The 52620-nt window shown below is 69.9% G+C and carries 55 protein-coding genes, 2 tRNA genes and 1 pseudogene (1 of these 58 cut by a window edge); 30 read left to right on the forward strand and 28 right to left on the reverse strand.

Annotated elements, in window-relative coordinates; translation table 11 throughout:
- A protein-coding gene (locus ACIBG7_RS30220; protein WP_357919442.1) for a sulfotransferase crosses the window boundary here: on the reverse strand, positions 1 to 819 show its 5' portion. The gene continues 36 nt to the left of window position 1, outside the view; only the first 819 of its 855 coding nucleotides appear in the window; its start codon is at positions 817 to 819; the stop codon falls past the left edge of the window.
- A 175-nt stretch (positions 820 to 994) separates the two neighbouring features.
- On the opposite strand from ACIBG7_RS30220, the gene ACIBG7_RS30225 reads away from it, so the two are divergent.
- Genes ACIBG7_RS30225 through ACIBG7_RS30235 form a run of 3 tightly spaced genes read left to right on the forward strand, consistent with a single transcriptional unit; the run spans position 995 to position 3669 of the window.
- On the forward strand, positions 995 to 2053 hold the full coding sequence (locus ACIBG7_RS30225; protein ID WP_397338415.1) for a type III polyketide synthase: 1059 nt from the start codon (positions 995 to 997) through the stop codon (positions 2051 to 2053).
- Positions 2047 to 2553: an isoprenylcysteine carboxyl methyltransferase family protein gene (locus ACIBG7_RS30230; protein ID WP_357919447.1), complete on the forward strand. Its 507-nt coding sequence runs from the start codon at positions 2047 to 2049 to the stop codon at positions 2551 to 2553. The genes ACIBG7_RS30225 and ACIBG7_RS30230 overlap by 7 nt, the downstream gene beginning before the upstream one ends.
- A gap of 57 nt (positions 2554 to 2610) precedes the next feature.
- Complete coding sequence (locus ACIBG7_RS30235) at positions 2611 to 3669, forward strand: hypothetical protein (protein ID WP_397338416.1); 1059 nt, start codon at positions 2611 to 2613, stop codon at positions 3667 to 3669.
- 153 nt (positions 3670 to 3822) lie between these two features.
- On the opposite strand, the gene ACIBG7_RS30240 is transcribed toward ACIBG7_RS30235, so the two are convergent.
- The 6 genes from ACIBG7_RS30240 to ACIBG7_RS30265 all read right to left on the reverse strand — a co-directional run bounded on the left by ACIBG7_RS30240 (position 3823) and on the right by ACIBG7_RS30265 (position 9030).
- On the reverse strand, positions 3823 to 4497 hold the full coding sequence (locus ACIBG7_RS30240; protein ID WP_397338417.1) for a YqjF family protein: 675 nt from the start codon (positions 4495 to 4497) through the stop codon (positions 3823 to 3825).
- 80 nt (positions 4498 to 4577) lie between these two features.
- Positions 4578 to 5051 carry a hypothetical protein gene (locus ACIBG7_RS30245; protein ID WP_397338418.1) on the reverse strand — a complete coding sequence of 158 codons (474 nt, stop codon included), beginning with the start codon at positions 5049 to 5051 and terminating at the stop codon, positions 4578 to 4580.
- A 236-nt stretch (positions 5052 to 5287) separates the two neighbouring features.
- Entirely contained in the window at positions 5288 to 6415 is a 1128-nt protein-coding gene (locus tag ACIBG7_RS30250; protein ID WP_397338419.1) for an LLM class flavin-dependent oxidoreductase, read from the reverse strand.
- An 85-nt stretch (positions 6416 to 6500) separates the two neighbouring features.
- Complete coding sequence (locus tag ACIBG7_RS30255; protein WP_397338421.1) at positions 6501 to 7529, reverse strand: alpha/beta fold hydrolase; 1029 nt, start codon at positions 7527 to 7529, stop codon at positions 6501 to 6503.
- Positions 7530 to 7568: 39 nt separating this feature from the next.
- Positions 7569 to 7997: a hypothetical protein gene (locus ACIBG7_RS30260; RefSeq protein WP_357919463.1), complete on the reverse strand. Its 429-nt coding sequence runs from the start codon at positions 7995 to 7997 to the stop codon at positions 7569 to 7571.
- 28 nt (positions 7998 to 8025) lie between these two features.
- Positions 8026 to 9030 (reverse strand): HNH endonuclease, encoded by a 1005-nt coding sequence (locus ACIBG7_RS30265; RefSeq protein ID WP_397338422.1) that lies wholly within the window; start codon positions 9028 to 9030, stop codon positions 8026 to 8028.
- Between the two features lie 129 nt (positions 9031 to 9159).
- Here ACIBG7_RS30265 and ACIBG7_RS30270 point away from each other — a divergent pair, with 129 nt between their 5' ends.
- Entirely contained in the window at positions 9160 to 9459 is a 300-nt protein-coding gene (locus ACIBG7_RS30270) for a hypothetical protein (protein ID WP_397338423.1), read from the forward strand.
- A 27-nt stretch (positions 9460 to 9486) separates the two neighbouring features.
- Here the strand turns inward: ACIBG7_RS30270 and ACIBG7_RS30275 are convergent, their stop codons facing one another.
- A complete protein-coding gene (locus ACIBG7_RS30275; protein WP_397338424.1) occupies positions 9487 to 9948 on the reverse strand; it encodes a GNAT family N-acetyltransferase in 462 nt (153 codons plus the stop codon).
- 246 nt (positions 9949 to 10194) lie between these two features.
- Between ACIBG7_RS30275 and ACIBG7_RS30280 the strand changes: the two genes are divergently transcribed.
- Complete coding sequence (locus tag ACIBG7_RS30280; RefSeq protein ID WP_397338425.1) at positions 10195 to 10569, forward strand: PH domain-containing protein; 375 nt, start codon at positions 10195 to 10197, stop codon at positions 10567 to 10569.
- Between the two features lie 53 nt (positions 10570 to 10622).
- Positions 10623 to 11087, forward strand: coding sequence for a lamin tail domain-containing protein (locus ACIBG7_RS30285; protein ID WP_397338426.1), 465 nt, complete (start codon positions 10623 to 10625; stop codon positions 11085 to 11087).
- A 5-nt stretch (positions 11088 to 11092) separates the two neighbouring features.
- Here ACIBG7_RS30285 and ACIBG7_RS30290 read toward each other — a convergent pair whose 3' ends face one another.
- Entirely contained in the window at positions 11093 to 11455 is a 363-nt protein-coding gene (locus ACIBG7_RS30290) for a MerR family transcriptional regulator (protein ID WP_397338427.1), read from the reverse strand.
- Positions 11456 to 11537: 82 nt separating this feature from the next.
- Between ACIBG7_RS30290 and ACIBG7_RS30295 the strand changes: the two genes are divergently transcribed.
- Entirely contained in the window at positions 11538 to 12203 is a 666-nt protein-coding gene (locus ACIBG7_RS30295) for an SDR family NAD(P)-dependent oxidoreductase (RefSeq protein WP_397338428.1), read from the forward strand.
- A gap of 8 nt (positions 12204 to 12211) precedes the next feature.
- Here the strand turns inward: ACIBG7_RS30295 and ACIBG7_RS30300 are convergent, their stop codons facing one another.
- Together ACIBG7_RS30300 and ACIBG7_RS30305 are read right to left on the reverse strand one after the other, a co-directional pair.
- Positions 12212 to 13192, reverse strand: coding sequence for a hypothetical protein (locus ACIBG7_RS30300; protein WP_397338429.1), 981 nt, complete (start codon positions 13190 to 13192; stop codon positions 12212 to 12214).
- 130 nt (positions 13193 to 13322) lie between these two features.
- Positions 13323 to 13395 (reverse strand) — tRNA-Met (locus ACIBG7_RS30305).
- 126 nt (positions 13396 to 13521) lie between these two features.
- Between ACIBG7_RS30305 and ACIBG7_RS30310 the strand changes: the two genes are divergently transcribed.
- Complete coding sequence (locus ACIBG7_RS30310) at positions 13522 to 14148, forward strand: hypothetical protein (protein ID WP_397338431.1); 627 nt, start codon at positions 13522 to 13524, stop codon at positions 14146 to 14148.
- A 262-nt stretch (positions 14149 to 14410) separates the two neighbouring features.
- On the opposite strand, the gene ACIBG7_RS30315 is transcribed toward ACIBG7_RS30310, so the two are convergent.
- Positions 14411 to 14668, reverse strand: a complete 258-nt coding sequence (locus ACIBG7_RS30315; RefSeq protein ID WP_397338592.1) for a GNAT family N-acetyltransferase — start codon at positions 14666 to 14668, stop codon at positions 14411 to 14413.
- Positions 14669 to 14820: 152 nt separating this feature from the next.
- Here ACIBG7_RS30315 and ACIBG7_RS30320 point away from each other — a divergent pair.
- Positions 14821 to 15102 (forward strand): annotated as a pseudogene (locus ACIBG7_RS30320) (tyrosine-type recombinase/integrase); the annotation flags it as partial.
- A gap of 30 nt (positions 15103 to 15132) precedes the next feature.
- On the opposite strand, the gene ACIBG7_RS30325 reads toward ACIBG7_RS30320, so the two are convergent.
- The 3 genes from ACIBG7_RS30325 to ACIBG7_RS30335 all read right to left on the reverse strand — a co-directional run bounded on the left by ACIBG7_RS30325 (position 15133) and on the right by ACIBG7_RS30335 (position 18408).
- Positions 15133 to 16932, reverse strand: coding sequence for a WD40 repeat domain-containing protein (locus ACIBG7_RS30325; protein WP_397338432.1), 1800 nt, complete (start codon positions 16930 to 16932; stop codon positions 15133 to 15135).
- Positions 16933 to 17397: 465 nt separating this feature from the next.
- Positions 17398 to 17471, reverse strand: a tRNA-Pro gene (locus tag ACIBG7_RS30330).
- 61 nt (positions 17472 to 17532) lie between these two features.
- Complete coding sequence (locus tag ACIBG7_RS30335; RefSeq protein WP_357920377.1) at positions 17533 to 18408, reverse strand: metallophosphoesterase; 876 nt, start codon at positions 18406 to 18408, stop codon at positions 17533 to 17535.
- A 59-nt stretch (positions 18409 to 18467) separates the two neighbouring features.
- On the opposite strand from ACIBG7_RS30335, the gene ACIBG7_RS30340 reads away from it, so the two are divergent.
- Positions 18468 to 18923, forward strand: a complete 456-nt coding sequence (locus ACIBG7_RS30340) for a GatB/YqeY domain-containing protein (protein WP_357919490.1) — start codon at positions 18468 to 18470, stop codon at positions 18921 to 18923.
- 232 nt (positions 18924 to 19155) lie between these two features.
- On the opposite strand, the gene ACIBG7_RS30345 is transcribed toward ACIBG7_RS30340, so the two are convergent.
- Positions 19156 to 21429, reverse strand: a complete 2274-nt coding sequence (locus tag ACIBG7_RS30345) for a transglycosylase domain-containing protein (RefSeq protein ID WP_357919493.1) — start codon at positions 21427 to 21429, stop codon at positions 19156 to 19158.
- Positions 21430 to 21671: 242 nt separating this feature from the next.
- On the opposite strand from ACIBG7_RS30345, the gene ACIBG7_RS30350 reads away from it, so the two are divergent.
- Positions 21672 to 21968 carry a WhiB family transcriptional regulator gene (locus tag ACIBG7_RS30350; protein WP_181610211.1) on the forward strand — a complete coding sequence of 99 codons (297 nt, stop codon included), beginning with the start codon at positions 21672 to 21674 and terminating at the stop codon, positions 21966 to 21968.
- Between the two features lie 75 nt (positions 21969 to 22043).
- Here ACIBG7_RS30350 and ACIBG7_RS30355 read toward each other — a convergent pair whose 3' ends face one another.
- Both ACIBG7_RS30355 and ACIBG7_RS30360 read right to left on the reverse strand, forming a co-directional pair.
- Complete coding sequence (locus ACIBG7_RS30355; RefSeq protein ID WP_397338433.1) at positions 22044 to 23183, reverse strand: ArsA family ATPase; 1140 nt, start codon at positions 23181 to 23183, stop codon at positions 22044 to 22046.
- Positions 23184 to 23208: 25 nt separating this feature from the next.
- Complete coding sequence (locus tag ACIBG7_RS30360) at positions 23209 to 24210, reverse strand: ArsA-related P-loop ATPase (protein ID WP_357919499.1); 1002 nt, start codon at positions 24208 to 24210, stop codon at positions 23209 to 23211.
- A 77-nt stretch (positions 24211 to 24287) separates the two neighbouring features.
- On the opposite strand from ACIBG7_RS30360, the gene ACIBG7_RS30365 reads away from it, so the two are divergent.
- Both ACIBG7_RS30365 and ACIBG7_RS30370 read left to right on the forward strand, forming a co-directional pair.
- Entirely contained in the window at positions 24288 to 24443 is a 156-nt protein-coding gene (locus ACIBG7_RS30365; protein ID WP_357919502.1) for a hypothetical protein, read from the forward strand.
- Complete coding sequence (locus tag ACIBG7_RS30370; protein ID WP_397338434.1) at positions 24440 to 24901, forward strand: RidA family protein; 462 nt, start codon at positions 24440 to 24442, stop codon at positions 24899 to 24901. Before ACIBG7_RS30365 ends, ACIBG7_RS30370 begins: the two co-directional genes overlap by 4 nt.
- Here ACIBG7_RS30370 and ACIBG7_RS30375 read toward each other — a convergent pair.
- Positions 24882 to 26555 carry a hypothetical protein gene (locus ACIBG7_RS30375; RefSeq protein ID WP_397338435.1) on the reverse strand — a complete coding sequence of 558 codons (1674 nt, stop codon included), beginning with the start codon at positions 26553 to 26555 and terminating at the stop codon, positions 24882 to 24884. The genes ACIBG7_RS30370 and ACIBG7_RS30375 overlap by 20 nt on opposite strands.
- Positions 26556 to 26623: 68 nt before the next feature.
- Between ACIBG7_RS30375 and ACIBG7_RS30380 the strand changes: the two genes are divergently transcribed.
- Positions 26624 to 27424 (forward strand): NUDIX hydrolase, encoded by an 801-nt coding sequence (locus ACIBG7_RS30380; protein ID WP_397338436.1) that lies wholly within the window; start codon positions 26624 to 26626, stop codon positions 27422 to 27424.
- On the forward strand, positions 27421 to 28212 hold the full coding sequence (locus ACIBG7_RS30385) for an MBL fold metallo-hydrolase (protein ID WP_397338437.1): 792 nt from the start codon (positions 27421 to 27423) through the stop codon (positions 28210 to 28212). The genes ACIBG7_RS30380 and ACIBG7_RS30385 overlap by 4 nt, the downstream gene beginning before the upstream one ends.
- Here the strand turns inward: ACIBG7_RS30385 and ACIBG7_RS30390 are convergent.
- The gene (locus ACIBG7_RS30390; protein ID WP_357919516.1) at positions 28194 to 28874 is read right to left on the reverse strand and encodes a Crp/Fnr family transcriptional regulator; all 681 of its coding nucleotides are present in this window, start codon (positions 28872 to 28874) and stop codon (positions 28194 to 28196) included. The genes ACIBG7_RS30385 and ACIBG7_RS30390 overlap by 19 nt on opposite strands.
- Before the next feature lie 44 nt (positions 28875 to 28918).
- Here ACIBG7_RS30390 and ACIBG7_RS30395 point away from each other — a divergent pair, with 44 nt between their 5' ends.
- Genes ACIBG7_RS30395 through ACIBG7_RS30405 form a run of 3 tightly spaced genes read left to right on the forward strand, consistent with a single transcriptional unit; the run spans position 28919 to position 31675 of the window.
- Positions 28919 to 30238, forward strand: coding sequence for an RNA-guided endonuclease InsQ/TnpB family protein (locus ACIBG7_RS30395; RefSeq protein WP_397338438.1), 1320 nt, complete (start codon positions 28919 to 28921; stop codon positions 30236 to 30238).
- A gap of 52 nt (positions 30239 to 30290) precedes the next feature.
- Entirely contained in the window at positions 30291 to 31007 is a 717-nt protein-coding gene (gene nth, locus ACIBG7_RS30400; protein ID WP_397338439.1) for an endonuclease III, read from the forward strand.
- Positions 31008 to 31039: 32 nt separating this feature from the next.
- Entirely contained in the window at positions 31040 to 31675 is a 636-nt protein-coding gene (locus tag ACIBG7_RS30405) for a CoA pyrophosphatase (RefSeq protein WP_357919521.1), read from the forward strand.
- Here the strand turns inward: ACIBG7_RS30405 and ACIBG7_RS30410 are convergent.
- Entirely contained in the window at positions 31637 to 31849 is a 213-nt protein-coding gene (locus ACIBG7_RS30410) for a hypothetical protein (protein WP_397338440.1), read from the reverse strand. The two genes, ACIBG7_RS30405 and ACIBG7_RS30410, sit on opposite strands and share 39 nt — an antisense overlap.
- A gap of 81 nt (positions 31850 to 31930) precedes the next feature.
- Between ACIBG7_RS30410 and ACIBG7_RS30415 the strand changes: the two genes are divergently transcribed.
- The gene (locus ACIBG7_RS30415; protein WP_357919527.1) at positions 31931 to 33124 is read left to right on the forward strand and encodes a MarP family serine protease; all 1194 of its coding nucleotides are present in this window, start codon (positions 31931 to 31933) and stop codon (positions 33122 to 33124) included.
- Positions 33125 to 33131: 7 nt separating this feature from the next.
- Here ACIBG7_RS30415 and ACIBG7_RS30420 read toward each other — a convergent pair whose 3' ends face one another.
- From ACIBG7_RS30420 to acs, 5 genes are all read right to left on the reverse strand, one after another.
- Complete coding sequence (locus tag ACIBG7_RS30420; RefSeq protein ID WP_357919530.1) at positions 33132 to 33578, reverse strand: DUF309 domain-containing protein; 447 nt, start codon at positions 33576 to 33578, stop codon at positions 33132 to 33134.
- Complete coding sequence (locus tag ACIBG7_RS30425) at positions 33575 to 34489, reverse strand: alpha/beta hydrolase (protein ID WP_357919533.1); 915 nt, start codon at positions 34487 to 34489, stop codon at positions 33575 to 33577. The genes ACIBG7_RS30420 and ACIBG7_RS30425 overlap by 4 nt, the downstream gene beginning before the upstream one ends.
- Positions 34476 to 34892: a phage holin family protein gene (locus tag ACIBG7_RS30430; RefSeq protein WP_357919536.1), complete on the reverse strand. Its 417-nt coding sequence runs from the start codon at positions 34890 to 34892 to the stop codon at positions 34476 to 34478. The genes ACIBG7_RS30425 and ACIBG7_RS30430 overlap by 14 nt, the downstream gene beginning before the upstream one ends.
- An 8-nt stretch (positions 34893 to 34900) precedes the next feature.
- Positions 34901 to 36070 (reverse strand): Na+/H+ antiporter NhaA, encoded by a 1170-nt coding sequence (nhaA, locus tag ACIBG7_RS30435; protein WP_397338441.1) that lies wholly within the window; start codon positions 36068 to 36070, stop codon positions 34901 to 34903.
- Between the two features lie 128 nt (positions 36071 to 36198).
- Positions 36199 to 38169, reverse strand: a complete 1971-nt coding sequence (gene acs / locus ACIBG7_RS30440) for an acetate--CoA ligase (RefSeq protein WP_357919541.1) — start codon at positions 38167 to 38169, stop codon at positions 36199 to 36201.
- Between the two features lie 475 nt (positions 38170 to 38644).
- On the opposite strand from acs, the gene ACIBG7_RS30445 reads away from it, so the two are divergent.
- The 5 genes from ACIBG7_RS30445 (at position 38645) to ACIBG7_RS30465 (ending at position 45356) form a co-directional block, all read left to right on the forward strand.
- A complete protein-coding gene (locus ACIBG7_RS30445) occupies positions 38645 to 39379 on the forward strand; it encodes an oxidoreductase (protein WP_397338442.1) in 735 nt (244 codons plus the stop codon).
- 1925 nt (positions 39380 to 41304) lie between these two features.
- Positions 41305 to 42342 carry a septum site-determining protein Ssd gene (gene ssd / locus ACIBG7_RS30450; RefSeq protein WP_397338443.1) on the forward strand — a complete coding sequence of 346 codons (1038 nt, stop codon included), beginning with the start codon at positions 41305 to 41307 and terminating at the stop codon, positions 42340 to 42342.
- Positions 42339 to 43541: a TadA family conjugal transfer-associated ATPase gene (locus tag ACIBG7_RS30455; RefSeq protein WP_357919550.1), complete on the forward strand. Its 1203-nt coding sequence runs from the start codon at positions 42339 to 42341 to the stop codon at positions 43539 to 43541. Before ssd ends, ACIBG7_RS30455 begins: the two co-directional genes overlap by 4 nt.
- Positions 43542 to 43588: 47 nt before the next feature.
- Complete coding sequence (locus ACIBG7_RS30460; protein ID WP_397338444.1) at positions 43589 to 44299, forward strand: type II secretion system F family protein; 711 nt, start codon at positions 43589 to 43591, stop codon at positions 44297 to 44299.
- Positions 44300 to 44846: 547 nt separating this feature from the next.
- Entirely contained in the window at positions 44847 to 45356 is a 510-nt protein-coding gene (locus ACIBG7_RS30465; protein WP_397338445.1) for a type II secretion system F family protein, read from the forward strand.
- Here ACIBG7_RS30465 and ACIBG7_RS30470 read toward each other — a convergent pair.
- Positions 45353 to 45769 (reverse strand): VOC family protein, encoded by a 417-nt coding sequence (locus ACIBG7_RS30470; protein ID WP_357919559.1) that lies wholly within the window; start codon positions 45767 to 45769, stop codon positions 45353 to 45355. The two genes, ACIBG7_RS30465 and ACIBG7_RS30470, sit on opposite strands and share 4 nt — an antisense overlap.
- 72 nt (positions 45770 to 45841) lie before the next feature.
- Between ACIBG7_RS30470 and ACIBG7_RS30475 the strand changes: the two genes are divergently transcribed.
- The 4 genes from ACIBG7_RS30475 to ACIBG7_RS30490 all read left to right on the forward strand — a co-directional run bounded on the left by ACIBG7_RS30475 (position 45842) and on the right by ACIBG7_RS30490 (position 48323).
- Positions 45842 to 46432 carry a TetR/AcrR family transcriptional regulator gene (locus ACIBG7_RS30475; RefSeq protein WP_397338447.1) on the forward strand — a complete coding sequence of 197 codons (591 nt, stop codon included), beginning with the start codon at positions 45842 to 45844 and terminating at the stop codon, positions 46430 to 46432.
- A 468-nt stretch (positions 46433 to 46900) separates the two neighbouring features.
- Complete coding sequence (locus tag ACIBG7_RS30480; RefSeq protein WP_397338448.1) at positions 46901 to 47188, forward strand: DUF4244 domain-containing protein; 288 nt, start codon at positions 46901 to 46903, stop codon at positions 47186 to 47188.
- A gap of 302 nt (positions 47189 to 47490) precedes the next feature.
- A complete protein-coding gene (locus tag ACIBG7_RS30485) occupies positions 47491 to 47811 on the forward strand; it encodes a TadE family type IV pilus minor pilin (protein WP_397338449.1) in 321 nt (106 codons plus the stop codon).
- Between the two features lie 11 nt (positions 47812 to 47822).
- Entirely contained in the window at positions 47823 to 48323 is a 501-nt protein-coding gene (locus ACIBG7_RS30490; RefSeq protein WP_397338450.1) for an Rv3654c family TadE-like protein, read from the forward strand.
- Positions 48324 to 48529: 206 nt separating this feature from the next.
- On the opposite strand, the gene ACIBG7_RS30495 is transcribed toward ACIBG7_RS30490, so the two are convergent.
- Entirely contained in the window at positions 48530 to 51466 is a 2937-nt protein-coding gene (locus tag ACIBG7_RS30495; protein ID WP_397338451.1) for a DEAD/DEAH box helicase, read from the reverse strand.
- 140 nt (positions 51467 to 51606) lie between these two features.
- Between ACIBG7_RS30495 and ACIBG7_RS30500 the strand changes: the two genes are divergently transcribed.
- Positions 51607 to 51957 carry an STAS domain-containing protein gene (locus ACIBG7_RS30500; RefSeq protein ID WP_181610166.1) on the forward strand — a complete coding sequence of 117 codons (351 nt, stop codon included), beginning with the start codon at positions 51607 to 51609 and terminating at the stop codon, positions 51955 to 51957.
- Positions 51958 to 51959: 2 nt separating this feature from the next.
- Positions 51960 to 52391 (forward strand): ATP-binding protein, encoded by a 432-nt coding sequence (locus ACIBG7_RS30505; protein WP_357919577.1) that lies wholly within the window; start codon positions 51960 to 51962, stop codon positions 52389 to 52391.
- Positions 52392 to 52620: the final 229 nt, after the last annotated feature.

Below are 52620 nucleotides of genomic sequence, written 5' to 3' on the forward strand. Positions count from 1 at the left end.
GAGCGGCTCAGGGACCTCGGCCGGGTCCGGCAGGTCGCGGCCCGGCTGCACCCGGCCCGAGCGGATCTTGTCCTTCCAGTCGCCCAGGCCCTTGGTGATCACGGCTTGCTCGCCGTACTCCAGCATCTGGGGTTCGAAGGCCAGACCGAGGTGGTCGCAGATGACGCGGAGCTGGGCTTCCGGGTCGGCGACGAGATCCTCGTAGCGGATCGTGGGGCCGGTCAGCGCCTTGCGGGCGCGCTCGACGGCCTTCATGTACCGCAGCGCGTCGGTGACCGCCTCCTCGGGGCTGCGCCGGTCGGGGCTGGCCTCCTGCCAGGAGGCGGCGATCGAGGCCGGATGGCGGATCAGGAAGACGAAGCGGGCGTCCGGCCAGCAGGTGGCCAGCCGCTCGAAGGCGAAGGCGTTGGCCGGGGTCTTGTCCACGATGTACTGCTTGCCGCTGCGGAGCAGTTCGCGGTGCAGGACCCGGTCCCAGAGCAGGTGTTCCAAGTCGGCGCGGTTGTGGCCGAGTTCGCGCATCGCGCGTTCGCTCAGCGAGGTGCCGAAGCCGACGGTCAGCCGGCGGACGTGCAGTTCGTGGGGGGCGTGAAGCTGCGAATGGGCGTTGAGCATCGCGCGCAGCAACGTCGAGCCAGACCGGACCGGACAGAGCAGGAAGATCGGCGCGTCGAGCAGGCGGTCGGTCTTGGGATCGGCCGGGCGGCGGTACTCGGCCTCCGGGGGCGCCTGCTGCGACTCCTCCGTATTTCCTACTCGATTTACGTGAAATCCGGTATATCTGGCAAGCGCCTTATTGAGCTTTCGCTGCCAATTCATGCCGAGGCACGGTACCCGTTCTTCCTGGTAGTTCCCTGGGAGCTATACCGATACTGTGCACTGACGGGAGAATTCCTGGGAGTTCTCTGGGAGTTTTCCGGAATTAAGCGCAGTTATAGGGGCCGATGCACCCGTTGTGACGTTAGTGCTACTCGCGGGGTGGCAGAAGACAGGTATGCGTATCGCCGCCGTGGACACGGTCGTTCCCGATCACCGCTACTCCCAGGCCGAGCTGACCGAGGCGTTCGCCCGGCTGAGCTCGGCCGACCACGGGCTGTTGCGGCGCTTCCACGAGGCCACCCAGATCACCGGGCGCTCCCTGGCGCTGCCGCTGGAGGACTACGAACGGCTCGACGGCTTCACCGCGGCCAACGACCAGTACGTCACCCACGCCCTCGACCTGGCCGAACGGGCGGTCAAGGAGGCGCTGGCCCGCAGCGGGACCGCCCCCGAGCAGATCGACCACCTGGTGTGGTGCTCCTCGACCGGCGTGGCCACCCCGTCCCTGGACGCCCGGCTCGCCCAGCGGGTCGGGCTGCGGCCGGACGTCAAGCGGGTCCCGGTCTTCGGGCTCGGCTGCGCGGGCGGGGCGGCCGGCCTCGCCCGGATGAACGACCTGCTGCTCGGCCATCCGCTGCAGGCCGGGCTGGTCGTCTGCGTCGAGCTGTGCTCGCTGACCGTGCAGCGGGAAGACACCTCCGTGGCCAACCTGGTGGCCAGCGGGCTGTTCGGCGACGGAGCCGGCGCGGTGGTCGCCTGGGGCGACGAACGCTCACCCACCACACCCGACCAGGCCGTGGGCCCGTCGGTGATCGCGACCCGCAGCCGGCTCTACCCGGACACCGAGCGGATCATGGGCTGGGAGGTCGGCGAACACGGCTTCCGCATCGTCCTGGCGGCCGACCTGGTCGAGCTCGTCGAAGCCGAACTCGCCGGCGACGTCACCGGCTTCCTGGCCGACCACGGCCTGTCCCCGGCCGAGGTCACCTCCTGGGTCTGCCATCCCGGCGGCCCCAAGGTCATCGAGGCCATCGATCAGGTCCTGTCCCTGCGGCCGGGCGCGCTCGACCTCACCTGGCACTCGCTGCAGGCCATCGGCAACCTGTCCTCGGTGTCGGTGCTCAACGTTTTGCAGGAGACCATCGCCCGCCGGCCCGGCGAACCGGGCGAGCACGGCCTGCTCATGGCCCTCGGCCCCGGCTTCTCCGCCGAGCTGGTGCTGCTGCGGTGGTGAGCTACCTGGTGCTGATCGGGCTGGTCGGCGTCGAACGGCTGGCCGAGCTGGTCGTCGCCCGGCGCAACCTCGCCTGGGCCCGTGCGCGGGGCGGCATCGAGTACGGCCGCTCCCACTATCCCGGGATCGTCCTGGCGCACGTCGCGCTGCTGGTCGGCGCGCCCCTGGAGGTCTGGCTGCTGGACCGGCCGTTCCTGCCGTGGCTCGGCTGGCCGATGCTCGCCCTCGTCGTCCTGGCGCAGGCCCTGCGCTGGTGGTGCATCACCACCCTCGGGCACCGGTGGAACACCCGCGTGATCATCGTGCCCGGGCTGCCGCTCGTCTCGGCCGGGCCCTACCGGCTGCTGCGTCACCCCAACTACGTCGCCGTCGTCGTGGAGGGGCTGGCGTTGCCGCTCGTCCACACCGCCTGGCTCACCGCGCTGCTCTTCACGCTCGCCAACGCGGCGCTGCTGGCCGTACGCATCCGGGTGGAGAACCAGGCCCTCTCGACCGCCTAGCCGAATCTGTCGGCCGGCTCCGGCATACTGATCGCCCCCGGATCAGAGAGCCTCCCGATGCCCCACCTCCTGCGGCACCTCGACGACCTGCTCGACATCGAGTACGGCAAGCTGGGCCTGCTGGGCGCCGCCCTCGACCCCTGGCGTTGCCCGAGCGGCTACCACTACGAGGCGCCCGTCCGCCTCGAAGCCTGGGACGCCGACCCGGGCCCGCCCACCTCCTGGCTCCCGGCCCGGCAGGGCACCTTCGTGGCCGACACCGGCGTCATCCAGCCCGCCTCCACGCTGGAGAGCCCGGGCCGGCCCTTCCTGATCGGGCCGCCGCTGTTCGAGTACGGCTTCGCCGCCTACTACCGGCCGGTTCCCGACGACGAGGCCGAGAGCTGGCTGCTGCGCTTCTGGCCGATCCGCGACGTCTTCGACCCGGCCGTGCACGCGCGTCCGCTCCCGTACTTCTACCGTGGCGTCCACGGCCAGAGCGTCGACCTCTCCGAGGCCGACCTCGCCCCGCGCCCCTCGGGCGTCGCGCCTCCGGTCCCGGTCTCCGTGGCCGCCGACTGGGTCACCTCCCGCGACACCCCCGGCGGCCGTCCCCGCCTGAGACCCGGCGCCCTGCTGCCGGAAGCGGTCTACGACCTGTCCCCGGCCGCCCGCGAGGACTGGCTGCGCCGCGAGGCCGACGCCGACCGTATCGCCATGGCCCTCTGCCGGCCCGGCGACCACGTCTACACCGTCGCGGCCGACACCCACTCCCTGCCTCCCGGGGTGGCGCGCCGGCTGTGGCGCTGGGAGACCGACTACCTCGACGGGGCGCCCCCGCCGGCCGTCGACCCCACCTTCACCGCCGGCCGGCAGGTTCACGTCACCGACCCCTTCACCCGGCGGATCCTCGTCTCCGCCGTCGTCACCGTCCTGCGCACCGACCCCGACCGTGCCCGCTACGACGGCGCCTTCTACCTCGTCCGTGACGCCGAACCCCACGAGGCCGCCCGGGTCCTGTGCGCCGAGGCCTACTGGGCCGAGGACCCCGCCCACCGCGCCGCCCTGAACGCCCTGGCCCGCGACAAGATCGCCCAAGCCTGGGCCGCGCGGGAGGTGAGTGGCGGCGGGTCATGAACTACGCGTTGGCTCGTGTGGATCTCGCGGCTCCCCACGCTGAGACGGCTCCCCGCCTTGAGCCGGTTCCCGCCCTGAGACGGCTCCCCGCCTTGAGCCGGCTCCCCGCCTTGAGCCGGCTCCCCGCCTTGAGCCGGGCGCCCGCTGGCGGCGCTAGGCCGCCCGCCGGATCGGCCGCCACATGCCCACCCGGACCGCCACCCCCGGCGAGAAGTGCACCACCGGAGGATCGTCGGACAGCCCCTCCGCCAGATCCTGCCGCAGGCTGACCACCCTCGCCTGGTGCAGCGGCCACGGCCGATGCTCCACGTCGGCGCACGCCAGCACCCCGGCCACCTCGGTGTACAGCCGATACCGCTCGGTCAGGAAGGTAGCCAGCGCGTCCTTGTCCCCCAGAGCCGACCCGATCTCCACGTCCGCGTCGCACCTGGCCCCCGGCCGCCCCGGCCACCGGCGCAGCGACCGGTAACTCATCCGGTCCCCGTCCAGCCGAGCCGACATCTCCGCCCACCGATACGGCAACCAATACCCCGCCCGCCCCCCGAGCACGGCCGACAACATCCCCGCCTCCAGCGACAGGAACCACACCCCCCGCCGCCCCTGCGCATCCCGCACATAGGTCCGTACGTTCGTCTCCGGGAACCGCGCCAGCCCCGGCCGGATCGTCGTCACGAACGGCGTCACCCCCAGCCACGCCGTCCCGTCGAACGTCTCCACCTCCAGCCCGTGCGGCACCCGGAAGCGCTCGGCGGGCACGGGCCAGTGCAGGAAGCTGATGGTGGTCCACCGGTGGAACATCACCGGGAGCAGGACCTTCGGGATGTCCACCCTGGTGGCCTCCCCGAATTCGCGCAGACCATGCCGTTGGCCGGCTTTCGGCTCGGCTGTGGGTCGTCGGCGGTTGGGCGTCATCGAGGCCGGTAGCAGCATCGTTGCCCGGTCTCCACCGTGGCGCGCAGCTCCTCGCCGATCAAGTGGTCCGCTTCGGTGATGCGGGACAGTGCCCGGCGGATTGCTTTCCCGACGGCGATCCTGGCCCGTTCGCCGTCATCGGTGAATCGGCGGGCACGCCCGGCCAAACCGGTGGCCGCGGCGAGCTCCGCGACCAGCCAGTCATGTTCCAGCCGCAGTACCGCCGCCCGTTCGGCGTCGTTCAACGGATCGTGGTTGTCCAGCTCGGCCACCAGGTCCCGGAGACGGTCCTTGTACGCGCGTTCGGCCTGCTGATCCAGCACAGGCTGGGCCGACATGGGTGCCGCTGCCTCGCCGTACGGCTTGCGCAAGGTCTGGAGGGCGGTGAGGTCGAGGGCGTGGATCTCCTGCCCGGGGTTGGCGATGAGGACCGCGAGGTGTTGGAGGCCGACACTGTTGTCGACCGCCACGGTGCGTCCACCCAGCTCGATCAGCCACTGACGACCGTGCCGCCGACAACTCGCCGCGGTGACCTCACGCGGGCTCGCGGGTGGCGCGGTGACCGTACCGGGGCGCCTGGGCGGAGCGGTGACCGTACGAGGGATGACGGTGACCGTGCCGGGGCGCGTGGTTAGCATGGGCCCGCTGGGCCCGTCCCACCTCGCCAGCCACCAGCGGGTGGCGCGCCGGCTCTCCTTCGTCCAGCTCATGGGGCGGCCGCGCGCAACGTCGCCTCGATCTGCGGCCAGGGGAGTCCCGGTGGCAGGGCGACCATGGTGACATCCACGGCGGCGTCCCATGGCTTGAGCTGTTCCCGCACGTCGGCCGCTGTGCCGTAGGCAGTGAACTCGTCCAGGAGGATCTGCGCCGCGTCGGGCACCACCCCCAGCCCCCGGTTGGCGGCCGAGTTGGCGGCTCGGACGAGGTCGACCTCCGCCTCCAAGCCCTGTGAGGAGACGAGGCGTGGATAGACCTCACCCATGGCCGCCAGATAGAACGCCGTACAGGCCGCAGCGACGACACGGGCAGAATCGACATCCGCGTCAACGACAGTGAACGGCCCCGCCGCCACCGTGAGCGGCCTCGGCTGTCGAGGGGCGGCCTGGGCGTCCGCGTCGGTCCCGGTGTCCTCGGTGGTCCGGAGGGCTGCGACGGTTCGGCGGTGCCTGATCTCGGCGGCCAGCTCGCGGCAACGGTCCCGGCGCAGGTAGATCGAGGACCAGCCGTCAGCCTGCTCGGCGGCCACCCGAATGGTCTGCTCCCCGGTGGCGGCGATCCAGATCGGCAGGTCCGCAACCGCCGGCTGCCCCAGCCGTAACCCCCGCGCCGCCACCCGATCCCCCGACCCGGCCGTCTCTCCTACAGCCTCGTGAACGGCGGCCTCTCGTACGGCAGGCCGGGCCCGCCCACCCGCCAGCAGCCCCCGCACCTCGGAAGCAACCCGCCCCAACCGCTCCGCCGGCCGAGCGAAGGGCATGGCATGCCACCCCTCCACCAACCGCCGGCTACTGGCCCCCAGCCCAAGCACGAACCGCCCCCCGGAGATCTGGTGCAGTGTCGCAGCCGCCATGGCGATGGTCCCGGGCGTACGCCCCCACACCGACAACACCCCACTGGTGAGCTTGATCCGCCGCGTCCTGGTAGCGATCTCAGCCAGCAGAACGGTCGAATCCAACCCCCACCCCTCAGCCACGGAGAACACTTCATAACCAAGCTCGTCCGCCAGCACAGCCATGCGAACGATCACCTCACGCCGAACCTCCATCGGCGTCGTCGCCACGCCCCGCCGTACACCCGCCACCCCGTCACCCCCGTGAGCACGCCCGCCATCCATGCCACGAAGCTACGAGCATCCCCACCCCGGCCGAATCGGCCGTTCTACCTACGCCACGGCCCCGCCGTACCCCTCCGCCCGGAAACTACCTACGCGACAGCCGCTGCTCGCTCGCCCAAACGGCCATCTGGGCCCGGGACCGGACGCCCAGCTTGGCCCGCACATGCTCCACATGCGCGTCGACCGTCCGCACGGACACCCCCAGCACCCGGGCGATCGAGGCATTGGTCAGCCCCTCAGCGATGAGATCCACCACTTGGACCTCCCGCTCAGTGAGCCCGCCCCCACCAGAAGCCGGCCGCAACCCACCCTGATCGCCGAGAAACGCCAGGATCGTCGAGGCCGCTCCCTCGAAACCTTCGGCGTAGATCGGCTGCATCCGCCCCTCCAACGCCACGAACTGCGCCCCGGGAATCAGCGAAGCCAGCTCCCGCCCCAGCTCGAAGGGCACCGCCCGGCTACCCCGCCGATGCATGACCAGCGTCGGCGCCTGCACCTCCGACAGCAGATACCGCACATCGATGCGGTAGAACATGTCCAGCAACGCCGCAGCAGTCTCGGCCGTCGCCGCAGCCCGCTGCAGCCGCGCGAACGCGTCGGTCAGTTCAGCCGAAGCGCCAGGCAACCAGACGTCGGCGAGCACCCGCGACCCCATACCCCAGTGCGCGCCGATCAGCGACAGGATCGACTGCCTGACCGGCTCCGGCGCAAGATCCTCGCCCCGCGCGCAACTGCCGTACAAGAGCAACGACGCGACAGCGTCGGGATGGCGTACGGCATGCGCAGCCGCCACCTGCCCGCCCTCACACGACCCGAACAGGCTGTAGCGCTTGAGCCCAAGCTGCCCGATCAGCGCACCAAGCACCTCAAGCTCGGACTCAAGGGTGAACTCCGCCCGCCCCCGGTCCGACAGCCCACATCCCAGCTTGTCGTACCGGATCACCGTGTACCGCCGGGCCAGCGCCTCGACGAACCCGCGGTGAGCCGGCACATCCCAGACCAGCCCCAGATGCGACACCCAGCCCAGGAGATACACGAGCGGCGGGCCGCTGCCGACGACCGAGTAGGCGACGCGGCCACGTGGCGTGGAGGCGAACCTGACTGCCTGCTTCACCCTGACCAGCATGCCACCGGGCTCGCCCGCTGTCACAGGTCAGATGTCGCCCCGTCGCGCGGTGCGCCGGAGCGCGCTCTCGTACTGCTCGCGGTCGAACGTGAACGGCCCGAGCGCCCCAAGATCCCAACTGGCCCGATGCCCGTTGCGGAACCCCGACCAGGTGACCGTCTCCTCACCCACCTGCACCTGGGCGGTCAGCGGCCAGCACTCCCACTCCCCGCACGTGCACCCCAGCAGTACGGTGTCACCGTCGTCCAACCACTGGAGCAGGGGCCGGCCGAGGAAGTGCGTGCTGGGCCAGCAGACCTTGTCCCGCTCCGACAGACCTTTGTACGACCCGGCGAGGTCCGGCTTCCCTTCGGCGGTGGCGAAGGGCAGCTCCACGATCCGGACATGCTCCCGGAGGTCCCTCCCGTCGATCAGGATCCTGAGCGGCGGCACCATCTCGAACTGGATGACGTTCACCACCAAACCTTAGGTCAACGCGGCACCGCTATCGCAGACTGTCGCGGACGAACCGGATGAACGACACCCACTCACCCGGCCTGCCGGTGTAGCGGTAGCGCTTCAGGGTCAGGAGCAGCGTCTGCCGCAACGGATGCGGCGACTGCATGATCGCCTCGTTGCGCCGGGCGAGGCGGGTCAGCTCGTCAGGGGTGGGCGGCCGGTTGCTCTTGCGGGCGTTGCAGACGGCGTGGGCCGGCGCGAGGTTCCAGACGGCGTCGAGATCGGTCCCCTCGGAGCCGAGCAGGCGCATGAACGACCACGGGAACACGTGATCCACAGCCACCGGCTCCGCGCCGAGGATGAGCGGCTCCGCGCAGATCAGGCAGCGGCCGTGCTGGAACCCGAGGACGGCCTCGGCGACCCCGGTGACGGGCCGCCGCCGGCGCTTGTCGGTGAGCTTCGAGGTGGCCGCGTCCACCGCGAAACCCTCCGCGACCAGGCTCCGCCCGATCTCCGCGGCGAACGACAGCTCCACGATGCTCCACCGGGCGGCCAGCTCGTCGCGCAGGTTGGGCGTCTGCTCCGCCTGGGCGACGTCCCGCAGATGCGGCGTCAGGCGGACCAGACGGGCCCGCGACGGCCCGGTGACCTCGTAGAAGTGGTGGGGGATCTCCCCGCCGCCGCGCAGGTTGTGGAACTTCCGCATCACCATCGCCGGCATGGACCGGATCGCCGCCGCGAGCAGCAGCTCGGTCGGGCTGCCCTGCCGTACCGACTCCTCGGCCTCGCGCTCGGCGACGCTGAGGAAGTCGGACTCGCCCGCCACCGCGGTGGCGGGCGCCTGCGGGGCGAGCTTGAGGTGGGTGGCCAGGCTCATGCTGTACGGCACAGCCAGCTCGTCCAGCGGGATCTCGGTGCGTCCGGAGGCGGCGGCCGCCAGGAGGGCGTCGCCGAGGGCGAACTTGTAGGTCCGGGAGTTGGCGCCCATCAGCACCGCCATCCGCCAGGACGCCCGCGCGGTCGGTTCCTCGCGGAAGAACTCCGAAGCCATGCGCAGCCGCCTGTCTCGACCCGGACATGCCTAGACAAGGCTAGTCGCGATCACCGACACCCCGAAGCCCGGACTCGATAGGCTCCGCGGAGATTACGGGTCCGCTGGGACGACGAAGGGGCGCAGGCCATGGGCAAGCTGGTTCGCGACAGGATCCCGGAGATCATCCGCCGCAGCGGCGGCGACCCGGCCGTCACCGTGCTGGGCGAGACCGAGTACCGCGCGGCATTGCGGGACAAGTTGTTCGAGGAGGCCGGCGAGCTGGCCGAGGCGACGCCTGAGGAGGTCGCCGGGGAGATCGCGGACGTCCTCGAGGTCCTGCGCGCCCTGGCGGCGGTCCACGGGCATGGCTGGGCCGACATCGAGCGGGTGTCGCTGGCCAAGCGCGAAGAGCGAGGCGGCTTCACCGACCGGCTCTACCTGCGCTGACGGGGCCCTCCTCCAAGTGTGCCGTGCTCACACCGTCAGGCTGAAGCGGCGGCAGACGTGCACGCGGGCGAACTGCTCCCGCAGGGCGGGCTCCTCGGTGAGGGGCGCGTGGAGGAAGGCCGTGATGGGGCGCAGGGGCGGCCGAGGTGTGGCTATCGCTCGGATAGGTTCGGCCGGGTCGGTGTAGTAGTTGGCGTAGACGTGCAGGTAGTGGCTGTCCTCGGTGAAGCCGCGGCTGCGATACCAGGTCAGGGCCGGCGGGTCGTCCCTGGTCCAAGCGTCCAGGGTGGTGATCCCGTGGGCCGCCAGGCGGGTCCGGGCCTCGGTGAGCAGGCGGGTGGCCAGGCCGCGGCGCTGGTGGTCGGGGTGGACGGCGATGGTGTCGATGGTCGCCTGGTCGTGGTCGAGCTCGACGTCCAGGAGGGCTGCGACGTGGCCCGTGGGGTCGACGGCGACCAGCTCAAATCCGGAAATTTCTGGCTTTGCCATACGGACGTCGTCGTAGTAAGCGGTGGACAGAAAGGAGAGGGCCCGGCAGCGAAGCCAGCCGGTCTCATCAGCGGACGTATAGCCACGAACGGTGTAGGTCATCGTGATCCTCAGCAGAGCGGACGGTCAGGGCGAGGGCGCGACGATGACGGATCATGCCGACACTCTGCCCGCCGCCCCGCCCCGCCGACAACGCGATTACCGAAGCCCCCGCAAGGCCCTCGACCCCTGGGTAGCCTGGTCCGGGTGATTGATTTCGCCAACGGCTCCGTGTTCAAGCTCAACCCCTGCAGCCCGGACGAAGTCGGCCCCGCCGTGGCCCCGCTCATGCTGTACGGCGAGCAGATCGTCGCCGCCTTCAAGGCGGTCCGGGACTTCGTCGTCTTCACCGACAAGCGCATCATCGCGGTCAACGTCCAAGGTCTCACCGGTAAGAAACGCGACTTCAGCTCGCTCCCGTACTCCAAGATCCAAGCCTGGTCGATCGAGACCGCGGGATCGTTCGACCTCGATGCCGAGCTGGAGCTCTGGTACAGCGGCCTGGGCCGGGTCCGCTTCGAGTTCAAGGGCAGCTCCGACATCCTCCAGCTCGGCCACATGATCGCGAGCTTCGTGCTGTAGCTCGGGACTGCCCCGAATGTCTAAGATCGCTCCACCCCGAATTGGAGCGTTCTATGGCTATTCGCGCCCTGCTGACCACGGCCGCCCTGCTGACCCTCGTCGCCCATCCCGCCCAGGCCGCGGTCGCCGAGCCCCTCCGCATCACCAAGATCTACTACAACTCCCCAGGCTCCCCGGACTCCGGCAGCCAGGCCAGCCTGAACGGCGAGTACGTGCAGCTCAAGAACGTCAGCAAGGCGAAGATCGACCTCACCGGCTGGACGCTCCACGACAGGACCAAGGACGACGAGCACGTCTACACCTTCGACACCTTCACCCTCAAGCCCGGCCGGACCGTGAGCCTCCGCACCGGCAAGGGCAAGGACACCGCAACCACCCTGTACTGGGGCCGGGGCGGCGAAGGCACCTTCTCCTACATCTGGAACCAAAGGAGCGACACCGCCTACCTGCGCGACACCACCGGCAAACTGCGCGACTCCTGCTCGTACAACTCTCGCGCCGCCTTCAAGATCTGCTGACCGGGCTAACTTCCCCTCACGGCCGCATCGAGGATCGAGTCCAGCGCCCGCTGCGAGGTCTGCAGCTCGCTGATCCGCTCGGCGATCTGGGCGCGTTCGCGGCGTAGATCCTCGATGAAGGCCGGGCATCTGGCCGGAGCCGGCAGGACGTCCTCCTTGCGCAGGCAGTGCAGCACCCTGGCGATGACCGCCGTGGAAACCCCCGCGGCGAGCAGGGCCCGGATGTGCCGCACGGTCGCGATGTCCGCTTCGCCGTACTCGCGGTAGCCGTTACTGAGCCGGACCGGCCCGAGCAGCCCCTGCTCCTCGTAGTAGCGCAGCAGCCGCCGGTTCACTCCGGTCGCGTGGGCCAGGTCGCCGATCCGCATGCCGGTCCTCCCCTTGACCTTCACATCGATGTGACCCCTTACCGTCACGAGTATCACCGATCCAGAAATAAGGGGTATGACCATGTCAGGCGCTGTGATCATCGGTGCAGGTCCGGGCATCGGGCAGGCTGTCGCCCGCCGATTCGCCCGGGAAGGTCTGCCGATCACCCTGATCGCCCGAACCCTGCGCACACCCGACCCGGCCCTCGCCTCCAGCGGTGTACCGATCACCACCTTGCAGGCCGACAGCACCGACCAAACCGCCCTGATCGCCGCCCTCGACGAGGCCACCCGCCAGTACGGCACGCCGGACGTCGTCGTCTACAACGCCGCGATCATCCAGGCCGACGCCCCGGGCGAACTCTCCGTCGCCGGCCACATGGACGCCTGGGCCGTGAACGTCATCGGCGCCCTCAACGCCGCCGCCCACATCGCCCCCGCGATGGCCGCCCGTGGGGGTGGAACGTTCCTCATCACCGGCGGCATGCCCGAGCCCAAACCCCAGTACGTCAGCCTTTCCCTGGGCAAAGCCGCCGTCCGGACGCTGGTCACCCTGCTCGACCAGGAGTACGGCGCGGCCGGGGTGCATGTGGCGAGCGTCACCGTCGCCGGCCCGGTCGCCCCCGGCACCGACTTCGACCCGGACGACATCGCCGAACACTACTGGCACCTGCACACCCAACCCCGAGCCCACTGGACCCACGAGTCCCTGCACGCCGGCCCCTCATCGAAGCCCGGACGAGCCTGAGGGCGGGCTCACCAGGCAATCTCCTCCATACCCAGCTCCCCATCTCCCTGCCAGACCCGCTGTTGCGGCACCTCAAGCCCCCGCCGCTCACCCCGCTCAGGAACCGGCAGCCGCAGAACCGGCCGAAGATCAAGCCGCACAAGCTGCTGATCGACCTGCACGTCGGACATCCCGTCCCCGGTCGCCTTCGTCACCTCATGCCCCACCAACAACCGCTCCCCGCCCGCATCCAGCCGCATCACGACGACCTTCCCCACCGTGGCGCGATAGATCGTCCCGATCGCCGTAGGCCCGTCGTAGAGCACCAGCGACACCACCCTCTCGGCGCCCTGCTCCTCCTCCGTCGCCCAGACCGCCCGCCCACCGGCCAGCCGTACCATCCCGTAGGACGTCAGATCAGGAGGAACCGCCACCTTCCCCCGCACCCCCGTGGCGACATCCAACGTCGGCAGAAACCCACCACCCGCGATGAACTTCTCCCCGTCATCCTTCGTCCCCAACGTCCACGGCGGTTCCGCTCGCGAGGGAAACACCAGCGTCGTCTCGTCCGCCCAGAACAGCCGATACGGATCCTCCACCGGCCACTCCTCGCCCCTCCCGACAACCCCGGCGAACGAGAAGAACCGGTCATCCTCATCCACCATCGTCCGCGCATAAGCGATCTCACCCGCCGGCGATACCGCGATGCTGCGAATCACCCCCTCAACCTGCTCCGACACCGCACCCGCAACCTCCAGGCGCCCCTTGTCATCCATCTCCAGCCGATAGATCCTCGCCCGTGCCCCGCGCGGCCCGGCCCGCCCCTCCTGTGCCCTTTGCCGCACCTCCGTGGCCGCCAGATACGTGCCGGCCTCCGCCCCCCGCGCCACCGTCGTGTACGCCACGAACGCCCCATCCGGCGTAGGAACCCCACCCACCGTCTTGCCCGTGACCAGATCCACGACCACCGGAAACGCGGACCCCATCACGACGTATCGGCCGTCCTCCACCGGAGCAGGCCGCCCGTGGAGCACAACCCACGCCCCCAGCCCAACCAGAACGGCCCCAAGAAGGGCCAACAGCCACTTGGCAGATAAAACCCGCGACAACATGAGGGAGTATTTTGGCCTAAAGCGCTTGTAGCGGGTGCGGGAATCGAACCCGCCTCAAGCGGCTTATGAAACCGCCGGACACACCAGCGTCCTCACCCGCCCGGTGCTGCACCGAGCATGCGCGAACGACTGGATCACCCGCAACACCTTTCCCGGCCGCCATAAACGCTTTGATGGGGGAGCGTTCAGCCCGCTTTCATAGGGCTGCCACCTCGGCCATCCAACGCATGCTCTGGGGTCTGTCCTTCCAGCGTCACCACGGCAGCCTGGTCCTTCTCGACCGCCGCTTCGTCGACCCCAACCCTTTCGACGCCGAACCCGGGCGCCCCATCGCGCTCATCCCCGCCGACCTCACCCGTCTCACGGCTGCGGCGGCCAGACGGCTTGCCGTACCTCGACCGAGGTCCGAAGGGACCGTGCGGTGGCACACCTGGGGCCTCGACCAGGCCGTGCACGAGTGGCGGACCGGACGCGCGGACGGCTCGCGGTGGCGGACCTGGCGCCCTGCCCCTGACGTACGGCACGCAGCGGTGGAGCCCGTCGGCGGCCTCCTCACCTTCCGGGCATCCGCCTCCCTGCTCCGCTGCTGGGCCGTGTACGTGGCCACGATGGGCGACTACGTGCATGACGGCATGTCCTACACCGAACTGGACGGACCTCGCTGGGGGCCGTGTCGCTCCGACGGCGAGGTGCAGACGTTCACCGACTACCGGCAGCGCGTATCCGTGGCCAAGGTGTCGCGCCGCGAGGTGCTGGCCACGGGTCATCTGCCAGGCGGACCGGCGGAGATCCGCCCGCTGGTGTGGAGACGGAACTCCGTCGTCCGGCGCAGGCGAATCCGAGCGTCAGCGTGAACCAGCAGAAGGCCGGAAAATGAACAAGGGCCAGACTCTCAATCCAGAGAATCTGGCCCTTCACCAGGTGGAACCTGGTCGGGTGAGAGGATTTGAACCTCCGGCCCTTCGTCCCGAAGGAATCGAATACACATTCTAATCTTGTGGCGCTGGCCCTGACCTGCATCTGGAGTCCGCTGCCGTCCTGAAACACTCGGGGGTCGTCCGACCTGCGCAGACCTCACGCTGGGGGGCGCCTTCCGATGCGGGAAGGTGTCCTCGCTCAGTCCTTGAGTTCGCCCTCTGGGAGGCTCATGAGGATCATGTCGTGCCCACTTTCCGTGGCGCCGGAATGTGTCCGGGTGCGGCCTTCCTCGACGAAGCCGAGCTGCTCGTAGACCTGGATCGCGGCGGCATTCCCGTCGGCCGCCCACAGGCTGATCCTGTGGAGCCGCATCTTGTCGAAGCCATGACGGCAGATCAGACGCGTTGCCTCCGTGCCGTAGCCCTTGCCCCAGCAGTCCTTCTCGCCGATGTAGATATCGACTCCAGACGGACGTCCTCGTAGGAGTGCGCTGACGTTCCGCGTAGCCCGTGACGGTCTGCGTCACAGGGACGGGATATCCGGTTGCCATCCGAAACGGGTGAGCACCGGCAAGAACACGGCCTGGTCTTCGCCAGCAAGCCGGGACGCCTCTCGACCCGTCCCACGTCCGGCGCGACTTCCGAAACCCCATCAAGGATGCGAAGGGCGTCAACCCGGCTGAGTGGACGCCCAGGGAACTCCGCCACAGCTTCGTCTCACTGCTCTCGGACAGCGGGACCCCGCTGGAGGCAATCTCCCGCCTGGTCGGCCACAGCAGCGCCGCCGCGGCCGAAGCGGTCTACCGCAAGCAGATCCGTCCTGTGCTCCAAGGCGGGGCCGTGGTGATGGACCGAATCTTCGGAGGGAGGGGGAGAGAGATCAATCGCTGAACCCACTTCTGGGATGTCTTCCAGAATGGGTCAGTGGGACAGGTCCGTGAGATCCCAGACCCGGACGCTGCCGTCGCTGCCGCCGGAGACAGCGATTGGCTTACCTTTGAGCATGGTTATGGCGAGCCCGGTGACGGCACCGTGATGACCGGAAAAAGGTGGCAGGAGCGGTTCCATCGTCCGCGGATCCCACACGATCACCGTTCCATCGTCGTGCCCGGTCGCCAGCACTGTACGGGACCCCACCCTTGTGACGATCATGGCCGTGGAGCGGATTCGCAGGGCCTTGCCGTACAGCATGCCTGTCGTGGCGTCCCATAGCCGGATGCTGCCCCAGTCAGGGGCGTACCTACGCCGGGAGAAGATGATGGTCCTGCCGTCGACATGACCGATCGCCAGGGATTCGGCCTCGCCGTCGATGGTGATCGGATTGCCGATCGGTTGGCCGCTGGCCGCGTTCCACAGTCGTACGTGCTTGCCGGTGGCGGTCGCGATGACCTGGCCGCCGGGCGGGCTCCCGATTGCGACGGTCTTCGCTCCGCTCGCGCCGTTGATCGGGCGGGGAAAACCATCCCCCGAGAGGTCCCAGAGCATGGTCTGGTCGCCCTCGATCGGGGCGGCGACGAGGGATCGCTCCGTGGCGAGTTGAGCACCTCCGCCAGGAGGCAGGGCGATGGTCTCGGATATGGCCACTCGCTTGCCTGTCGCCGTGTCGCGGACTGTAAGGCCGTCGATGTCGGCGTAGACGATGACCGACTTTCCATTGCGCGTGGCCGTAGCCACGGGCGCGTCCTCGACGCACGCGCAGGAGATCGGCGTCCGGAATGGCTTGTGGGTGGCTAAGTCCCACATGTTGATCGTGTCGTCGTGGCCAGCGGTTACAACGATGGTCTTGCCCTGAACCCTGGCTACCGCCAGGGAAGCTACACTCCCGCCGCCGCCAAAGATCGGCTTCCCGAGTTGCTTGCCTGTGTGCAGGTTCCAGACCGTCACTGTCGCGTCGTCATCGCTGATCACCAGGATCGGTGTCGTGCCGTTCATGCCTACGGCCATGACGTGGTCCAGAAGGTCGTCGCTGTCCCAGCCGTGGCCGATGATTTCGCCGGTGGCCAGGTCGGTGACTCGTAGAGTGCTGTTTCCGCCCAAGATCGTGACAGTTCGCCCGCCAAGTTCGCGCAATTCGATGGGCGCGAACTTGCCCTCGTGCTGCACCTCGGTGACGACGCCGGTGGTTAGGTCCCAGCGTTCCATCCGGCCGTTGAAGTCGCCGTCCGAACCGGTGATCACGGCGACGCCGTCCTGGATGCCGATGCTGGAGATGTATTCGATCGATGCAACCTTGCCGGAGGCCAGGGCTTTGCCAGTTCCGAGGTCCCAGGAGTGGAGACCCCCGTCGTCGTCCCCGGTGATGGCTACGGTGCGTCCGCCTACGTTGCCGATTGCCCCGTCCCAAGGTTCGGCCCCTTGCCCCTCCAATGGGGCGCCTACGGCCTGGCCGGACGCCAGATTCCAGAGTTGGATGTCGGAGTATTCACCTTCGGTGAGTGCGACACGCGCGCCGTCCAGCATGCCGACGGCCAGCAGGTTGGTGTCGAGCGTCTTGGTCGTCATGGGCGGGGTCAACGGGCGGCGCGCGCCGAGATCCCACGCGCGCAACGTGCCACCGCTCACGACCGCGATGTCCTTGCCGTCCCAGTGGTGCAACTCGACGTGGTTCACTCGACCCTGGCCTGTGCGGATTGGTTCCCCGATCAGCTTGTGCGTGGCGAAGTCCCAGATGCGCAGCAGGCCGTCACTTCCGCCAGTGACGATCACCGGCTTGTCGTTCACAGTGCCAATCGCCGGGAATACGAACCGGTCGCTGTGGCCGTACATTGCAGGCCCAAGCTGACGACCAGGCGCTGGTGCCGGATACTCGGTGATCTCCGCGATCGTGGGCGAGGGCGACGGCCTAGATGCACCTTGAAGATCAGCGCTGCAGGCGGTCGCAACCAATATGAGCGCAGCCGTGAGCGCCCTCATCGATGCCACCTGAACCCTCCCCAAGACAGCATGCCGGTCACATCGCTATCTAGCGGGCCATTCTTCCGGTGGCACGGCTGGTGGATCAACGGTGGGGAGAGCCCTCGCCTGTGGTGCCGTGACTGCTTTGAACCTGCCGCCTCTTCGTCCAAGAGGCGCGTCCCCTACCATCTCAGCCCTGGCCTGACGGTCCTGGTCACGCAGTTAGTCACTCAGGCAACCAAAAAGGGCACCTTCGATTTCTCGAAAGTGCCCTTGACTGGGAAAACCCAGTCGGGGTGAGAGGATTTGAACCTCCGGCCTCTTCGTCCCGAACGAAGCGCGCTGCCAAGCTGCGCTACACCCCGGTGCACTCCGCTTGCGGCGTGCTTGGAAAAGTCTAGCGGACTTCCCAGGTGCTTGTGACCGTCAGCGGCGGGGGACGAGGGTGAGGAGGGAGGCCTCGGGGAAGCAGGCGAAGCGGGCCGGGGCGTAGGGGGAGGTGCCAAGGCCGGCGGAGACGTGGAGGAAGGCGGAGTCGTGCCTGCTCAGGCCCTTGACGCGAGCACGGTCGATGCCACAGTTGGTGACAAGGGCGCCGTAGAAGGGGATGCAGAGCTGGCCGCCGTGGGTGTGGCCGGCGAGGAGCAATTGGTAGCCGTCGTCGGCGAAACGGGTCATGTTGCGGGGCTCGGGGGAGTGCATGACGCCCAGGCGGAGGTCGGCGTCGGCGGGGGCCGGGCCGGCGACGAGGTCGTAGCGGTCACGGTCGATGTGCGAGTCGTGGATGCCGGCGACGGCGACGTCGAGGTCACCGACCTTGAGACGGGCGGTGGTGTTGTTCATGTCGAGCCAGCCCTCGGCGGACATGCCGGCGCCGAGCTCGCGCCAGGGAAGGCTGGGGACGTGCTGGCGCTTGTCGGTGCGCGAAGTACGCCAGAGGTAGCGCAACGGGTTCTTGGGCTTGGGAGCGTACAGATCGTTGGATCCGTACACGAAGAGCCCAGGACGCGTCAGGAGGGGCTCCAGGGCGTACAGGAGCGACGGGACGGCGTCGGGGTGGGCGAGGGAGTCGCCGGTGTTGACGACGAGGTCGGGCTCCAGGGCGCCGAGGGACCGGACCCAGTTGATCAACATGGTACGGCGAGGCGTCAGGTGGAGGTCCGAGATGTGCAGGATGCGCACCGGGCGCTGGCGCGGCTCGAGCACCGGGACGTCGAACCGGCGCAGCCGGAAGGCGTTGCGCTCGATGACGGACGCGTAGCCCAGTCCGGCCACGCCGAGACCGAGCAGGGACAGGGGCACAGCCACAGCTTTCCTCACCTGTTCATCATGCCCGAAGTGGAGACGGCAAGATGGAGCGCATGAGCGCATTGAAGGACAAGCTGAAGGCCGACCTGTCGGCTTCGATGAAGAACCGGGACGAAGTCCGTCTCCGGACGATCCGGATGGCCCTGGCGGCGGTGAACGTGGAGGAGGTCGCCGGGAAGACGGCCAGGGAGCTGTCGGACGACGAGATCCTCAAGGTGCTGACCAAGGAGGCGAAGAAGCGGCGGGAGGCCGCTGAGGCGTTCTCCAACGCCGGGCGGACCGAGCAGGCGCAGGCGGAGCTCGACGAGCAGGCGGTGCTGGAGGAGTACCTGCCGGCGCAGCTCTCGGACGAGGAGCTGTACCGGCTCGTGGACGAGGCGATCGCGGAGTCGGGGGCCGCAGGGCCGCAGGCCATGGGGCAGGTCATGAAGGTGGTCAACCCGAAGGTGGCCGGACGGGCCGAGGGGGGCCGGGTGGCCCAGGCCGTCCGCACCCGCCTGGCCGGCTGACCACAGGCGCACAGCCAAGCGCGCCGGTCACCGGAGGACGCGGCCTCCGCCCCGGCGACAGGGCGGGGGCCTGGAGCGGCCAACCTGGAGGCCGGGTGGCCCCCAAGAGGCCAAGGGCCCCGAGAGGCTCGGGGCCCCAACGGGCCGGGGCCCCAACGGGCCGGGGCCCCAACGGGCCGGAGCCCCGAGAGGTCAGGGGCTCCCGGCAGCCGAGGGCTACCGGGAGAACCGGCTAGCGGCCCGGGGTGATGGGGCCGGCGTCGCCGCCGCCGTCACCGTCCGGGTCCTCGAAGATGTCCCCCCAAGGCCCGTCCCCGTCGTCGCCCCCGGGACCGCCGTCACCGCCGTCCCCGTCGCCACGGTCGTTCCTGTCCTTCTTGGGCTTCTTCGGCGCACAGAAGTCGCTGCACCCGCCGAACCGCTCGGTGTTGACCGGGAAGAACGACGTCTTGTCGGTGTTCTTGAGCGCCGCCGCCATGGAGTCCCGCCAGATCGGCCCGGCGATCGAGGAGCCGTACACGTACGGGTAGTGCTGCCCGCCGATGGTCACCCCGATGAGGTCGTGCTGGAAGGCGCCCCGGGGGTCGCCGACGCTGATCGCGGAGGCGAGGTCGGGGGTGTACCCGGCGAACCAGGCGGCGGTGTAGGCGTCGGTGGTGCCGGTCTTGCCGGCTGCGTCGCGGCCGATGCCGCCGACCTGGGACATGGTGCCCTTGGTGAACACCCCGGACAGCACCGCGTTCACCGCGTCGGCGACCTCCTCGTCGAGGACGTCCTTGCACTTGTTGCCGAACTTCTTGACCTTGCCGTCGCGGTCGGTGATCGAGGCGATGGCCTTGGGCCGGCAGTAGCGGCCGCGGGCGGCGAAGACGGCGTAGGAGTTGGCCACGGTGACCGGGTCCATCTCGTTGACGCCGAGGGTGAAGGTCGGCACCTCGTCGAGCTTGGCGCCGTCGGCGCGCTTGACGCCGAGCTTCTTGGCCATCTCGACGGTCTCGCAGAGCCCGACCTGCTCCTCGAGCTTCATGAAGAAGGTGTTGACCGAGCCCCAGGTGCCCGTTTCGAGGGTCTTGAAGCCGCCGCCGCCCTCGCTGGAGTTGAAGACCTGGTGCGGCTCGCCCGCGCCGGTGGGCTTGCCGGCGCAGGTCTTGAGCTTGTTGTTCGGGTACGGGTCGACCGTGTAGGTGCGTCCGGTGTTGTTGCCGTCGCCCATCTTCATGCCGGCTTCCAGGGCCGCGGCCAGGGTGTAGGCCTTGGCGGTGGAGCCCTGCTGGAAGCCGCGGCCGCCGCCGTGCTTCTTGTCGGCGACGACGTTGTAGCTGATCTCGTTCTTCTTCGCGCTGCGGCCGAAGCGGCGGGAGGCGGCCATGGCGCGGATCTCGCCGGTTCCCGGGACGATCATCGCCTGGGAGGCGACCGGCTTGTCCTTGGTCGAGACGTACCGGCGGATGGCCTTCTCCGACGCCTTCTGCATCGCCGGGTCGAGCGTGCTGTGGATGGTGATGCCGCCGGCGTTCAGGAAGTCGAGGCGCTCCTTCTCCGTCTTGCCGAAGTCCTCGTTGTCGACGATCTCGTTCTTGACGTAGAAGCAGAAGTACGGGTACTTGCTCTCCTCGCAGCCGCCCGGGATGCGGGTGTTCTTGTAGCCCAGCGGGAGCTTCTTGGCCTCGTCCGCCTGGGGCTGGGTGACCGCCGCCTTCAGGGACTTCGCGCGCAGGACCATCGTGTCGAGCACGAGGTTGCGCCGCTCCAGCAGGCGGGCCTTGGCGTCGTTGCCGAGGGTCGGGTCGGTGGAGACCGGCTTCTGCACGGCGGCGGCCAGTGTGGCCGCCTGCACGAGGGTGAGCTTGGCCGCGGTGGTGCCGAAGAAGCGCTTGGCGGCGGCCTCGATGCCGTGCGCGCCCGCGCCGAAGTAGGCGATGTTGAGGTACTTCTCCAGGATCTGGTCCTTGGTGTACTTCTCCTCGATCGCCATGGCGTAGCGCAGCTCGTTGAGCTTGCGGGAGAGCGTCGGCGCGATGGCGGCCTGGTGCTCGGCGTCGGTGGTGGCCTTGTTGACCAGCACCTGCTTGACGTACTGCTGGGTGATCGACGAACCACCCTGCACGACGCCGCCGCCGCCGATGTTCTTGAGCAGGGCTCGGGCGGTGCCCTCGATGTCGATCGGGCCGTGCTCGTAGAAGCGGTAGTCCTCGATCGCGATGATCGCGTCCTGCATGACCGGGGCGATCTGGTCGAGCCGTACCGGAATGCGGTACTCGTCGTAGAACTGACCGATCTGCTTGCCGTTCACATCGTTCAGTACGGCCAGCATCTTGAGCGGCGGCTCGTCGAGGTTCTCCGGCTTGAGGTTGAGCGCCTCGGTGCCGGTTTTGACCGTGAGCCCGGCGCCGCCGACGGCGGGCAGGGCGACCGCGGCGGCGAGCACGCCGGCGATGCCGCCGGCGAGAAGCAGCCGCGCGACGCTGACGACGGGGTTCGCACGATCTTTGCCCTGAGCTTGCACGGAACCTAGGTTACGTCGAAAGGGTGTCCTTATCGGTAACTGAACCCCATTTCGCCTTGACTGGTGGGGGTGACTAGTCATTCCCGGTCAACACTCCGTCGAAAAATTGGTCCGCTGGGGTCTGTCGGCCCGAACGGCTCGTTGCGTACGTTCTCCTCTGCGGCAACTGAATACGGAGGCTCGGCGCCCGCGCCCGTCGGCCCCAACTGACGACTGACCACCTAAGGGGAGTGGGGTCGAACATGTGGATCACGGATTGGACCTCCCGAGCCGCCTGTCGGGGTGCGGACCCGGACGCTCTGTTCGTCCAGGGAGCTGCCCAGAACAGGGCGAAACTAATCTGCCGAGGATGCCCGGTCCGTACCGAATGCCTCGCCGATGCGCTTGACAACCGCATCGAGTTCGGGGTGTGGGGCGGTATGACGGAACGGGAACGTCGAGCGCTGCTGCGGCGGCGTCCAGACGTCGACTCCTGGCGCGAGCTGCTCGAGGCCGCCAAGGAGGAGTACGAGCGGACGAACGAGCTGATCGCCGGCTGACCCAGCCAGCCTGACATGCCAGTACGGCAGGCAAGCCGCCTGCCGTACCGGCATGTCAGCGCGTTCTGAGGCGCCTCACGAGGCCAGCAGCCGGCCGATCTCGCGCAGTCCGTCGAGGTCGTGCACGTCCTGCGACATGGCCGGCACCTGCACCACGGGGACGGTCGGGTGCGCCGAGGTGAAGTGCTCCTGCTCCCGTCCCTCGCGGGCGGCGAGCTGCATCCGGCCGGCGTGCAGCCGCAGCACGGCGGCGGTCAGCTCGTGCTCGCCGCGCGTCTCCAGCTCTTCCGCGGCAGCCGTACTGCGAGCCGCGGTGAGCCCGGAGGCGGGGGACAGGTGCACCCGGTTGACCACCAGCCCGGCCAGCGGCATGCGCTCCTCGGCCAGGCGCTCGACGAAGTAGGCCGCCTCGCGCATGGCGTCGCGCTCGGGCACGGCGACGACCACGAAGGCGGTCCCGCTGGCCTGGAGCAGCTTGTAGGTCATCTCGGCGCGCTGCCGGAAGCCGCCGAAGACGGCGTCGAGCGCGGAGACGAAGGTCTGCAGGTCCTTGATCACCTGGGCGCCGAGCAGCTTGGTCATCGCGCCGGCGACGAGTCCGAACCCGGCGTTGAGCAGCTTGAAGGCGCTGCGCCCGCCGGCCTTGGCGGGAGCGGTGAGCAGCTTGATGAAGCGGCCGTCGAGGAAGCGGCCCAGCCGCTCGGGGGCGTCGAGGAAGTCGAGTGCCGAGCGGGAGGGCGGGGTGTCGACGATGATCAGGTCCCACTCGTCGGAGCGGCGGAGCTGGCCCAGCTTCTCCATCGCCATGTACTCCTGCGTGCCCGCGAAGGATGACGACAAAGACTGATAAAACGGGTTGGTCAGGATCTGTCGGGCTCGTTCCGGATCCGCGTGCGCTTCGATGATCTCGTCGAAGGTCCGCTTCATGTCGAGCATCATCGCGAACAACTGGCCGCCGGTCTCGGTCTCGGTGACCTTGCGCGGGGTGTTGTCCAGCTCGGTGAGGCCCATCGACTGCGCCAGGCGGCGGGCCGGGTCGACGGTCAGCACCACCGCGCACCGGCCGCGCTCGGCGGCCCGCAGGCCCAGGGCGGCGGCAGTGGTGGTCTTGCCCACGCCGCCGGAGCCGCAGCAGACGATGATCCGGGTGTTGCGGTCGTCGAGGATCGCGTCGACGTCCAGCACCGGGGCTTTCCTGCTCACGCCGACTCCCATCCCACCCGACCGTCGAAAACCGTGCTCACGCCGCTCCCTGGTTTCGCATGCTCTCGGCCAGCTCGTACAGCCCGGTCAGGTCCACCCCGTCGGCCAGCAGCGGCAGCTCGTAGCGGGGCAGCCCGGCCTCGGCCAGCGTGGCCCGCTCGGCCGCCTCCAGCTCGGTGCGCTTGGCGTGCTCGACGATCTCCTCCAGCAGCGCCTCGGCCGCCTTGGAGGCGTCCGCCGGCCCGTCGGTCAGTCCGGCCGCCTTCAACCCCAGCGCGAGCTCGCCGACATCGAAGCGACCCTTGACAGCCGAGTCAAGAGCGGCCTGCGGGAGCTGTGATTCGCGCACCATGTTGACGAAAACGCCACCCGGGCGGAGCCCGGCCGAACGCAATTCCGCGATGCCGTCGAGGGTCTCCTGGACCGGCATCTCCTCAAGCAAAGTCACAAAGTGCACGGCCGTTTCCGGACTTTTCACGACCCCGGACACCAGGTCGGAGTGGTTCTTGATCGGCCCGACCTTCGCCAGCCCCGCGACTTCCTTGGTCACGTTGAGGAAGCGGGTGATCCGCCCGGTGGGCGGCGCGTCCAGCACGACCGCGTCGTAGACCCGCTTGCCGCGCTTGTCGCGCCGGCGGACCGCTTCGGTCGTCTTGCCCGTCACCAGCACGTCGCGGAAGCCCGGCGCCACGGTGGTCGCGAAGTCGACGATGCCCATCCGGGTCAGCGCCTTGCCCGCGCGCCGCATGCCGTAAAACATCTCCATGTACTCGAGCATGGCCTCTTCTGGATCGATGGCCAGCGCGTGCACGTCGCCCCCGCCGGGTGCGACGGCGATCCGCCGCTCCTCGTACGGCAGCGGCGGCAGGTCGAAGATCTGCGCGATGCCCTGGCGGCCTTCGACCTCCACGAGCAGCACCTTCCGCCCGCCTGAGGCCAGGGCAAGGGCCAGCGCGGCAGCGGCGGTCGTCTTGCCCGTGCCACCTTTGCCCGTCACCACGTGCAGCCGCACGCCGTCCCAATCCGTGTCCCGGTCCACGCTTGAGAGGCTACCGAACGGTCACTTGCTGAAACCTCGCACGGGCCTTTGACCTCCGTCACACTACGCTGAGCCCCATGAAGAAATGGGAGTACCTCACCGCGCCGCTGCTGGTGCACAACACCAAGATGATCCTCGACAACTTCGGCGCCGACGGCTGGGAACTCGTCCAGGTCGTGCCCGGCCTCAACCCGGAGAACCTGGTCGCCTACTTCAAGCGGGAGAAGGCGTGAGCGGGCACGAGGAGCGCCTGGCCAAGCTGGGCGTCACGCTGCCCGAGGTCGTCCCGCCGCTGGCCGCCTACACGCCTGCCGTACGCTCCGGCAGCTACGTCTACACCTCCGGCCAGGTGCCCATCGTCGACGGCCAGGTCGTGGCCACCGGCAAGCTCGGCGCGGAGATCACCCTGGAGCAGGGCGTCGAGCTGGCCCGCATCTGCGCCCTCAACGCCGTCGCCGCCCTCCGCACCCAGCTCTCGTCGCTGGACGACGTGGTGCGCATCGTCAAGGTCGTCGTCTTCGTGGCCAGCTGGTCGGAGTTCTACGACCAGCCCGCCGTCGGCAACGGCGCCAGCGACCTGCTGCGCGAGATCTTCGGCGACGCCGGCGTCCACGCGCGCAGCGCCGTCGGGGTGTCCGTGCTCCCGCGCAACGTCCCGGTCGAGGTCGAACTCATCGCCGAGGTGCGCTGAGCTCTCGGGTCCGGCTGCGGTCACGCGGCTCCGGGTACACCACGATCAGGTCCTCGCCCACGCCTTCGTCGAGCGTCCTGGTGTGCAGCCGGACCCGGTACCTTCCCGCCTTGGGCAGGGGCAGGGCGACCTTCAGGCCCCGGCCCCTGAGATGCAGGCGGCCGGTGGTGAGCCGGAGGTCCGCCTCGGCCACGGCGTCCCAGCCCCGGCGGCGCAGGGACGGGGGCGTGTTCACCAGCTTCACCGTCACGCAGATGCCGCCGTACTCGATCGTGGTGGTCACCACGGCCGCGCCACCGGCGGCCACAAGCGGCCGGTCGTAGTCGAGCTGCTCGGCTTGCAGCGCGTCCAGGCTCGCCGCCCGCCCGTCGTAGACGCGGTAGCCGTCCCAGTCGGTGGGCAGATGGGCCGCGGTGACCTCGTGTACGGCCCGCAGCGTAGGCCAGGGGTCGCGGCAGCTCCCGGCGTACTCGGCGGCTTCAGCGGCCAGTGCCGTGCGCCGCTCGGCCTGCTCCGCGGTCTGCCGCTCCCGGAGCTGCGCTGAGGAGAGCAGCAGGTCGGGGTGCTCCCGCGCGACGGCGTCCGGGCACAGGTAGACCAGGATCTCCGCCCGCCCCTTCCTGATCTCTCCGGCCGCGCACCGCTTCCAGCCCTCGGACAGCAGGTGCCGATCGGTGACCGCTTCGTCGCGGAGGAAGCCGTACCCCTCGTTCGCCGCCAGGCAGAGATAGGCCCGTCGCCGTTCCTGCGGGGAGGCGTCGGCGTACCGGGGGATCGAGGAGCAGTCCGCGTCCCGCCAGGTGGCGGTGTCGTGCGGCAGCGCCTCGGGTGCGATCAGCAGGAGCGCCGGCACGAGGAGCCAGGCGGGTGGCCGGAGTGGGGCGGGTTCCGACCCGGTGGTGGGGGCGCTGAGCTCGTGGGCCGTCCGCGCCAGCCAGACGACCTCGAAGAGCGCCACCACCTCCAGGAGGCCGCGCACCGGCTCGCCGAACAGGCCGCCGACGACGGAAGGGAGGAAGGAAAGGAACTGCAGCGCCCCCAGCACCAGGGTCGCCCGGCTCCAGCGTCCGTCGCGGCGTTGCGCGATCAGCATCATGATCAGCCCGGTCAGCGCCGCCGCCCCCAGGGCCAGCGCCACGGCGAGGACCAGCATCGGGGTGGCCTGGGCGACACGGACCAGGACGCCGGTCTCGATGAGCAGGCCGCCCCCGGCGGCCAGCAGGCTGAAGGCGATCATGGCGAGCCGGAACCCCCGCTCGGACCCGGTCACCACCCCCGCGAACAGGACCACGATCGACACCCACAGAGCGGCGTCCACCGCGGTTGCCGGCCCTTCGGCGAGCGGAAGCGGCAGCAGTCGCCAGACGACGTAGACGTACAGCAGCCACCGCAGCCCGCGCGCCCGAGGGGACAGCGGCAAGCGCTCGGCCGGGCCCTTGAGCACCTGCCAGAACATCCACGAGTTGGCCAGCCCGACCAGGAGCAGCCCGATCAGGACGAGCGGGATGGAGACTTCCGAGAACGGCGCCGGGTACCACTGGACGACGGTCCAGGCCGGGTCGAGCGAGCCCCGCACCAAGCTGATGGCGACGGCGATCAAAACGACCGCCAGGTTGAGGGACGCCGCTAACCAGCCCAGGGGGAGCTTGCGCACAGGTAGGCACCCTTTCCACGCGAAAGGCCTGATCGTAATATGACCGAGTGATGTTCTAGGGAGGCTGGGTGGAACTGCCGCAGGAGCTGCTGGAGCGGGCGAGGGCCATCGCCGCCGGCCGCATCGACCCGGTTCCCGCACGGGACTCGGCCACGGTGGCACTGTTGCGTGACCGCCCGGGCGGCCTGGAGGTCTACCTGCTGCGGCGGAAGGCGACGATGGCGTTCGCGGCCGGCGCGTACGTGTTCCCCGGCGGTTCGGTGGATCCGCGCGACACCGACCACGCCCTCGCCTGGGCCGGGCCGAGCCCCGCCGAGTGGGCCAAGATCCTGCAGTCGGACGAGAGCACCGCGCGCGGCCTGGTGTGCGCGGCGGTGCGGGAGACGTTCGAGGAGTCCGGGGTGCTGCTGGCCGGTCCTGGCCCCGACGAGGTGGTCGCGGACACCACGGGGGAGGACTGGGAGGCCGACCGGCTGGCCCTGATCGACCGCGGCCTCGCCTTCGCCGACTTCCTCGACCGCCGCGAGCTCGTCCTCCGCACCGACCTGCTCACCGCCTGGGCGCACTGGGTGACGCCCGACGTGGAGACGAAGCGGTTCGACACCCGCTTCTTCGCCGCGGCTCTGCCGTACGGACAGCGGACCAGGGACGTCGGCGGCGAGGCCGACCAGGTGTGCTGGACCCGCCCACGGGAGGCCCTGGACCGGGCCGAGCGCGGGGACATCTTCCTCATGCCGCCGACCTACGTGACCCTCGGGGAACTGGCCGAGTACGGCGAGAGCGCCGCGGTGCTCGCCGCCGAGCGGGAGATCGTCCGGGTGCAGCCGCGCGTGGTCGAGATCGACGGACAGGTCAGACTGGACGTATGAGCGGCCTCTACATCCCCGTGGGCAGCCCCGACGGCTCCAGCACCGCCCACGCCCGCAACCTGCTCGCCCCCAACCCCGGCCCGATGACCCTCGACGGCACCAACACCTGGGTGATCGGGACCGGGCGGCGCGTGGTGGTCGTGGACCCAGGTCCCGACGACGAGGCCCACCTCCAGCGCGTGGTGAAGCACCTGGACGGCGGGCAGGTCACGCAGATCCTGCTCACGCACGGCCACCACGACCACAGCGGCGGCGCGCGGCGCTTCGCGGAGCTGACCGGCGCCCCGGTGCGGGCCCTGGACCCGCAGCACCGGCTGGGCGAGGAGGGCCTGGCCGACGGCGACGTGATCGACGTGGACGGGCTGGAGATCCGGGTGTACGGCACGCCGGGCCATTCGTTCGACTCGCTGTGCTTCTGGATCGAGGCCGACCGGGCGATGCTCACCGGCGACACCATCCTGGGCCGCGGCACGACGGTGATCGCGCACGACGGCGACCTGGGCGACTACCTGCGCAGCCTCGACCGCCTGGTGCGCGGCGCCGAGACGCTGGGCGCGCGAGCGCTGCTGCCCGGACACGGCCCGGTGCTCCCGGACCCGCTGGCGGTGCTGGAGGCCTACCGCGCGCACCGGCAGGAGCGGCTCGACCAGATCAGAGCCGCCCTGCGGCAGGGCGCGCGCACGCCGCGCGAGATCGTGGAGATCGTCTACGCCGAGGTGGACCCGAGCCTGTGGCCCGCGGCCGAATGGTCGGTGCGGGCCCAGCTCGACTATCTGGAACGGTTGTAGAGTCGGTCGAGGTCGAGGATCGTGACCGCCTTGGCCTCGATCCGGAGCCACCCGCGCTGTGCGAAGTCGGCCAGCGCCTTGTTGACCGTCTCGCGGGAGGCGCCGACCAACTGGGCCAGTTCCTCCTGGGTGAGGTCGTGGTGGACGCGCACGCCCTCCTCGGTCTTGGTGCCGAAGCGCTCGGCCAGGTCGAGCAACTGCTTGGCGACCCGCCCCGGCACGTCGGTGAAGACCAGGTCGGCCAGCACGTCGTTGGTGCGCCTGAGCCGCTGGGCCAGGGCGCGCAGCAGGTGGAGCGCCACCTCGGGCCGTCCGGTCAGCCAGGGGCGCAGGTCGTCGTGGCCCAGCCCGGCCAGCCGTACGTCGGTCAGCGCCGTCGCGGTGGCCGTGCGCGGCCGCGGGTCGAACAGGGAGAGCTCGCCGAACATCTCGCTCGGCCCCAGCACGCTGAGCAGGTTCTCCCGCCCGTCGGTCGAGGTGCGCGAGAGTTTGATCTTGCCTTCGAGCACGACATAGAGCCGGTCACCCGTCTCGCCCTCGCTGAAGAGCGTCTGCCCCTTGGACAACTGGACCTCGGTGATGCTCGTCCGCAGCGCCGCGGCGCTCTCACGGTCGAGCGCGGCGAACAGGGGGGCCTTGCCCAGCACGTCTTCGGTGTTCACAGATCACCTACAGCGTGGAAGCCCGGTCCCACGGGACCGAGAAGATGCGCGGAACCGTGCTGCATGCCTGTTCTCCTGAGACTTGTGGTGCGTTGGATACCAAGAGTAATATCGCCGTCAACTTGGGAACGCCAGTTCGACTGGGGGTGAACGTGGGCGGCCAGGCTGGGCTGGTCTCGGTGGTCAAGCTTCGGCTTTTCCCCACCCCTGAGCAGGAGGCCGCCCTGGTGGCCGGCACCGAGCTGGCCAACCAGGCGGCGACCCTCATTTCCCGCCTGGCCTGGTCGGCGAAGGTGTTCGGCCGGTTCGCGCTGCACCGCCTGGCGTATCGGGCGGCCCGCTTGGAGATCCCCGGTCTGGGTGCCAAAGCCGCGAACCTGGCTGTGGCCCGCGTGGCGGCTACGTACGCCGACCGGCGCTCCTCCCGGAAGCGGGCCCACGTCTTCCGGCCGCTCGGGGCGGTGCCCTTCGACGCGCGGATGATGAGCTTCAGTCACGGCGCCCACACGGTGTCGCTGTGGACTCCGCGGGGCCGCGTGGCCGTGCCCTACGCCGGTCGCGAGGCGGACCTGCGGGCTGTGGAGACCCCGCCACGCGGGGAGGCGGATCTGGTGTGCCGGGCCGGGGTGTGGTTGCTGCAGATCACCGTCACGCTGCCCGAGCCCGTCCCGGTGGAGCCGCTCCACGGGTTCCTCGGCGTCGATCAGGGGATCGTGAACCTGGCGGTCACTTCTGACGGCGCCGTGCTGCCCGGCAAGGCACTGTCCGGCCCGATCGCCGGCAACGGACAGGTGCGCGGCCTGCGCGAGCGGCGTCATCGCCAGCGCCGCCGTCTGCAACGCAGGCGCACCTCGTCGGCCCGCCGCGTGCTGCGCCGGCTGGCCGGCAGGGAAAGCCGGATGATGAGCGACGTCAACCATCAGATCAGCAGGTTCGTGGTGCGTGAGGCCGAACGCACCGGCCGTGGCGTCGCCCTGGAAGACCTCCGGGGTGTCCGCGGCCGGGTAAGGGCTCACCGGCTCCAGTGGCGCACCCTTGACACCTGGGCGTTCGCCCAGCAGACCGCCTTCACCCGGTACAAATCCGAGCGGGCCGGGATCGCCTTCGTGCTGGTCGATCCCGCCTACACCTCGCAGGCATGCCCGGAGTGCGGGTGGGTGTCCAGAGCCAACCGTCCCGTGCGGAACAGGTTCAAGTGCACCAGGTGCGGCCTCGCTGGGCACGCCGACCACATCGCGGCCCGCAACATCGCTCGACGCGCTGTCGCGAGCTGGGGGACAGTCAACTCCCCACACGCTACCGGCCTCCCTTCCGCCAGACGGGACCGTGAGAGCAAGTCCGGGGCCTCAGTCCCGGATCGTTGACTCTTGCCTCCTCTGTTCTCATTGTGACGCACCCCACCCATAGGCTGGCATCATGGCCTTGAACACGCGGAAGCCGGAGACCCGGCTGGGGCTGGTACGGCGGGCACGGCGCATGGACCGCATCCTGGCCGAGACCTACCCCGATGCCCACTGCGAGCTCGACTTCGGCAGTCCGCTGGAGTTGCTGGTCGCCACCATTCTGTCGGCGCAGTGCACCGACAAGCGCGTCAACATGGTCACCCCGGTTCTTTTTGCGAAATACCCCACGGTGGAGGACTACGCGGCCGCCGACCGCGCCGAGATGGAAGAGATCATCAGGTCCACCGGCTTCTTCCGCGCCAAGACCAACAGCATCATCGGCATGGCCCAGGCGGTCTGCGAGCGTTATCGGGGCGTGGTGCCCAACAAGCTGAAGGACCTGGTCACCCTGCCCGGCGTCGGCCGGAAGACCGCCAACGTGGTGCTGGGCAACGCCTTCGACGTGCCGGGCCTGACCGTCGACACGCACTTCCAGCGGCTGGTGCGGCGCTTCGGCTGGACTGAGGAGACGGACCCGGTCAAGATCGAGCACGCGGTCGCCGAGCTCATCCCCAGGCGGGAGTGGACGTGGTTCTCCCATCGGGTGATCTGGCACGGGCGCCGGATCTGTCATGCCCGGCGTCCGGCCTGCGGGGTCTGCCCGTTGGCGGCCCTGTGCCCCGCGTACGGCACCGGCCCCACGGACGCGGCCACGGCGACCAAGCTCGTCAGGTCCGGCCCGTTCTCGTGAATATTTCCGCCCGGACCGATGTTGGAGCGTCCATGGCCCCCGAATGGCTCCACACCCTCGTGTCACAGGCCGCGCAGGCCCCCGTGCCGCTGAGCGTGCGCCCGCCGGCCGACGGGAGCGGGCGGCCCGCGGCGGTGCTCCTGCTGTTCGGCGAGGGCCCGGACGTGTTGCTGATCCAGCGCAGCTCGCGCGGGCGGCGGCACGCGGGCCAGCCGGCCTTCCCCGGTGGCGGCGTCGACCCGGAGGACGGCGGCCCGGTCGGGGCGGCGTTGCGCGAGGCGCAGGAGGAGACCGGGCTCGACCCGGCCGGCGTCGAGGTGATCGGGACGATGCCTGAGCTCTACGTCTGGCGCAGCGACAACCGGGTGACCCCGGTGGTCGGCTGGTGGCACACGCCCTGCGCGGTGCATCCGGCGGCGCCCGACGAGGTCGAGTCGGTCGAGCGGGTGCCGGTCGCCGAGCTGGCCGACCCGGCCAACCGCCTCAAGCTGCGCCACCCGAGCGGCTACGCGGGCCCGGCCTTCCGGGTGCGCGGCCTGCTGGTGTGGGGCTTCACCGCGGGCATCCTCGACAACGTGCTGCGCTGGAGCGGCTTCGAGCGGCCCTGGGACCGCGAACGGGTGGAGGACCTACCGCCCGACGTCCTCAACCTCGCCGCACGCGGCTAGGGCGCCGTCGATGGCCCAGAGCAGGGTCTCGTCGGTCTCGCTGGCCCTGAGGTAACGCAGGACCAGCCTGGCGCGGTCCTTCTCGGCCACCGAGCGCATCAGGTCCACCCCGCGCAGCCGCTCGGCGAGCGTGTCGCCGGCGCACAGACGGCGGGCCACGATGAAGGCTTCCATACCGGGAAGGTATTTCCGGTGGTCAACCGTTCCTCGCCGAACACCTGCACAATTGACTGTTCCGCTGGATACCTTTGAAGCGTGCGCGGCGATCTGCTTGACCTCATTTTGATCGGCCTCGTGATCGCCTTCGGCATCTCGGGCTACCGGCAGGGTTTCATCATCGGTGCGATGAGCTTCGTCGGGTTCGCCGGAGGGGTGGTGCTCGGCGTCTTCATCGCGCCGCCGCTCGCCAAGGGGGTCGTCGACGGCGACATCGAGCAGGCGCTGCTGGCCATCGTGATCGTCTTCCTGACCGCCACCATCGGGCAGTTCGCCTCCTCCACGATCGGCGCGGTGATCCGCAGCCACGTGACGTGGGAGCCGGCCAAGATGGTCGACGCGCTGGGCGGCACGCTGGCCAGCGGGCTGTCGGTGCTGGTGTTCGCCTGGCTGGTCGGAAGCCTCCTGGTGGCCAGCTCCTTCGCCCCGATCGTCGACCAGATCCGCAACTCGCTGCTGCTCAACACGGTCGACAACGCCGTGCCCGAGGCGGCCAAGGACTGGCAGAAGCCGTTCAAGGAGTTCATCGACCGTTCGGAGTTCCCGCCGGTCTTCGACGCGATCGGCGGCACCCAGCTCACCGACGTGCCCCCGCCCGACACCGGCGTGCTGCGCGGCAACCCGCGCCTGGAGCGGGCCCGCGAGGCGATCGTGAAGGTCAAGGGCACCGCCGAGAGCTGCGGCAAGGTCATCGAGGGCACCGGGTTCGTCTTCTCCAACGACCACGTCATGACCAACGCGCACGTGGTCGCCGGGGTCACCGCCGAGCTGCGGGTGGTCGACCACAACTCCAAGGTCCACCTGGCCACCGTGGTGCGGTACAACCCGCGGCGTGACATCGCGGTGCTGCACGTGCCGGGGCTGAACCAGCGGCCGCTGGAGTTCGACGGCACCGCCGAGCGGGGCGCCAACGCGATCATCGCGGGCTACCCGAAGGGCAAGGGCTTCACGCCCGAGGCGGCCCGCATCGCGCGCACCCAGATGGCCAAGGGGCCCGACATCTACCGCAGCTCGAACGTGACGCGCGAGGTCTACCAGATCCGCGGGCGGGTGCTGCCCGGCAACTCCGGCGGGCCGCTGCTGACCACCGATGGGCGGGTCTACGGCGTGATCTTCGCCGCGGCGACGAACCAGGCCGAGACCGGGTACGCGCTGACCGCCAACGAGGTCCGCAGCGACATCGAGCAGGGGCGCGACGACACCACGCCGCAGGGCACCCAGTCGTGCGACTAGCCGCGGGTCAGGGGAGCGCCTGCCGTACCGCCTGGATGGCCTCCTCGGCGGAGTCGGCGCCGGCGTCGAGGCTGGCCGCCGCCCGGCCGGCCGGTTCGTACGGCGGGCCGTAGGCCTGCACCTTGGCCGCGCCACGGGCCAGGAGCTGGCCTGCGCCGGTGCGGTTGCCGCGCTGCAGGTGCGTGAGGCCCACACAGATCTGCGCCAGGCCCTGCCACAGCTCGCGTTCGGGCTCCGGGGCACACTTCCAGCGGCCCTCGAAGACCTCGTGCGCGTGGAAGGGCCGGCCCTCGGCCAGCAACTGCCGCGCGTCGTCCAGCGCCTGCTCGGCGGTGGGCGCGTAGTCGTCGGGCACGCGGTCGACGCCGGGCGTGCCGTAGGGGAGCGGCCTGCCGTACTCGTCACGCGGCCGGGCGTTGCGCGGGCGCCCCTGCGTGTCGCGGTCGCGGCTCACCGGTCGGGCTCCTCGTCGGCGAGCCAGCCGAGCAGCTCGGTGTCGAACGCCTCGGGCCGCTCCTCGTGCGGGAAGTGCCCGGCGCCCTCCAGCAGCCGCCAGCGGTACGGCGCGGCCACGTAGCGGCCGGAGCCCTGCGCGGTGCGGGGCAGCATGCAGCGGTCGAGCGCGCCGTGCAGGTGCAGCGTGGGCGCCTCGACCTCGGCCTGCATCGCGCGGGCGTAGCGCAGGCCGTCGGGGCGGAGCTGGGAGCGGCCGAACCAGCGGTGGTACTCCAGCGCGCAGTGCGCCACGGCGGGGATCCGGAAGGCTCGCTGGTAGGTCTGAGCGCTCTCCTCGTCCGGCCAGCCGGGCCCCGACCAGGTGTCGAGCAGGCGGCCGACCAGGTGCTTGGCCAGTCGGCGCTCCGGCAGGAAGGGTAGCTGGAAGCCGAAGAAGTGGGCGCTGGCGCGGAGCTGGCCGAACGGGTCGGTCCGCAGGGCGCTGCGCAGCCGCAGCGGGTGCGGGGCGCTGACGGCGACCAGGCGGTGCACCGACTTGGGGGAGAGCGCGGCCATGGTCCAGCCGAGCAGGCCGCCCCAGTCGTGGCCGACCACGATCGCGCCGGTCTCGCCGAGCGCGCGGATCAGGCCGGTGGCGTCGCTGGCCAGGGTCGGCAGGTCGTAGCCGCGCGGCGGCTTGTCGCTGCCGCCGTACCCGCGCAGGTCCACCGCGACGGCGCGGTAGCCGTTCTGGGCGAGGCTGACGAGCTGGCGCCGCCAGGTCCACCAGAACTGCGGGAAGCCGTGCAGGAGCAGCACCAGCGGGCCCTCGCCGGCCTCGACCACGTGGAAGCGCGTGCCGCCGGCGTGGACCGCGCGGTGGGTCCAGGGGCCCTCGATCTCGACGAAGGACTCGTCAGGGTGTGCCATCGGCCGGCTCCGCGATCTCTTTCAGGCCTTTGAGCGAGCGGGTGGTGCGCTTCATGCCGTCCATGCCCTTGAGCTTGCGCACGCCGAACCAGATCGCGCCCGCGGCCACCAGCAGGTAGACGGCGGTCACGATGAGGAAGGAGGCCCAGACGGGCAGCCAGAGCGCGAGCAGGAAGGCCAGGGCGAAGGAGATCAGGATCAGGCAGAGGTGCAGCATGAACGCCGCGCCGGCGAAGGCTCCGGCGGCCGTGCCGACCTTCTTGAGGTTGAAGCTGAGCTCCGACTTGGCCAGCTCGATCTCGGAGCGGACCAGCGTGGAGATCTGGTCGGTGGCCTGGGCGACCAGCGAGCCGAGGCTCTCCTCGACTTCCGGAGCTTGCGGCATGTCGGAGGTTTGGGACATGAGGTCTCCTATCTTGCCTCGCGGCGCTTGCGAACCCGGACGTGCAGCAGCACGGCGGCGAGTACCGAGGCGATCAGGCTAGCGGTGAGCACTCCGGTCGTGACGGCCGCCGACCGCGCGGGATCGTCGCCGTAGGCGAGGTTCCCGATGAGCAGCGAGACGGTGAACCCGATACCGCCCAGCAACGAGACCGCAGCCATGTCGCGCCAGTGCAACTCCTCCGACAGTCTGGCCAGGCCGAGCCGTACCGACAGCCAGGCCCCGCCGAACACGCCGACGAACTTCCCGATCACGAGCCCAGCAATCACTCCCATGACTACCCGATCGTCGAAGATCGTGCTGAATCCGGCAAGCGACACACCGGCCGACAGGAACGCGAACACCGGAACGGCGAATCCGGCGGAGATCGGGCGGGTGTAGTGATCGGCCTTCTCGATGTTGGCGATGTTGGTCAGCAGGCCCAGTGCGACGCCCGCGACGGTCGCGTGCACGCCGCTGGCCTCCAGGCAGCCCCAGGCGATCAGGCCGAGCGGGAGGTAGATCCACAGGCTGCCGGCCCGCTTGGCCTGGAGCACGCCGTACAGCGCGATGGCGAGCACGCCGCCGCCGAGCATGAGCAGGTCGACGTGCTCGGTGTAGAAGATGGCGATGATGCTGATCGCGCCCAGGTCGTCGACGACCGCGCAGGTCAGCAGGAAGGCGCGCAACGCCGCGGGCATCGCGCTGGCGGTGACGGCGAGCACGGCGAGGGCGAAGGCGATGTCGGTGGCGGTCGGGATGGCCCAGCCGCGGGCGGCGTCCGGGGCGCCCCAGCTCACCGCGAGGTAGACGACCGCGGGGACGATCATGCCCGCGATGGCGGCGATGATCGGCAGGGCGGCCTTGCGCAGGTTGGCGAGCTCGCCGTGGATGAACTCCTCCTTGACCTCCAGGCCGGCGACGAAGAAGAAGATCGCCAGGAGGCCGTTCTGGGCCCAGTGGTAGAGCTCCAGCGGTCCGAGCCGGATGTGCTGGAGTGCGGTGTATGTGTCGTTGGAGACGTTCGCCCAGACCAGCGCGGTGACCGTGGCGACGAGCATGATGATGCCGCCGATGGTTTCCAGGCGCAGCGCCTCGGCCAGGGTCTTCGCGTAGTGGACGGTCGGGCGTAGTGGCCATTTCTCCGCGGCGCGGCGCACGTGATCTCCCTCGATGGCTCGGATCGCTGAATCGGTTCCCCCGAAACGCCGACCAGACTTCCCGGCACACCTGGTGATCAGCCTATATGTGGGGGTACGGCCCGCATGCCGTACCCCCCCTGGTGTCGCTAGTCCTCGGACTTGGCGCTGGGCAGCTTCTCCGAGATGAGGTTCATCACGGTGCTGTCGGCCAGCGTGGTGACGTCGCCGATGCTGCGGTTCTCGGCCACGTCACGCAGGAGGCGGCGCATGATCTTGCCCGAGCGGGTCTTCGGCAGCTCGGGGACGACCAGGATCTGCCGCGGCTTGGCGATCGGGCCGAGCGTCTTGGAGACGTGGTCGCGCAGGTCCTTGGCGATGTCCGCGCCCTCCTCGGCGCCGCCGCGCAGGATCACGAAGGCGACGATGGCCTGCGTGGTCAGCGGGTCGGTGGCGCCCACGACGGCCGCCTCGGCGACCTTCGGGTGCGAGACGAGCGCGCTCTCCACCTCGGTGGTGGAGATGTTGTGGCCGGAGACGAGCATGACGTCGTCCACGCGGCCGAGCAGCCACAGGTCGCCGTCCTCGTCCTTCTTGGCGCCGTCGCCGGGGAAGTACATGCCCTCGAAGCGGCTCCAGTAGGTGTCGACGTAGCGCTGGTCGTCGCCCCAGATGGTGCGGAGCATCGACGGCCACGGCTCCTTGACCACGAGGAAGCCGCCGCCGCCGTTGGGCACGCTGTTGCCCTGGTCGTCGACGACGTCGGCGACGATGCCGGGCAGCGGGCGCATCGCGGCGCCGGGCTTGCCGTGGGACAGGCCGGGCAGCGGGCTGATCATGATCGCGCCGGTCTCGGTCTGCCACCAGGTGTCCACGACCGGGGTACGGCCGCCGCCGATGTGCTCGCGGTACCAGACGTAGGCCTCGGGGTTGATCGGCTCGCCCACGCTGCCCAGGACCCGCAGGCTGGACATGTCGTACTTCGCGGGGATGTCGTCGCCCCACTTCATGAAGGTCCGGATCGCGGTGGGGGCGGTGTAGAGGATCGTGACCTTGTACTTCTGCACGATCTCCCAGAACCGGCCGCGGTGCGGGGTGTCCGGGGTGCCCTCGTACAGCACGCTGGTCGCGCCGTTGGCGAGCGGGCCGTAGACGATGTAGGAGTGGCCGGTCACCCAGCCGATGTCGGCGGTGCACCAGTAGACGTCGGTCTCCGGCTTGAGGTCGAAGACGGCGTGGTGGGTGTAGGCCGACTGGGTCAGGTAGCCGCCGGTGGTGTGCAGGATGCCCTTGGGCTTGCCGGTGGTGCCGCTGGTGTACAGGATGTACAGCGGGTGCTCGGCGTCGTGGGGCTGGGCCTCGTGGTCCTCGGACTGCTTGGCGACGACGTCGTCCCAGAAGACGTCCCGGTCGTTCACCGCGATTTCCTGATTTGTCCGGCGGACGACGAGGACCTTCTGGACGTTCGGCGTGTTCGCCACGGCCTCGTCCACGGTCGGCTTCAGCGCGCTCGGCGCGCCGCGGCGGTAACCGCCGTCGGCGGTGATCACCAGCTTGGCGTCCGCGTCCTCGATCCGGCTCTGCAGCGCGCTCGCGCTGAACCCGCCGAACACCACGCTGTGGATCGCCCCGATGCGGGCGCACGCCAGCAGCGAGATCGGCAGCTCGGGGATCATCGGCATGTAGATCGCCACGCGGTCGCCCTTGCCGACGCCCAGCTCGATCAGCGCGTTCGCCGCCTTGTTGACCTCCCGCTGCAGGTCGCGGTAGGTGATGGTACGGCTGTCGCCCTCCGGCTCGCCCTCCCAGTGGAAGGCGACCTTCTCGCCGCGCCCGGCCTCCACGTGGCGGTCGACGCAGTTGTAGGCCACGTTCAACTCGCCGCCCACGAACCACTTGGCGAACGGGGGGTTCCACTCCAGCGTGGTGTCCCACTTCTTCGCCCAGGTCAGCCGGTCGGCGGCCTGCTCCCAGAAGCCCAGACGGTCGGCGGCGGCCTCCTCGTAGGCGGCGGCGGTGACGTTGGCCGCCGCAGCGAGCTCGGCCGGCGGCGCGAACCGACGGGTCTCCTGCAGGAGATTGGACAGCGTCTCCTGGGTCTCTGGGGCGTTATCGGCCACTTCGTACTCCTTCGAAGGCATAGGTCGGGTCCCACTTCACCAGGTGGGGGGTGGTGAAGACAAGAGGTCTAGACAGGTCTGTACCTATTCGGGGTTGTCAAGGGTGGTGACAACTGCAATTAAACCGTTGTCATCTTGAAATCAAGAATGGTGGGGTGGGGTAAATGCGGGGGTGGGTTTTGGGGGGTGGGTTTTCTTGATCATTTGTGGGGTGGTTTGGTCCTGATTCGGGGGTGGGCTTTCGGGGCGGCTTTCGGGGGTCAGGGCTCTTTGCGGGCCGGGGTGCCGGGTGTGGCCCGCCATTCCTCCACCCGTCGCCCAGTTCACCTTCGCCGCCCCCTTCTCGCGCCCGCCCCCCTTCTCGCGCCGACCCTTCCGGGGCTGACCTCCTTCTCGCTGGCCCTTCCCAGTCAGTGCACCACCGGGCCAGCACCACTCCCGCGCTCTACCCCTACCCGCCGGTAAGGTCGTCCCTGTGACCGACCCGTTGGCAGTGATCGCGCAGCTCCCAGGCGTCCCAGAGGCCGTCGAGGAGGCCCGCAAGGCCGTGGACCGCCTGTACCGCCACCGTGTACTGCGCCGCCGCAGCCCAGAGGTCTCCGCCGAGACCGCCCTCCGAGGCGCCAGAGCCTCAGCCGCCCTCTCCGGCGTGGACGTCGACCTCACCCCCCTCCGCGCAGGCGAGATCGACGACCCCACAGTCCAGGGCGCCCTCAGAGCTTCCGCAGAGATCGGACGCCTCGGCTCCACCTGGCGCACAGCCCCCCGCCAGGTGTTGGCCCGCCTCCACACCGTCGCCGCCCACGGCCTGGCCCCGGAGTCCTCCCTGGGCCGCCCCCGTCAGGACGAAGCCCTGGCCACCCGCCTGGACGGCCTGGTCTCCCTCATCACCACCGGCACCAAGACCCCGGCGTTGGTCCTGGCCTCCGTCGTCCACGCCGAGCTGGCCGTACTCGACCTCTTCGGCACCGCCGACGGCGTCGTCGCCCGTGCCGCCGAGCGCCTCACCCTCGTCGAGTTCGGCCTGGACCCCAAGTCCCTGGTCCCCTCCGAGATCGGCCACCTGTCCTTGGACTACTCGGCCGCCCTCAAGAGCTACACCACCGGCACCCCCACCGGCGTAGCCACCTGGCTCCGCCACTGCGCCGAAGCCGTCATCCTCGGCGTCCGCGAAACCACCGCCATCTGCGAAGCCATGCAACGCGGCTAACCCCCCCGGCCAGCACCCCAGAGCCCAACCACCCTGGCCAGACATCCCTGACCAGCCACCCTGAGCAACCACTCCTGGTCAGGCACCCCTGGGACGGCCACCCCCGGCCAGCCCTGCGACCCTCGCGAGCTGACCCAGCCGCACCTTCGCCCGGACCTCGCGGCGGCATTGCCCCCCGGGCCTCTCAGCCTGCGCATCCAGGCCGAAACCCAAGCCGTGGAGCCGTCAGCCCAGCACCGCAGCCTCGTCCAGTACCCCTGCCTGGATCCCTCAGACACGCGGGCTGAGGTGGGGCTGGGTGAAGCTCTGGGTGATTTGGGTGGGCGTCGTTGCTCACTGCGTTGTGTGCGTCGCTGAGCGGGTCTGTAGCGGGCGGGTGGCCGTGGGGCGGGCTTGGGATGCCCGCCCGCACTCAGGGGTCCCTGTGAGGCCTGTGGGGCTGACTGGACGGACTCTTGGGGTGACGTGCTCCCTCGTAGCGACCGAGAGGCTTCCAGAGCTCTGCAAGCCGTGCGTGCGGGACGGCTGCGAGAGGGCGTTCCGGATCCTCGGCCGGCAGGAGGCCGCGAACGTGCGAAGGCGGGCAGAGCTCGACGGCCGCAGGTGGCCGGCTCGAACACCGCACGTGCCGGGCGGAGAGTTCAGGCACAGGACAGCACGGGCGCTGAAAGCTGTAGCTCAAGGGTCCAGGCCGCGTCCCCGGTCCAATGGTCCAGGCTGCAGGCCCAGTGGTTGAAGATCGTCTGAGGGGCCCGCCGGAGTGCTTGCCGCCACCCGCCCCAAATAGCTGACGGCGTCTCAGTGATGAGACGCCGTCTGCCGTGCGCCATACCTGGTTACCAAGCGTGCACCTAAATTCGTCGGAGCGGGTCAAGCCCGTCTCGACGCGCCTCCCGCGGCTGGTCGCGCGTGGGTGCCTGGTAGACGCACCCGGACAAGTGGTCCGTGTCACCTTTCTACGACGGATCCGGTCACTTGGGAACCCCCGAAACCAAGACCTTTACCCACCCATGCCCCCACCCCTTGATCACCCACCGTGATCGCCTCCTGCCACCCCCGAAAAAACTTAGCGAAAATGCGAGATTGCTCCTCGACGAAACTCGTTCGGATCGGGCAGCATACGGTGGTATCTCCCGAAACTGGAGCGACCGCGCACGGGTTTGCTTTGCAAGTCCCTTGCCATGCTCCGGTCAAGTGATGAAAGCTTTCTTCTGAAACGGGACCGGCTCTACCCCCCCGGAGCCGGACCGGTCAGGCGACCCCCGCTCTCCCCCCCGGCGGGGGTCGCCGCTTTTCTCCCCCTTTACAACTTGCCTCCGGGCAACCCGCCTCATCGGCCGGCCACCCCCCGCGACCCCCAAGGCCGCCCGCGCGCCAAGCCAACACCCGGCTCAACCATCCACCGTCCTCGGCCCGTCCTCGGGCCACGCCCCGGCCCCGCCCCGCGCCCCGTACGGGGCGCGCGCCGTCCCCCGGTCCACGTCCGCCCTAGGCCAGGCCAGTCCTGCGCCCGCCCCCGCCACGACGCCTCCCCGGCTCCACGCGCGCCCCCGCTAGGCCTACCTCCAGGCTCGGCCTCCATCCGGCTTGCCCACGCCCTCACCTGGCGTTGCTCACGCCCTCGCTCGGCGCCCGCTCCGGCCTGACCCACTCAGCCCAACCCGCTTCCCCGGCAAGCCCGGCCCACAGCAGACCTGCAACGAGGCCCCAACCGAGCCGACCCCGCGCTGTCCACCGTGCCACCTCGCCGTCTCGGCCCAACCTCCGCCCCGCTGCCAACCGCCCCACCCCCACCCGACCCACACGGGCCTTCCGCAGCCCCCAGGCCACCGGTTATCCACAGCCCCGCCCCACCATCCCCACTTATCCCCAGAACCCCATTCACCCCCAACCCAACCCCCACCCGCACCGACACCCTCATCCCCATGAACCGCCCGCTGGTCATAACCGAAGACCGCGACCTCCTAGACGACCTCGTCCGCATAGCCGCCGCCGCCGGCGCCCAACTGGACGTCGCCCACGCCCCAGCCCACGCCCGCCCCCACTGGAACCTCGCCCCAGTGGTCCTGATCGGCCCAGACCTGGCCGACGCGGTCGCAGCCACCGCCCCACCCCCACGCGACCGAGTCCTCCTGGTAACCCGCACCCCCGAGGACCCCGACACCTGGCGCCGCTGCGTAGCCGTAGGCGCCCGAGCCGTCCTAGACCTCCCCACCGCCGAACGCCACCTGGTCGAAGAACTGGCCGACCTCATCGAACCAACCCACCGAAACGGCGCAGTCCTCTGCGTAGTAGGCGGCAGCGGCGGCGCAGGCGCCACGGTCCTGGCCGGCTGCCTCGCCCTCCACGCCTCAAGCCAAAAGCTGTCCACCCTGCTCATCGACGCCGACCCCATGGGCGGCGGCATCGACTCCCTCCTGGGCAAGGAAGACGCCAAGGGCTCCAGATGGGGCGACCTCGTAGCCCGAGAAGGCCGCGTCTCCGCCACCGCCCTCCGCGAAGCCCTGCCAAGCTTCGGCGACCTGTCCATCCTGTCGTTCTGCCGAGGCGGCCCCCAGCTCATCCCGCCGGAGGCCATGCGCTCAGTCCTGGAAGCCGGGCGCCGAGGCTTCGACCTGGTCGTCGTCGACCTCCCTCGCCACCTCGACGCGGCAGCCATCGAGGCCCTCACCCGCGCAACGATCACCTACGCCGTGGTCTCCGCGAACGTCCGAGGCATCCTGGCCGCCTCCCAGGTCATCGGCGAGGTCCAGCAACACACCGCCGACCTGGCCCTCGTAGCCCGGCCAGGCGCCATCAACGACGAGATCGTGTCCGCGTCCCTCGACGTCCCGCTGGCCGCCACCTTCCCCGACCAGCCCAAGCTCACCACGATCCTCAACCGCGGCGAACTCCCACCCCTGACCCCACGCAGCCCCCTCGGCCGAGCCTGCGGCGACCTGATCCGCGACCTCCTCCCATGACCACGCCCGCCCCCACCCACCCGCCGGTCCCGGCCGAGTTGGTCGAAGCCGTCCGCCTCCGCCTGGCCCGAACGGGGGTCGAGCCCACCGCCGCCCAGGTCGCCGTAGCCCTGCGCGCCGAAAAGTCCATGTACGGCGACGCCGAGATCCTCCAGGTCGCCCGAGCCCTGTGCGCAGACCTCATCGGCGCCGGTCCCCTCGAACCTCTCCTGGCCATCCCGGAAGTCACCGACGTCCTCGTCAACGGCCCGCGCGAGGTGTGGATCGACGACGGCCGCGGCCTCCGCCGTACCACCGTGACCTTCCCCGACGATGCGGCAGTCCGCCGCCTGGCCCAGCGCCTGGCCGCCGCAGCCAGTCGCCGCCTCGACGACGCCTCGCCGTACGTCGATGCCCGCCTGGCCGGTGGAGTCCGCCTGCATGCCGTCCTCCCGCCCGTGGCCTCGGACGGCACCTGCATCTCCCTCCGCCTGCCGCCCCGCCGTACCTTCACCCTCCCCGACCTGGTCGCTGCCGGCACGGTCCCCGCGAATGCCCTGCCCGTCCTCACCGCAGTCGTCTCCGCCCGCCTCGCCTTCCTCGTGACGGGCGGCACTGGCACCGGCAAGACCACCCTGCTCAGCGCCCTGCTCTCCCAAGCCGACCCCGGCGAACGCCTCCTCCTGGCCGAGGACTCCGCCGAACTCCGCCCCCTCCACCCCCACGTCGTCCGCCTCGAAACCCGCCCCGCCAACCTCGAAGGCGCCGGTGGCGTAACCCTCCGAGATCTTGTACGGCAAGCGCTGCGCATGCGCCCCGACCGCCTCGTGGTCGGCGAAGTACGCGGCAACGAAGTCATCGACCTCCTGGCCGCCTTGAACACCGGTCACGAGGGCGGTTGCGGCACCCTCCACGCCAACGCCGCAGCCGATGTCCCCGCCCGTCTCGAAGCCCTGGCCTGCGCCGCCGGCCTGTCCCGCGAGGCCGTCCACAGCCAACTCGCCGCCGCCCTGGACGTCGTCGTCCACCTCACTCGCGACCGCTCGACCGGTCGCCGCCGCGTCTCCGAGATCTGCCTCCTCACCCGCACCCCCTCAGGCCTGGTCGTCTCCGAACCGGCGCTCACCTTCACCGCCGCCGGCACCACCAACATCGGCCCAGCCTTCACCCCCCTCACCCAAAGAGCCCCCGCCCTCCACCCCCAACCCCGACACGGCTAACCCCGCCACGCCCACCGCCCGCGCCGGACGCACCACTGAAGGCCCCCATGACCACCACCGTCCTCATCGCCGCCATCGCCACCGCCCTGGCCGTTTGGCTCTGGACCGGCCCCACCCAAGCCAGCACCCGCCTAACCCACCTCCTCCTTCCCACCACCCCCCTCAACTGGCAGGCCGTACAAGCCCGTCTGACCCGCCCAAGCCCGGCCCGCCGAGCCGACGCCTGGCGCACCGCATCCCTGGAGCTATGCCAAGGCCTGTGCGCAGAGTTGTCCGCTGGCCTCCCACCCGGCGACGCCCTCACCCGCGCAGTCGCCGCAACCGCGTTCCCCACCCCCGAAGCGCCCCGCCTCCTGACCGCAGCCGCCCGAGACGGCGGCGAGGTAGCCCGCACCCTCCGCGAGATCGCCCCCCGCACCGGCGGCGAGGGCTTCCACCGCCTGGCCGCCTGCTGGGAGGTGAGCGTCACCGTCGGCTCAGGCCTGTCCGCCCTGGTGGAACGCGTAGCCCGCTCCCTCCGCACCGCCCAGGCCCACCGCCAGGACGTCGCCGCCCAACTGGCCGGCCCGCGCGCCACCGCACGCATGCTCGCCGCCCTGCCGGCCCTCGGCCTGCTCATGGCCTTAGCCCTCGGCATGGACCCCTTCGGCTTCCTGCTCGGCAGCCTCCCCGGCCTGGCCTGCCTCCTCCTGGGCTTGGCCCTGGACGCCTGCGGCCTCTGGTGGACCCACCGCATGGCCGTACAAGCAGAGACCTAACCCACCTCGGACCGACCCTCACAACGAACAGGTCCTGTCACCAACCCTCAAAGCTCGGCCCCGACAAGGCCGACTCCCGCGCACCGAAGCCCCGTTCACCTGAGCTCCGCGCACCAGAATCCCGATGGTCTTGGCCAGCGACGACGGCGAGGCCGCGAGCTGCACCAGCCCGCGGGGCCCTGTCGTGCGGGGCGCGAGCCCGGGGGACTTAAGCCGGTGCCCTGAGCACTGCAGCCCTGGGGCCAAGTCCGGCGCAATGGAGCCCCGTCCGCCCAAGCCCGCGGAGCACCCCATGTTCGAAGTCCTGGCCGTCCTGGCCGCCTGCACCGCCACCTGGCTCTGGCTGCCCCCCCGAACCCCAGTCGACCGCCTGGCGAAACTCCACCAACGCCCGCAAAACACTCAGACCCCGGACCCAACAACCCCCGGCTGGGCCCCCAAGCCAGCCAGCCGCCGCCGAACCCTCACCCTGGCCGCAACCGCCGGCCTACTAGCCGCCCTCGCCATCGGCGGCATCGCCGGCCTCCTGACCGGCCCACTCATCGCCGTGACAGCCGCCATCATCCTGGCCAAACGCGAGCCCCCAGAACGAGCCAAAGACCGCCTCCGCCTCACAACAGACCTGCCCTTCGCCGCAGACCTGATGGTCGCCTGCCTCCAGGGCGGCCAGCCGGTGAGCGAGGCCACCGCCATAGCCGGCACCACCGTGGGCGGCCCCCTGGGCGAACGCCTCACCTGGGTCAGCGGCCAGCTACGCCTCGGCGCCGACCCCGACCCCACCTGGGCCAGCCTCGGCGACGACCGCGCCACGAAGCAGCTCGCCCGAGCCATGGTCCGAGCCGCTCAGAGCGGTGCCCCGGTGGCCGACGTCCTCTCCCGCCTGGCCGACGACGCCCGCGCCGCCTCGCACGCCGCCGCCATGGCCCGAGCCAGACGCGTCGGCGTCATGGCAGTCGCCCCCCTGGGCCTGTGCTTCCTGCCGGCGTTCGTCCTGCTCGGCATCATCCCGGTTATCGCGGGCCTGGCCAGCAGCATCGTCCTCCCGATGTTCCCTTAGGCCTCGACGAAGTTGCCGGCGAACTCCTCCCCGGGCGGGATCTCCGTGATGACATCGATGAGCACCCCATCCGGGTCCGCCACGATGAAGTGCCGCTGTCCGAAGGCCTCACTCCGCAGCTCCAGCTCGGCCGTCAGCCCGCCCTCGACCACGAGCCGCTGGTACTCCGCGTCCACATCCTCGACCTCGAAGTTCAACAGCAGCCCCCGCACCGGCTGGCGGTACGCCTCGGGCAACGTCGGGTGGCTGTGGTCGAGCAGAGCCAGCTCGTACGGCTGAGCGCCGCCCCGCCGCAGGCTGACGTACCAGTCCGCCTCGAAGGTCACCTCGAACCCGAAGTGCTTCACGTAGAACTCCCGAGCCTCCTGGACCCGTGAGCTGCAGATAACCGGATAGAAGCTGGTCAGCTTCATGACTCCTCCTTCGCATACCGTTGGTATGTGAAATCTATTGGCGTACCATCGGTATGTCAACGAGGAGAGTGAATGATCAGCCGAGCCGACCAGCGCGACCAGACCCGCCACTCCCTGCTGCGTGAGGGCCGACGCCTGTTCACCGCGGAGGGCTACGCGGCAGTCAGCCTGGCCCAGATCGTCACCGCCGCCGGCGTCACCAAGGGCGCGCTCTACCACCACTTCGCCAGCAAGGCCGATCTCTTCCGCGCCGTCTTGGCGGAGGTCCAGGCCGAAGTCGCCCGCGAGGTCGCCCAGACCGCCGACGCCCAGCCCGATCCCTGGTCCCAGTTCGTCGCCGGCTGCCATGCCTTCCTCGCCGCCAGCACCGCCCCAGCCGTCCAGCGCATCATGCTCATCGACGGCCCCGCCGTACTGGGCTGGAACGAGTGGCGCACCCTCGACGAAGCCACCTCCGCCCGCCACCTCGCCGAGGCCCTCACCGCCCTGATCGACGCCAACCTCATCCCCCCGCAACCCATCGCCCCCCTCACCCACCTCCTCTCCGGCGCCATGAACGAGGCCGCCCTCTGGCTAGCCAGCACCACCACCCCAGACGCCCTCGACGCCACCCAAGCCGCCCTCACCCGCCTCCTGAACTCCCTCCGCACCCCCACTTCCTGACATTTGCGGGGGTCCCACCTCCCCGCGCCCCTTCAGGGCCACGACACCTCCGGCTCCGAGGCACTCCCGGCTCCGCGGCACTCCCGGCTCCGCGGCACCCCGGCTCCACGGCCCCTTGGACTCCATGGCACCTCTGATCTTGCGGCGCCCCTGATCTCTGCGGTGCCCCTGACCTACACAGCGCCTCTGATCTCGGTAGGGCCCTGACCTCGACGGGCCCCTCCCACATCGGTGTCCGTCCGCCGTGCGCCATCCCGGGCCCTACGTGCCGCCCCCGGCCGAGCAAAGTGCCGCGCCGACGCTTCCTGTGCCCAGCAGCTCCCTCAGGGCTATCCGTTATCCACACCCCACTCCAGCTCGCCACTTCATCCACAGAACCGCGCTCGGCGCCTCCGCCCCGACACCGCCATCGAGCACCCTGAAGCCACCGCGCCGGAGGCAAGCTCTGGCCCACGAGGAGGAGGCACCATGAGCGACACCCCCACCCCGGACCCCACAACCCCGCACCCCACCACTTCAGACCCCGTCACTCACAGCGCATCCAAGGCGCACCATCGCTTGACCCACCTGAAGACCAAGCTCGCCGCCCACGTATCCGTCCCACGCCGAGACCGCGGGATGTCCACCGCCGAGTACGCCGTAGGAACGATCGCAGCCTGCGCATTCGCAGCACTGCTGTTCAAGGTTGTCAGCAGCCCCGAGGTCCAGCAGATGCTGTCGAGCCTCATCGACCGCGCCCTCAACACCACCGGCTGAGTTTCCCCGGGCGCCCCACACCGAGCCCGGCCCCCCCCGCATCAGGCGAGCCCAGCCTCTACCTCATCACGCGAGCCCAGCCTCCGTCCCGCCACCTGTGCACGTCTGCACTGACTTCCTGCCACCCAGTACGGCACGCCGCACCCCTCCGGCCACTGACCACCAACCCCCGCCTCAGCCTCGCGAAGGAACCAGTTGTGCGCTCACACCCAGCGAGACCACCCCGACCGAGGCTGAGGCGCCGACCACACCAAGACCCAGCAACGGGATCCAAGAGCCGCACCACAAGCAGCCGAGGTGCGGTGACCGCGGAGACGGCAGCGATGCTCCCCGCCCTGATGATCGTCTTGGCCGCAGGCGTGTGGACGGTCCAGGTGGTCGGCGCCCAACTCGAATGCGTAGACGCCGCACGAGCCGCAGCAAGAGCAGCGGCACGCGGCGAGCCCCCCGACCGCGTCCGCCAAATCGCCCGCTCCGCCGTACGCCCAGGCGCTTCGGTCGAACTCCACGTCACCTTGGAAACCACCCGTGCCGAGGTCTCCCTCCGAATGCGCCCGACCTGGGGCCTGCCCCTACCGCCGGTCATCGTCTCTGCCAGCTCCACCACCATCACCGAGCCCTGAAGGACCCCAACGTGCCGTCTATCGCAGCCCCCTCCCACCCCGTCCGCTCAAATTCGGCAAGGCGAGATCGCGGGTCAGGCACCCTGTGGGGCGTGGCCGCCATGGCGATGCTGCTGATCGTGTCCACAGCCGTCGCCACCATCGGCGCAGCCCGGGTAGCCCGGCACCGTGCACAAGCCGGAGCCGACCTCAGCGCACTCGCCGCTGCACAGCTCGTCCTGACTGACCCGGAAGGCGCCTGCCGCGCCGCAGCCCGCGTCGCCACCCTGAACTCGAGCGCCCTTCAACGGTGCGCTGTCACCGATCTCGTGGTGGACGTGGACGTCTCGGTACGCGCCGAACTGCCGATAGCCGGCACCCGGACCGTGGTCGTCCACGCCCGCGCCGGCCCGACCCGCCTCGGCCCGGTCCGTACCACTCCTCTCCCCGCTGTCTCGAGGCTCCCCGCTGTCTCGAGGCTCCCCGCTGTCTTGAGCCCAGCCTCCGCCCCGGTTCCCGACCATCACCCCTGACTCATTCCTGATCGGCCGGGTCTTCGACCACTTCGCGGATCTTGACGGTCACGTGGCCGAGGGACCGCAGCCTCCGCGGCACAGTCTGGGCAAGTGGGTGGCGAGCACCAGGCGGGTCGGCGGGTCCTCAAGTCCGGACTCGTGTCCTCAAGCCCGGGCTCCGTGCAGGAGCCCGCAGCCAAATGCCCTACGTGACCCAGGCGCGATCAGTTCTCATTCAGCAGAGTGTCGAGGAGTCGGAGGGCGCCGGCCTTGTCGAGTGGTTCGTTCCCGTTTCCGCACTTCGGCGACTGAATGCACGACGGGCACCCGCGGTCGCACTCGCACGAGGCAATCGCCTCCCGAGTGGCCGTCAACCAGTCGGCAGCACGGGAGTAGCCACGTTCGGCGAAGCCGGCCCCACCCTCATGCCCGTCGTACACGAAGACGGTGAGCTGGCCGGTGTCAGGGTGCACCTCGGTCGAGACCCCGCCGATGTCCCAGCGATCACAAGTGGCGAAGAGCGGGAGGAGGCCGATGGAGGCATGCTCGGCCGCGTGAGCGGATCCGCCCAGGTCGAAGCCGGCCTCGGCCAGCGGGGCGACGACCTCGGGCGGGAGAGTCCACCAGACGGCACGGGTGCGGAGGGTCCGGGGCGGCAGGTCAAGGGGCTCGTCGCCCAGCAGTTCGCCGGTCTGCATGCGGCGCTTGAGGTAGGAGACCACCTGGCGGGTGACCTCGACCTCGCCGAAGTGCAGGTTGGCTGCGCCCAGCGCATGGGAGCGCAGGGTGGACAGGACCGTGATGTCGGTGATGTCGCGGGCGAAGGTGGAGTAGTCGGGCTGAGCGCTGGAGACGAGGGCGACTCCGGCGTCCAGGTCGAGCTCGTCGACGAGGAAGGTTTCGCCTTGGTGGATGTAGACGGCGCCGGTGTGGACCGTGGTGTGGGCGGAGGGCTCGTCGACCGTGCCGAGCAGGCGGCCGGTGGCGGCTTCGACGACCTGGACGGGCGCGCCGCCCGAGCCGCGGATGTCGGCCAGGTCGGTGGCACGCTCGCGCTGGGTCCAGAACCAGCCGGCCGGGCGCTTGCGGAGCAGGCCCTGCCGTACCAGATCTTCCAGGACCTCTGGAGCGGTCGGACCGAAGGTGGATAGGTCGGCCTCGGTCAGCGGGATCTCGGCGGCCGCTGCGCAGAGGTGAGGTCCGAGGACGTATGGGTTGTCCGGGTCGAGCACGATCGCCTCAACCGGCTGGCCGAAGAGGGCGTCGGGGTGGTGGACGAGGTAGGTGTCCAGGGGGTCGTCGCGAGCGATCAGTACGGCAAGCGCGTCCTGGCCGTCGCGGCCTGCCCGGCCGGCTTGCTGCCAGAGGGAGGCGCGCGTGCCGGGCCAGCCGGTGATCAGCACGGCGTCCAGCCCGGAGACGTCCACGCCGAGTTCCAGGGCGTTGGTGGAGGCCAGCCCCAGGAGAGTGCCGGACCGGAGCGCGCGTTCGAGGACCCGGCGGTCTTCGGCCAGGTAGCCGGCCCGGTAAGCGGCCACCTTGTCCGGGAGGCTTGCCAGCTCGTCGGCTTCGCTTGCTCCGTTGGTGGCGGCGTCGGAGCCGGAGGTTGCTGGAGCTCCGGCACCTGAGCTACTTGGAGCCTTGGAGGCGCCTGAGGTGGCGGGTTCTGCTAGGTCGTCCGAGGTCGACCGCGGGAACGGAACCGAGGGCCCGTCCTTGGGGGCAGTTAGGGCTACGTCTGCGGGCTCTTCGGCGGTGCTTTCGTCAGCATCTACAGGCTTGACGCGCTTGTCGTCACACAGGGGTTCTGCGTCGGAGAGGGCGCTGTCCCCAGGTTGGGACCGGGCGGGGGTTGTGGCGGGTGTCTCGTCCCCAGGTTGTGGAGGGGCGGGGGGTGCGGAAGGTGCCTCGTCCCCAGGTTGTGGAGAGGCGGCCTTTGCGGGGGGTGACTCGGAAGAGTCGGTCGGCACGGCGGGGCGAGAGGGGAGGAGGTCGTCCCAGGAGAGCAGAGGGTCAGTGGCGAGGTGGGCAGGGTCAGTGGCGAGGTGGGCAGGGTCAGTGGCGGGGTGGGCAGGGGCGGGGTGGGCAGGGTCAGTGGCGGGGTGGAGAGAGCTGGTGGCGGGGTGGGGGGAGGGGGTGGCGTGGTGGTGGGGGGTGGCGGCTAGGGAGTGGGCGACGTCGGTGAGTTTGGCGCGGGCGGACAGAGCGACGGTCTCGGCGCCGCGGCGGGAGCGGACGAAGGCGAGGGTACGGACGTCGGCCAGGACGAGGTCGGCGAGGAGGTCGGCGGCCTCGGCGGTGGCGGTACGGCGGACGGGAGCACCGCCCTCGCCACGCAGGTCGGTCAGTGGGGGCTCCCAGAGGGCGAAGGTCGTGGAGCCCCGGGGGGAGGCGTCAACGGTGACCTCGGCCATCTCCAGACCGGTCAGGCGGGTGCCGGACTGGGCGGGGTCGCTGGCGGTGGCGGAAGCGAGGAAGAAGACGGGGGAGGAGCCGTACCGGGACGCGACTCGACGCAGACGACGGAGGATCTGCGCGACATGGGAGCCGAAGACGCCGCGGTAGCCGTGGCACTCGTCGACGATGACGAGGCGGAGGCGGCGGAAGAAGGTGGACCACTGCGAGTGCCGGGGGAGGAGGCTGCGGTGCAGCATGTCGGGGTTCGTGAGGACGTAGTTGGCGTGCTGACGGATCCAGGTGCGCTCGTCGAAGGGGGTGTCGCCGTCGAAGGTGGCGGCACGGAGCTGGGTGAGGCGCAGGTCACGCAGGGAGCGGAGCTGGTCGGCGGCCAGGGCCTTGGTGGGTGTGAGATACAGCACGGTCCCGCCCTCGATCACGGAGGAGAGGGCCGGCGTGAGGTAGGCGAGGGACTTGCCCGAGGCGGTGCCTGTGGCGATGATCACGTTTACGCCCCGGTGGGCGAGGTCGGCGGCCTCGTACTGGTGGGACCAAAGCCCCGTGATGCCGTGGTTCGCCAAGCGCGTAACCAGCACTTCCGGGGTCCAGTTCGGCCATCCGACTTGACCCGCCTGACGTGCTGGAACATGCTCCACATGGGTGACACGCTCATGACGTGCGGGAACACCGAGCAGGTGCTGGAGGAGTGGACCGGCTCGGCGTGGGGAGGAAGTCGAGGAAGTCACTGGTTTCCAGTCTGGCATCCATGGGCAAAGTCGCCGGGAATCGTGATTTCGTATAGACGTAAGCAAGACCCGTGGTTGAATGCCGCGCGTCGGGGTCGGGCAGCTTCAAGCTTGCCAGGCCCAAGAGAGTACTTCGCAGGCGAGGCGCTGGAGGATCTGTGGATCTGAAGTTGGATCACCACAACGAAGATCGACTCACCATCGTGGAGGTGGAGGGTGAGATCGATGTCTACACGGCGCCCAGGTTGCGTGAGCTTCTGATCGACCTCGTCAACAAGGGCAACTTCCACCTTCTCGTCAACATGGAGAAGGTCGACTTCCTCGACTCCACCGGCCTGGGTGTCCTGGTCGGCGGGCTCAAGCGGGTGCGCGCGCACGACGGCTCCCTGGAGCTGGTGTGCACCCAGGAGCGCATCCTGAAGATCTTCCGGATCACCGGGCTCACCAAGGTTTTCGGGATCTACGCTTCGGTCGACGAGGCCAAGGAAGCTCACGGCCGAGACAAGTAGTCATGGCAACCGTCGAGCTGACGTTCAGCGCCCTCCCCGCGCACGTGAGGACGGCGCGGCTGGTGGCCACGGCGATCGCCCGCCGCACAGGCGTGGAGGAGTCGCTGCTGGACGAGGTCAGGCTCGCCGTCGGAGAAGCCTGCTCCCGGGCGGTCGAGGCGCATCGCGCCCACTGCCCGGGAGAGCCGATCCGCATCGAGCTCCGTGACGACTCTGGCCGCTTCGAGGTCACTGTGAGCGATCTCGCTCCCAGTGACGAGCATGAGCAGGAGCGGCCGCTGGATTTGAGCATGCTCTCCGACTCGTACACGAGTGGGTTCGGGATTGCCGTGATCGCCGGGCTGGCTGATGATGTCGAGGTTTTTCCGAGCCCTAAGGGGATGCGGATTCGGATGAGTTGGCCGGCCGGGCTGAATGGGCATGCGGCTGGGTAGCCCGGTTTTCGGGTTTTGGTGGGGCGTCCGCTAGGGCTTTGCCGTGGGTTGTGCGGTGGGGGTTCTGACGGGCGCTTTTCCTTTGGTGCGGTGGAGGCGTCCTTCGGGGCGCTTTTTCCGTTTTGGAGGGGGATGTACGTGGGCCGCCTCGGACTGCCTGGGGAGGGTGTGGGGGCTCTCAGCGGTAGGCGAGATCGGCGTGTCGGCTGTCGGCGGTGGCGAGGGTTCG

It is taken from the genome of Nonomuraea sp. NPDC050328 (assembly GCF_044459405.1).
Taxonomy (GTDB): Bacteria; Actinomycetota; Actinomycetes; order Streptosporangiales; family Streptosporangiaceae; genus Nonomuraea.

Bases quoted from the DNA above. Each gene is read 5' to 3' on its own strand.
- ACIBG7_RS30310 (WP_397338431.1), top strand. From the start codon at position 13,522: ATGCTCTGGGGTCTGTCCTTCCAGCGTCACCACGGCAGCCTGGTCCTT.
- ACIBG7_RS30495 (WP_397338451.1), bottom strand. From the start codon at position 51,466: ATGCCAGACTGGAAACCAGTGACTTCCTCGACTTCCTCCCCACGCCGA.
- ACIBG7_RS30235 (WP_397338416.1), top strand. From the start codon at position 2,611: ATGCCCCACCTCCTGCGGCACCTCGACGACCTGCTCGACATCGAGTAC.
- ACIBG7_RS30295 (WP_397338428.1), top strand. From the start codon at position 11,538: ATGTCAGGCGCTGTGATCATCGGTGCAGGTCCGGGCATCGGGCAGGCT.
- ACIBG7_RS30285 (WP_397338426.1), top strand. From the start codon at position 10,623: ATGGCTATTCGCGCCCTGCTGACCACGGCCGCCCTGCTGACCCTCGTC.
- ACIBG7_RS30460 (WP_397338444.1), top strand. From the start codon at position 43,589: ATGACCACCACCGTCCTCATCGCCGCCATCGCCACCGCCCTGGCCGTT.
- ACIBG7_RS30355 (WP_397338433.1), bottom strand. From the start codon at position 23,183: ATGGGAGTCGGCGTGAGCAGGAAAGCCCCGGTGCTGGACGTCGACGCG.
- ACIBG7_RS30290 (WP_397338427.1), bottom strand. From the start codon at position 11,455: ATGCGGATCGGCGACCTGGCCCACGCGACCGGAGTGAACCGGCGGCTG.
- nth (WP_397338439.1), top strand. From the start codon at position 30,291: ATGGCCTTGAACACGCGGAAGCCGGAGACCCGGCTGGGGCTGGTACGG.
- ACIBG7_RS30350 (WP_181610211.1), top strand. From the start codon at position 21,672: ATGTGGATCACGGATTGGACCTCCCGAGCCGCCTGTCGGGGTGCGGAC.
- ACIBG7_RS30480 (WP_397338448.1), top strand. From the start codon at position 46,901: ATGAGCGACACCCCCACCCCGGACCCCACAACCCCGCACCCCACCACT.
- ACIBG7_RS30405 (WP_357919521.1), top strand. From the start codon at position 31,040: ATGGCCCCCGAATGGCTCCACACCCTCGTGTCACAGGCCGCGCAGGCC.
- ACIBG7_RS30250 (WP_397338419.1), bottom strand. From the start codon at position 6,415: ATGGATGGCGGGCGTGCTCACGGGGGTGACGGGGTGGCGGGTGTACGG.
- ACIBG7_RS30425 (WP_357919533.1), bottom strand. From the start codon at position 34,489: ATGGCACACCCTGACGAGTCCTTCGTCGAGATCGAGGGCCCCTGGACC.
- ACIBG7_RS30430 (WP_357919536.1), bottom strand. From the start codon at position 34,892: ATGTCCCAAACCTCCGACATGCCGCAAGCTCCGGAAGTCGAGGAGAGC.
- ACIBG7_RS30475 (WP_397338447.1), top strand. From the start codon at position 45,842: ATGATCAGCCGAGCCGACCAGCGCGACCAGACCCGCCACTCCCTGCTG.
- ssd (WP_397338443.1), top strand. From the start codon at position 41,305: ATGAACCGCCCGCTGGTCATAACCGAAGACCGCGACCTCCTAGACGAC.
- ACIBG7_RS30225 (WP_397338415.1), top strand. From the start codon at position 995: ATGCGTATCGCCGCCGTGGACACGGTCGTTCCCGATCACCGCTACTCC.
- ACIBG7_RS30395 (WP_397338438.1), top strand. From the start codon at position 28,919: ATGCGCGGAACCGTGCTGCATGCCTGTTCTCCTGAGACTTGTGGTGCG.
- ACIBG7_RS30275 (WP_397338424.1), bottom strand. From the start codon at position 9,948: ATGGCAAAGCCAGAAATTTCCGGATTTGAGCTGGTCGCCGTCGACCCC.
- ACIBG7_RS30385 (WP_397338437.1), top strand. From the start codon at position 27,421: ATGAGCGGCCTCTACATCCCCGTGGGCAGCCCCGACGGCTCCAGCACC.
- ACIBG7_RS30265 (WP_397338422.1), bottom strand. From the start codon at position 9,030: ATGGCTTCGGAGTTCTTCCGCGAGGAACCGACCGCGCGGGCGTCCTGG.
- ACIBG7_RS30505 (WP_357919577.1), top strand. From the start codon at position 51,960: ATGGCAACCGTCGAGCTGACGTTCAGCGCCCTCCCCGCGCACGTGAGG.
- ACIBG7_RS30410 (WP_397338440.1), bottom strand. From the start codon at position 31,849: ATGGAAGCCTTCATCGTGGCCCGCCGTCTGTGCGCCGGCGACACGCTC.
- ACIBG7_RS30365 (WP_357919502.1), top strand. From the start codon at position 24,288: ATGAAGAAATGGGAGTACCTCACCGCGCCGCTGCTGGTGCACAACACC.
- ACIBG7_RS30340 (WP_357919490.1), top strand. From the start codon at position 18,468: ATGAGCGCATTGAAGGACAAGCTGAAGGCCGACCTGTCGGCTTCGATG.
- ACIBG7_RS30270 (WP_397338423.1), top strand. From the start codon at position 9,160: ATGGGCAAGCTGGTTCGCGACAGGATCCCGGAGATCATCCGCCGCAGC.
- ACIBG7_RS30470 (WP_357919559.1), bottom strand. From the start codon at position 45,769: ATGAAGCTGACCAGCTTCTATCCGGTTATCTGCAGCTCACGGGTCCAG.
- ACIBG7_RS30455 (WP_357919550.1), top strand. From the start codon at position 42,339: ATGACCACGCCCGCCCCCACCCACCCGCCGGTCCCGGCCGAGTTGGTC.